We start from the raw sequence: 56848 nt of genomic DNA on the forward strand, positions 1-56848 counted from the left end.
CTGATTTTGCCTTCTATGCGTTTCGAACAGCAAGAATATAATGGAATTCGTGTGATTAATGACGCATATAATGCCAGTCCTGATTCCATGTTAGCTGCTTTAGATGCGGTTCCAGTCCCTCCTGAGGGAGGCAAAAGGGTATTTATCCTTGGCCATATGGCTGAATTGGGAAAATATTCTAATGAATGTCATGTTGCTGTAGCTAGAAAAGCGGTAACAAAAGCGCATGTGGTTGTTTTCATCGGAGAAAAATGGTTCCCTGTTAGAGATGCGGTGCGAGATGCCAATTGCCAGATAGAATTTTATGGTTCTGTCAATGAAATTATGCATGTTGTCAAATCGTTAGTGCGACAGGGGGATGTTGTTCTACTTAAAGGTTCTAGGAGCTTAGAATTAGAAACTTTATTGCCATGTTTTTCCTTTTCCTAAGATGAAGACGAGGGATTTTTGGAGTGTAAGAAAAGAAATCGTTAGCTTTTTGCAATCTCCTATTTAAGATAGAAACTCTTTATAAACGTCACCTTCATAAAAAAAGAGAGAACGGATGCTCTCCCTAATTAGTGTTTTGAAAGCTTTTTTTTTCAGCTTGTTTTTTAGTTTAGGACTAACAAAACCGCTGATTTTTTTGTTGAAAAAACAAGGATTCCAAGATCAGATTCGTAAAGACTACTGCGAAAAGTTAGAAATGCTACATAAAAACAAAGCACACATTCCCACTGCAGGGGGAGTGATCTTTGTTTTTGCAGCCATTTTTTCTATTTTTTTATTTTTACCTAAAAATCTTTGGTCTACGTGGTTTTTAGTAGGAATGGCGTTATGCTGGGGGGGGCTAGGATGGCGTGATGACCAGATCAAGAACAAGCGTAAGGTAGGGCATGGATTGTCTGCTAAGCAGAAATTTTTCATACAAAACTGTTTAGCTGTCGGAGCTGTCCTTTCTATTATGCTGGCTTATAAAGAAAGCTTTCTATGCATGCATCTTCCTTTTATGGGAATAGTGTCCTTGCCTCCGTGTTGGTTGAGCTATCTAGTGAATTTTGTTATTGCTGTACTAGCTATTGTAGGAACCAGCAATTCTGTGAATCTTACAGATGGATTGGATGGACTTGCTGCGGGATCCATGGTAATTGCTTGCTTTGGGATGCTTGTCGTTGCGTTCGCTAATGGGGCTCCCTGGGCTTTAATTTCTGGTGTGCTTTTAGCGACTTTAGCTGGAAGCTGTTTAGGATTTCTTCGCTATAATAAGTCTCCTGCTCGCCTATTTATGGGGGATACAGGATCCCTGTTTTTAGGAGGGATGCTCGGTATTTGTGCTGTATTGTTGCGAGCAGAGTTTTTTCTACTATTCATGGGAGGAATCTTTGTTCTAGAATCTTTGTCTGTTATTGTGCAGGTAGGAAGTTGTAAATTAAGAAAGAAGCGGGTTTTCCTTTGCTCTCCCTTGCATCACCATTATGAGTACAAAGGGTCTCCAGAAAATGTTGTGGTGCGTAACTTTTGGCTGGTTGAGTTTCTTTGTGTTGTAATTGGGATTATTGCGGTGTTCTGGAATTAGAGGAGAATCGTATGGAAGCTGAGCGTGTTGTTGTTATTGGTCTAGGACGCTCGGGGAAGTCTGTGGCACGTTTTTTAGCCCAAAAGGGCGTGCGGGTATTGGGTGTGGATAGTTCCCCTCAGGCATTATGCGCTTGTCCGTATATTCATGAATCATACTTAGAGAGCGACGAGTTCCCTTCACAGGTAGATTATGTTGTGCGCTCTCCAGGAGTTCCTCTGGAGCATCCTTGGGTGGTAGCTGCAAAGGCTGCTCAAATTCCAGTTGTGACGGATATTCAACTAGCATTTCAAACGAAGAAATTTTTAGAAAACAAGTCTTTTGGGATCACAGGGACTGTAGGAAAGACAACGACCGTATTATTTTTAGAATATTTGCTAAGAAAAGCAGGAATTCAGTCTTTTGCTATGGGGAATGTGGGGATCCCTATTTTAGAAGGTATGCAAAATCCTGGGGTGCGGATTATTGAAATCAGTTCTTTCCAGCTTGCCGATCAAAGAGATGTCTATCCTGTTTTATCTGGAGGGATGATTCTAAACATCTCGGATAATCATTTAGATTATCACGGAAGCTTTTCAGAGTATTGTAAAGCCAAGCAGAATCTTGCTTTATGTATGCAGAATCCTGAAAATCTTTGGGTTGGGGATCAGCGTTTTGGCAAGCGAGTTTATTGGGAAGAAGTACAAAAGTCTATGGATTTACTAGATAAAGAAAGTGCATTAAAACCATTGTACTTGCATGATAAATACAACTATTGTTGCGCATATCTGCTTGCTCAAGCAGAATTCCCGATAGCGAAATCCCTTTTTATAGAGGCTGTAGCCACTTTTAAAAAACCTCCTCATAGGATGGAGTATTTAGGAGAAAGGGGGGGAGTGCATTATATCAATGACAGTAAGGCAACCACAGTGAGCGCTACGGAAAAGGCTCTTTTGAGCATAGGTAGTCGGGCGATTGTGATTCTTGGTGGTAGAAATAAAGGATACACATTTTCAGCTTTGTTGCCAGCATTGCGTAGAGCTGCGAAGAGAGTCATTGCTATGGGAGAGAGCGCTCCGGAGATTGCTCGGGATTTGGAGGGATTCCCTGTGACGGTAGTGAGAGATCTACAGGAAGCCTTGCTATGTGCAGAAGAACAAGCGGTTCCTGGAGATATTGTGGTATTATCTCCGGCTTGTGCTAGCTTTGATCAATTTCGTAGTTATGAAGAGCGGGGAGCAATATTTAAGCAGTTGGTTGGGATGGAAGAGGTTCTTTTATGAATCGTAGAAACACGATGATTATAGCAGCCGCTGTGAATGCGGTGCTCTTGGCTGTATTGTTTATAACAGCGCGACATTCGGAGCCTGAGATAGAGTATTCTCCGAAAATAGCCCCGATTAAAATTTTAGAGCCGGTCCCTATTGTTGAGAAGGCTTCTGAAAAGCCAGAGAAAAAGCCAGAAGTAATTGCTAAGCCAGCTCAAATTATTAGAAATCCTGTTGTTTCTAAACCTGTTGTTTCTAAAGCGGAACTTGCTGCGCAATTTGCAGATAAAAATATAACTTCAGGAAAAGAGCCCCCAGCTTCTTCTCAGGAGCCTTCTCTTGCGCCAGAGGTTGTTGAAGCTTCGGCTCCGGAGATTCCCGTTGTCCCTGCTCAGAGCGTAGACAAAGTTGCGGAGAAAGAAACGTTTTCTACAGTCGTTGTTAAGAAAGGAGATTTTTTAGAGCGAATTGCTAGAGCGAATCACACGACAGTTTCTGCATTAATGCAACTCAATGATTTGTCTTCGACACAATTGCAAATAGGACAAGTTTTGCGTGTTCCTAAAACACAAAAACCAGAAAAAGACCTTCAAGTGAAAACTCCTAATCCAGATGATTTCTATGTTGTTAAAGAGGGGGATAGTCCTTGGGCAATTGCTTTGAGTAATGGGATTCGACTAGATGAGTTGCTAAAATTGAATGGATTAGACGAGCAAAAAGCTCGAAAACTACGTCCTGGAGATAGATTGCGTATTCGATAAATCTCTGACGATTATTATGAAATGGTTCCTGATTTCCTGTTTGTTGGGAATTTTTTCTCTTGGGCTGATTATGGTATTCGATACCTCATCAGCGGAGGTGTTGGATCGAGCTTTGGCGTGCAGCACGCACAAAGCTTTGATCCGGCAGATCACCTATCTAGGGTTAGGTTTTGCCATTGCTTCGTTTGTTTATGCCCTAGGGTGGAAAGATTTTCTTAAGATGAGCCCAACGCTTCTCATTATTGCGGGCGTAGCTTTGGTTTTGGTTCTTATTCCTGGAGTGGGAGTCTGTAGGAATGGAGCAAGACGTTGGTTGGGAGTGGGTCAACTCACATTACAGCCTTCAGAGTTCGTGAAATATTTAATCCCTTGTGTTGCTATTGAATGTCTGACCACAAAAGCCTCTATCCGAAATAGTTTTAAGCATTTTGTGGCTTTCGTTGCTGTGCTATTTATTCCTATTTGTTTGATCGCTATTGAGCCTGATAATGGATCTGCTGCAGTGATTGCTTTTTCTTTAATCCCCGTGTTTATTGTCACTGCAGTAAGATTGCGTTATTGGCTTATTCCGTTGCTGTGTATTCTCTGTGTCGGAGGAGTGTTTGCTTATCGGCTTCCTTATGTACGCAATCGTTTACAGGTCTATTTACATCCAGAATTAGATATTAAAGGGAAAGGACATCAACCATATCAAGCAAAGATCGCAGCAGGATCTGGAAGACTTTTTGGTAAGGGGCCAGGGAAAGGATTGCAGAAGCTAACCTATCTTCCTGAGGCGCAGAATGATTATATTGCCGCTATTTATGCAGAAGAGTTTGGCTTTGTTGGAATGCTCCTATTGATTCTTCTATACATGGGATTTATTTATAGCGGGTATGTCATTGCCATGAAAGCTTCTCTTTTATCTGGAGCAACGCTCGCTATTTCCATCACAGTGATTATTGGAATGCAAGCTTTTATCAATTTAGGAGTGGTTTCTGGGTTGCTGCCTAGTAAGGGGGTAAATCTTCCTTTTTTTAGTCAGGGAGGATCTTCTCTCATTGCGAATATGTGTGGCGTTGGATTGCTATTAAGGATATGTGATGAAGAAAATCAACAAGGTTGTATTGGCAGTTGGGGGAACGGGAGGGCACATCATCCCAGCGTTATCAGCCAGAGAGACTTTTATTAAGGAAAAGATTGAGGTATTACTTTTAGGGAATGGGTTGACTTCTTTTTTACAGAAGAAGTCAGATGTATTGTACTGTGATATTCCTGCTGGGTCACCATTTTCTTTTCGTATCAACAAAATGGTGTCAGGGGCTAAACGGCTGTATCAAGGCTATAGCGCAGCGCTTCAACAGATCTCTGCTTTTGCTCCAGATGTTGTTATAGGATTTGGGAGTTATCATTCTTTACCAGCCTTGCTTGCTTCTATGCGAAATAGAATCCCTCTTTTTCTGCATGAACAAAATATTGTCCCAGGGAAAGTCAATAAATTGTTTTCTCATTTTGCTAAAGGAGTGGGGGTGTCTTTTGCTGCTGCTAGCGAGCATTTTCGTTGTCGCGCGGAAGAGGTCTTTCTTCCTATTAGGGAGCCTTCTGAACCGATCGCTTTCCCTGGAGCATCCCCTGTAATTTGTGTTGTGGGAGGGTCTCAGGGTGCAAAAATTTTAAACGACGTTGTTCCTAGAGCTTTGGCTGATATTCGAGAAAATTATTCGGATGCCTACGTTTATCACATCGTAGGGCCTAAAGGAGATCAGCAGGCTGTTTCCCGTGTTTATCAGGATGCTGGAATTAATCATACAGTAACTTCTTTTGCTCACAATATGCTCGGAGTATTGCAAGCAAGCGATTTGGTGATTGGACGCTCGGGGGCGACGATTATTAATGAGTTGCTTTGGGTTCAGGTACCAGCAATACTTATTCCTTACCCAGGAGCCTACGGACATCAAGAAGCAAATGCAAAATTTTTTACGCAAACCGTAGGGGGAGGGAGTATGATTTTACAAAAGCATTTAACGGAAGAAAGTTTACGCAAGCAGGTTTTGCTTGCTTTAGATTCAGCAACTAGTGAAAATAGGCGCAAAGCCCTGCTAGCCGCTCAAAAGAAAAAATCCTTCAAATCATTATATCAGTTTATCTGCGAATCTCTATAGGCTCACGATGAAAAGCTTGTTTTACCACTTCATTGGCATTGGTGGGATTGGAATGAGTGCTTTGGCACACATCCTTCTTGACCGAGGGTATCGTGTGTCAGGGAGCGATCTCTTAGAAGGAGAAATAGTACAGACTTTAAAAAACAAGGGAGCGAAATTTTTTCTAGGGCACAGAGAAGAACATATTCCAGAGGGAGCGGTAGTTGTATACGGCTCGGGAATTTCTCAGGAAAATCCAGAATTTTTATCTGCTAAAAATCGAGGACATCGGCTCATCCATAGAGCCGAGTTATTGGCAGAGCTTGCTAAAGACCAGATTTCTATCTTCGTGACAGGGAGCCATGGCAAGACAACAGTCTCTTCTTTAATCACTGCGATTTTACAAAAATTGGGAACAACACCTTCCTTTGCGATAGGCGGGTTAAATGGAGACGGAATAAATGGAGGCTCAGGATTCGAGTACTTCGTTGCAGAGGCTGATGAGAGCGATGGGTCTATTCAGCATTATTTACCAGAATTTTCTGTTATTACGAACATTGATGATGAGCATCTATCGAATTTTGGTGGAGACCGAGGGGCCCTGCTTGCTTCTTTGCAAGACTTTGCTTTTAGAACGCGGCGGAGCTGTTGGTACAACGGCGATTGCTCTCTGTTGCGCTCTTCCTTGAAGGGAAATACATTTGGATTTTCTTCCTCCTGCGATTTGCATATTCTATCTTATCGCCAGGAGGAATGGAGAGTATTCTTTACAGCGCAGTATCAAGGGATTCTCTATGAGGATGTAGAAGTTCAGTTAGCCGGTGAGCATAACGTGATGAATGCTGCTGCCGCTATGGGCATTGCTCTCTCTTTAGGAATAGATGAACTCACGATTAGGGATGCTTTGCGGGAATTTTCAGGGGTCCAACGAAGATTGCAAAGAAAAAATGTGTCGGAGACGTTTCTTTTCTTAGAAGATTATGCACATCATCCATCGGAGATTTCCTGCACACTGCAAGCTGTTCGTGCTGCTGTTGGACAAAGACGCGTTTTAGCCATTTGTCAGCCTCACCGGTTTTCTCGATTAAAAGAGTGTTGGGAGCGTTTTCCCTCTGCATTCAAATATGCTGATGAGGTGTTCTTAACAGAAGTATACGGAGCGGGGGAGAGAGAGGAAGAGGTTCCTTATCAGGAGCTTGCGCAGTCGATTAGTCGGGAGTCTTTAGTAAAGTGTACGTATGTTCCTTTCCAGGAATTGAAAAGGTTTTTAGAGCAGCGTATTCGTGTACATGATGTGTGTGTCTCTTTAGGCGCTGGTAATATTGTGACTTTAGGAGAGAGTTTACAAGATTTTGAGCCGAAGAAGCTGTCTTTAGGAATCCTCTGTGGGGGACGATCTTGTGAGCACGATATTTCTATTTTATCTGCAAAGAATATAGCGCGCCATCTTTCTTCGACTTTTTATGAGGTACAGGGATTCATAATTACCCGCGAAGGGTTATGGAAAAAGGTTTCCTTGCTAGAAGGGACTGAGGATTCCGAGAAGTCTATTTTCGATCCCGAGATAGCGATGCAGCTAGAGAGACTAGATGTAATAGTTCCTATATTACACGGTCCTTATGGAGAAGATGGAGCTATACAGGGATTTTTGGAGACGATTGGGAAGCCGTATACGGGACCTTCCGTTGTTTTTGCTGCGATAGGAATGAATAAGGTGCTTACTAAACGTTTTATGAGTGATCTAGGGATTCCTGTTGTTCCTTACTTACCTCTGACATTGACGGGCTGGAAGCAAGATCCAGAGAAGTGTTTAGCCCAGATCATGAAGGCTTTTTCATTCCCGATGTTCGTAAAAGCTGCCCACTTAGGGTCCAGTATCGGGGTTTTTGAAGTGCATGATGCTCAGGAGTTGCGAGAAGCGATTCACGAAGCTTTTGTTCTGGATAACGATGTTTTTATAGAAGAGAGTCGCTTAGGTTGTAAGGAGATAGAAGTTTCTTTCTTGGGGGATGGTGCAGGAGTCTTTTTTGTAGCAGGAATGCATGAACGACGTGGAAGCGGAGGATTTATTGATTATTGCGAGAAATATGGGCTAAGCGGAAAGCCTAGTGCGCAGATTGTATTTGATGTAGATCTTTCTCAAGAGATGCAAGAACAGCTACTCGGAGCAGCAGAAAAAATTTATCGTTTATTACAAGGGAAGGGATCTTGTCGTATTGATTTTTTGGTGGATGATGAAGGGAGTTTTTGGCTTTCGGAAATTAATCCTATTCCTGGAACGACAGAGTCAAGTCCTTTTCTTACAGCATTTGTTCGCAAGGGGTGGAGTTGTGAACAAATTATTCATCAACTGGTGATAGATGGATTACAACGTTTTGATCACCGCCAACGCTTGATATCGCCATCTTTTGTAGATCAAGCGTTCGTTGTGCGGTAGCGCTCAAAATGGAGGAATTCCTTTTGAAGCCGTCAAGCTAATCGTGATGATGAGAGCAAGTACAGCCGTGGCATACGCCAGCTAGAGTGCGGACAATAACAGAGGGTTCTTCTTCAACGCTGTTTTCAACAAATGGAGAGTCTTCCTCAAAATCTTCAGTAGAGGATGCTGTTGCATAGTCTAGAGACAGAGCTTCTTGATCTACAAGATTACCATTCTCTGGTTGAGCAAGCTCAACAAGGATTTTTTTCTGAAGTCTGGCGCCCACGCGTTTCAGAATGGTTCTTAATGCTTGTATAGTTTGTCCCTTTCTTCCGATAACTTTCCCCATGTCTTCAGAGGCCGTATGGATTTCCAGCTTAAGGGTTGCACTGGCTTTATCCTCGGATGATCGAATCTCTACGGAACTGGGATTGGCAACTAAATTTTTGACGATGTACGCTGCAAAATCTTCCATAAAATCCAATGTAAGTTGAGAAATAAATATCTTGATAAGAGGCTCTTTCCCAAGATTATGCGAAGAATATATGAAATTCTAAAAAAGCGTCAATATTTTCGCTTACAGGCCGTTATGGGCTAGTTTATGGTAATAATTTTTGAAGCAAGAAAGAGCTTTTTTTTTACTTGCGTTTCAATAAAAGGTAGTCTTTGCAACGTAGATCATAAACCGAGGTTTCTTCTGGAGAAAAGGCTCCTTGGGCGAGCCCTCGTTGGTAATGTTGAATCCCGGACAAAAAAGAGTCTTTCCGAAACCGCAATAATCCTCCGGAAGCGAGACGAACTACAAACTCTCCTGGATAGTTATCTATTTGAGATAGGTCGATGATGCTTGGGGGATCTATCTGTAGATTGTCTATTAAGATTTTTATGATATCAAGCATGTGTCTGGGAAGCTGTGGTTGGGTAAGGGCTGCCTCAGGGACAAAGACTTCAGGAAGTTTGAATGAGTGAAAAAAGGGGAGCGACGGGAACACCTTCCCTTCTAATCCTATGAGTGTATGGGTTTTGTTCCCTAGAAAAGCTAAGGGGGGGGATACGGAATAGGCAATTGCAAGTCCTTTGTGATCAGGAACTTTTTCAATGGAAAGGAAGGAAAAAATGCCGAGGGAGTTCAAAAAGTGTTCTGCCGATTTAGTAGAAAACGTTTGTAGGTAAGCAGGTTTATCCGCAGAAAGTTGCAATAGCTCTGAAAAAAAAGGTTCTGGAAGATGAGGAGGTTCTATACAGGTAAGGAATAAAGTTTTGATAGGAGTTAAGGTTTGTTTGAAAGCCCAAAAATTAGGGAAGGTAATCCATAAGCTAATAGGCAAAAAAATTAGAACACTGACAAAGATGCACACAAAAGAATAGGAAAGAGAATACCTAGGCCCTTTAGCCGAAAGACAACGCCATATACGTGCTAAAAAAGAGAATCTACGGGAGGGCAAAATAACCTCGGAAACACCTCTAGGAGAATCTAAAAAGAATTTCTTTTTTAGAGAGAAAAAAAGTCAGAAACCCTTATTTGAAAATAAAAGGTAGTTACTCCTTCCGTCAAGAATTTCATTGCGAGATTAAAAATAAGTTAGAGGGCCAACTATGGAATGGATAGCAAGAGAATACAAAAATATTTTCATAGTTTCTTTAAAAGGGGACTTAGATGCTGTGACAGTTCCTTCTTTAGAAGATTTTTTAACAAAAACTGTTGAGAAAGGACGTGTAAATATACTTCTAAATATGGAAAAAGTTTTTTATATGAGTAGCGCGGGGTTGCGCTTACTTCTTTCATTAGCAAAATTAACAAAAAATCGTAACGGCAAGCTTTGTATCTGTTGTCTTAGAGATGAAGTTGCTGATATCATCCGAGTCGCAGGATTGGATAAAGTCATTACCATCCGTAAAGCAGAACAAGAATCTTTTAGCGATTTTTAAACTATGCCTTTACCAGCTTCTTCGGGATCTACCACAGGATTCGCGGTATGTTTGGATCCTCAAAAAACTTTTTCAAAAATGTTCAAGCGGACAGTGATTCTGTTGGCAGGCCCTACGGGATCAGGGAAAACAGCGGTTTCTTTGAAATTAGCTCCACTTATTGATGGAGAGATTATTTCCGTAGATTCTATGCAGGTGTATCAGGGAATGGATATTGGAACTGCAAAAGTTTCTTTGGCTACCCGTCAAGCAATTCCTCATCATTTGATCGATATTTGTCATGTTCAGGATCCTTTCAACGCTGTGGATTTCTATTACCATGCAATACAAGCCTGCCAAGATATTTTATCGCGTAATAAAGTCCCCATTCTTGTCGGAGGGACAGGATTTTATTTCCACACTTTTCTAGCCGGACCTCCGCAGGGACCTTCTCCTGATTTTGCATTGCGAGAGCAACTGACGCGAGAGGAGCAAGAGCGGGGTGTCGGTGCTCTTTATCAAGAATTAGAAGGGTTGGATCCAACTTATGCAGCAACCATCACCAAGCACGATAAGAATAAAATTATTCGTGCTTTGGAGATTATTCGAAAGACTGGGAACAAAGTTTCGAGTTATTCGTGGGAGTCTACTGTCAATGAATCGAAAGAGTACCATTGTCGAGGCTGGCTGCTGTCTCCGGATCCGGAATTATTGCGGAATAATATTTTAGAACGCTGCGATCAGATGCTAGAGGATGGACTTTTGTCTGAGGTGCGTTCTCTGCTGGCTTCGGGGATCAAAGAAAATACATCGGCATCACGAGCCATCGGATATAGGGAATGGATCGAATTTTTGGAACTAGGAAGTCCCAAAGAGATATTCGAAGAGACAAAACAGAAATTTATTACTAACACCTGGCGTTATACGAAAAAACAACGCACGTGGTTTAAACGCTATCCGTTATTTAGAGAGCTGAGCTCTAAGGGGAAAACTCTCGATGATCTTGCAAGAAAAATTGCTCAGGACTATTTCTCTTGTGGCTAGACTACGGAAGCAATCGGGCGATAAAAAGTGTCTCGTTCTACTGGGGTGAATCCCGCGCGGATAAGCATCGAGCGGATTTCTTGCTCAGAACTACGCACCTCCCATCCCGTGCATTTGTGCACACTTTCATCGAGAATAGTGCCCCCAAAATCATCGGCTCCATAGAACAGGCCTTGCAATCCCTCTTCTTTCCCTTCGCCGAACCACGATGCTGCAATGTGGTCAAAATTATCTAAAAAAATTCTTGCAATCGCAAGAATACGGTAATAAAGGTCTGGAGATGCTTGCTGAGGGACGCGTCGGCCTAAAGCTGTGTTGTTCGGCTTATAGCTCCAGGGGATGAAGCTAAAAAATCCTGGATTTTCATCTTGAGCATCACGAAGAGCCTGTAGGTGCAAAAGAATATCTTCTGCGTTCTCTAAATGTCCAAACATCATAGTTGCTGTCGAACGAAATCCCAGACGGTGTGCCAGTTTATGGAATTCTATCCAGCCGTTAGGCTGCATTTTCTTTGGGGATATCAATGAGCGAATTCTCTCGGATAAGATTTCTGCTCCTCCTCCTGGAATGGTGCGCTGCCCGGCATCCCAGAGCCGCATGAGAGCGGTTTCTGTTGAAATTCCAGAGACTTGAGCTGCATGGGAGATTTCTACTGCAGAAAAAAAATGAGGATGTAGAGAAGGGAACTCTTGTCTAGTAATTGAAACTAAAGTTTCTAAATAATCTATACCGATTTTGGGATGCACGCCACCTTGCAGTAATACTGTTTTAATCCCCATTTGAACATAGCGCTGCATTCGTTCGCGAAACGCATCAAACGAAAGAAGATATGCATCAGGAGATTTCGGTTTTCTGTAAAAGGCGCAAAAAGAACAATCTATTTTACAAATATTGGTGTAATTAGGATTGGCATCTAAGACATAGGTAATAGTATTTTGAGGGTGACGGTTTTTACGTAACGCATCTGCACGGATTCGGAGCTCTTCTAAGGGGGAAAAGCAAAACAGACGAAGACCTTCTTGGAACGAAATTCTTTCTGGAGACTCCATAAAACCGTTGACGATAATGCATTGCCAGAGCAAACTTTGACTACCTATTGTTTTTTTTGTCAAGACTCACACTAACCAACAGTTATCATATGGATATTCCAGAACAGGGATCAAATACGCCAGAAGTAGAGCAAACAGTTTGCTGCAATCAGGAGACAGTAGAAGCGGATTGTGTTAAAGAAGAGTTGCCTGCCTCAGAGTCGTTGGCAGAAGTTGTGAATGTTCCATCGTGTGAGTCAATGGACTCTTTTGAGCAGATGGTTGCAGAAAGAGGCTCTGTTGAAGAAAAGATTGTGTTTGCTTTGGAGCAGATGGAATCTTTATTGAAGAATGCTGATCAGAGCAGTGATCTGAAATTATTCTGGAGTGTAAGAAAATTTTGTCTGCCATTGTTCCAGCAAATGGGAGATCCCGTTCAGCGAGCAAGCCTTTGGGGACGCTATACCGAATTGACAAGGGAGGGGCGCCATCTGAAGATCTTACAAGATGAAGAGGGAGCGTTCTTGGTCGGACAAATTGAGTTAGCTATCTCTTGTTTAGAATCAGATGTTAACGATTTCTTTGTAAAAACAGAAAAAGAGGAAATCTCTAAAGAGGATCGAGCTGCGCTAGAGATCCAAAGTTTAGCTGCTCATAAGGATTTTTATTTATCGACGCATGCAGATCTGCGGTGGCTGAGTAGTTTCTCTTCTAAAATTATCAATTTGAGAAAAGAGCTCATGAATATGAGTATGCGTATGCGACTCAAGAGCCAGTTTTTCCAGAAATTATCGGTTTTAGGGAACAAAGTCTTCCCTCGCAGAAAAGAGTTGACGGAGCAAGTCAGTGAGCTTTTTGCTCAAGATGTGGATGCTTTTGTTGAAAAATATTTTGCAAAAGCTTCTCGGGAATCTCTTAAAAAAACAGTCTTTTTCTTGAGAAAAGAAATCAAGAGACTGCAGCAGGCTGCAAAGTATCTTGCGATCTCTTCTTCAGTCTTTTCTTCAACACGATTACGGCTAAGTCAGTGTTGGGATCAACTGAAGGGCTTAGAAAAAGAAATTCGACAAGAGCAGAGTCGTTTAGCGGCTGCCTCTGCTGAAAATGTGAAAAAAGTTCAGGAGCGGCTAGATCAGGTAGAGGCTCTTTTGCAGGAGAATGCGGAGATCCAAAAGATTCGTAAGGAAATAGAGGAAATTTCTAAACAGATCCGAGGACTCTCTTTAGTTCATGACGACGTTGTTTTAGTGAAGGGCCGTATTCAAACTTTGTTGGGACAGATTCGAGAAAGGGAAGCCGTAGCCGAGAAAGAGAAGAAAGAACTGCAAGCAAAAGCCGAGCAGGCTAGGGCAGAAGCTATTCAGGCCTTGGAAGACGAAGTGCAAAGTTTCTGTGAGTCGTGTAAAGAGGGAGAGCTTCTAGAAGGGAGCAAAGAGCGTTGTCAGGAGTTGAAAGAGGCGGTGAAGAAGATGGCTCACCTTCCTTATTCAAAGAAAGTGGCTCTAGATAATCAAATTAATGCTGCGCAAAGAAGCATTCTTCAGCGGATGGAAGAGCAAATGTTAGCCTGCCCAGATGCTAAAGAAAAAGTTTTAAATATGCGGCAGGTTCTGGAACAGCGGATGCTGCGACGGAAAGAGCTTAAAGCTAAACTGGAGTGTGATAAGAAGTTATTGGGAGGCTCTGGTCTCGACTTCGACCGCGCTCTACAGTACAGTGCTATGGTAGAGGAAGATCGGAGAGCGCTTGAAGAACTAGATGCCGCGATTATCGAGCTGAAAAAGCAAATTCAGCAGTTCGTTTAAAAGCGAGTGTAGTTGATTAGGAAAATAGTCAAAAGGTGTAAAGCCTTTTGACTATTTTTTTTTGAAGCGTTTTAAAGAGTAGAAAACTTAGGACTAGAAAACATCTAGGTATACGGCGTATCCTAAAGGGGCTCGATTTGTTCTTACAAAGAGCAAACGAAAAATAGTTGCGAGAAGCTAAGCCTTGAACGAAGAACTCTGTCTCATAAGGATGAAATGGGAATCCAAAATGAATTCCTATGAGGATATTAGTTAGTACGTGTTGATTGTCTTTTTAAGAGGGCTCTTTTCAAGGTAGGTAATCTCGCTAAAAGAAAGAGATGATTTTTGATAAAGAATGTCCACGAGAGCTTGGGCTAAAGGGGATTTTTCTCTCTAGAAAAAAAGCTCGACCTTATCTTGGATAATCGGGTATTCTCAGGCCAGTTTTATGGATTCGTATTATTTAAATTTATTGAAGGTAATTGTTGGAGCTATTGATAACAAAAAAGGCCGTAACCCCGTTGTTTTAGATGTTCAGGGGATTTCCCAGCTAACAGATTATTTTATTTTTGCTGAAGGAAATGTTGGGGTTCACGTTAAGGCTATAGCTGATACAATTATAGAGGAGTTAAAAAAACTAAAAGTCTATCCATTAAATGTGGAAGGACTTAGTCATAGTGATTGGGTTGTTATTGATTACGGATTTATAGTCGTCCATTTATTTGTTTCTTCGGTGCGAGAGCAGTATTGCTTAGAAGAATTATGGAAAGATGGCGCAATCATTACATCTGATTGTCTAGCTTCTTAAAGGAGAAAGTATGAACAAAAAACGTGTAGTCGTTACGGGAATGGGGATAGTCTCCTGCCTAGGGAATGAAGTAGAAGCTTTCTATGATAGCCTATTGGCTGGGATTAGCGGAGTGCGAACGATCACATCTTTCCCCTGCGACGATTACGCTACGCGTTTTGCTGGCTGGATAGAAGAATTTAACCCAGAACCTTATTTAGATAAAAAACAGGCGAGACGAGTTGATCCTTTTATTACATATGCAGTTGTAGCTGCAAAGAAAGCGATAGCTATGTCCCGGTGGGACCAAGAGTCTCTCCCTGCAGATCCGCATCGTTGTGGGGTGATTATTGGTTCTGGGATGGGGGGGCTGCGCACTCTTGATGAAGGGATCGAAAAACTTTCGGCGGGGAATCGGAAATTATCTCCGTTTTTTATTCCTTATATCATTACGAATATGGCTCCTGCTCTGATCGCTATGGATTATGGTTTGATGGGGCCAAACTATTCTATTTCAACAGCTTGCGCAACAGCTAATTACTGTATTGATGCAGCTTACCAGCACCTCGTTGAAGGACGTGCGGATGTGATCGTTTGTGGAGGGACGGAAGCTGCCATTAATCGTGTTGGCTTGGCTGGATTTATTGCGAATCGTGCATTATCAGAAAGAAATGATGCTCCTGAACAAGCATCCCGTCCTTGGGACCGAGATCGAGATGGTTTTGTCTTGGGAGAGGGAGCTGGTATTTTGGTTTTGGAGACCCTGGACAATGCTCTGAAGAGAGGGGCTCCTATTTTTGCCGAAGTGCTTGGGACCTACACGACTTGCGATGCTTTTCATATTACCGCTCCCAGGGATGATGGAGAAGGAATCACAGCGTGCGTGCTAGGAGCTTTGAACAAGGCTGGGATTCCTAAAGAGCGAGTAAATTATATTAATGCACACGGGACCTCCACTCCGTTGGGGGATCTGTCAGAGGTATTGGCTTTGAAAAAGGCCTTTGGAAGCCATATCAAAAACTTGCGAATGAATTCGACTAAGTCTTTGATAGGGCATTGCTTGGGAGCTGCTGGAGGAGTGGAAGCTGTTGCGACTATTCAAGCCATCCAGACTGGGAAGTTACACCCAACAATCAATATAGAAAATCCGATAGCAGAAATAGAAGATTTTGATGTGGTTGCAAACACAGCCCAAGATTGGGATGTGGATGTGGCGATGTCCAATTCTTTTGGTTTCGGCGGACACAATTCAACGATATTATTTTCGAGGTATGAACCTTCACTATGATGAAAACTAAGCACGAATATTCTTTTGGCGTTATTCCTATCAGATTTTTTGGTACTCCGGATAAAAGTACTTTAAAGGCTTGTTTTATCTGCCATACAGATGGAAAACATTGGGGTTTCCCTAAAGGGCATGCTGAGGAAAAAGAAGGCCCTCAGGAAGCTGCAGAACGAGAACTTGTTGAAGAGACTGGTCTAGGAATTGTTAGTTTTTTCCCAAAAATATTTGTGGAAAATTATTCCTTTAACGACAAAGAAGAAGTCTTTGTGCGTAAAGAAGTAACGTACTTTATTGCAGAAGTCAAGGGAGAGGTGCATGCGGATCCGAATGAAATTTGTGATGTGCAGTGGCTGAGCTTGCAAGAAGGTTTGCGTCTTTTAAATTTCCCAGAAATTCGTAATATTGTTACGGAAGCGGATAAATTTGTGCAGAGCTATTTATTTGCTTCGTAAAGTTCCCTAGGATGAAAAAACTTGGTTGGGAAGGCTGTTGTGGGATTTCTCACAACAGCCTTTTCCTTTTTTACATGAACAGATTGCAATAATCTTCATGAGCTAGCCGAATCACTTTTTGGGCCTCTTTTTTCCCATATAGGCCTACGATCTCAATTTTAGCCGGTTTGGCTTGAATTAAGCTCTCTGGAGTGGCTTTATAAGTTAAAAAATAGTGTTGAATCATGTCTAAAACAGTGCCAGGACAGTCGGAGATGTCTTCTAAAGCGCCATAGACTAGATCATCCTCTAGAACAGCAATGATTTTATCGTCAGCCTCTCCGGAATCTAAAATACGAATGCCTCCAATAGGGCGCGCTTGCAAAAGGATATTTCCGTGGGTGATGTTCTTTTCTGTTAACACGCAAACATCAAGAGGGTCTCCATCGCCTTTGATGTTTTCTCGATTACTTTGTTGGCCACTATAAGCTCCAGAAAGCTCTCCACAATAGGTTTTAGGAAGAAGGCCATATAAGCAAGGACAAAAGTTAGAAAATTTCTGCGGACGGTCGACTTTGAGTAAACCGCTCTCCTTGTCTAGTTCAAATTTAACTGAGTCCTGAGGAGTGATTTCTATATAACAACAAAGAGACTCGTAATCATCGCGCGTCAGTACGGGCCCATGCCAAGGATGGACTATGGATACAGGTGTTTTAGACATGAGATAACCCTCTATTAAAGTGTTTTGGTAGTAATTATCCTGTGCTAACAGCTTATTCGTCCAATAGTTTTAGCATCCAGATTGTAGAACAAAGTTTTATTTTGAATGGGAGGCCCTTTCTTTTTGCTTTTATTTTTGTCATCATGAAGAATATTGAAAAGTTCCTTTCAACAACCCTTTCAGAAGGGTTTTTTTTGTAAAACAAGAGCTTCTGTACTGCAGAATGCTATAAGCTGGACATAGAATATGAAATACTCTTTGCTAATCGAAGACCTTCATATTGAAGGATATGAACAGGTTTTGAAAATTAGCTGTGATGCTGTGCAGCTGGTTGCTGTGATCGCTATTCACCAGACAAAAGTAGGGCCTGCTTTAGGGGGAATTCGAGCTTGCGCTTATTCTAATTTCGATGATGGGTTACAAGATGCTTTGCGTTTGTCAAAAGCAATGACATACAAAGCCCTTTTGAGCAACACAGGAACTGGCGGAGGGAAAAGCGTTATTCTTCTACCACAAGGACTTTCTAGTCCTACAGAAGGTATGTTACGGGCATTTGGTCAGGCTGTGGATTCTTTGCAAGGGATGTATATCGCCGCTGAAGATGTGGGAGTCTCGGTTCAGGATGTCTCGATCATTCATGAGGAAACTCCTTATGTTTGTGGTCTAGAATCGATAAGCGGAGATCCTTCTATCTATACAGCACACGGCGTATTTTTATGTATCCAAGAGACTGTAGATTACCTTTGGAAAGAGAGCCTGAGAGGAAAGCGGATCGCTGTGCAGGGGCTGGGAGCTGTTGGACGCAAGCTGGTTCATGAATTGTTTTTTGCAGGAGCGAATGTAATTGTTTATGACACCAGGAAAGATCTCCTTGACGAAATCGTCACTTTGTATGGGGCGCAAGTAGATGAAGATATTCTGTCCTCAGATTGCGACATTTTGTGTCCATGCGCTTTAGGAGGAGTTATTCATACTGGCAACGTCCCGCAGCTTCGGTGTCGAGCTATTGTTGGAGCCGCCAATAACCAGTTAGAAAATGCTTCTATAGGGCAGGAATTAGCGTCTCGAGGCATCCTGTATGCACCGGACTATCTGGTGAATGCTGGAGGTTTATTGAATGTTGCTAGTTCGGTTGGACAAAAATATGCGCCTAAAGAAGTGTTGGGGAAAGTAGAAAACCTTCCAAAAACCCTCAGAAGATTGTACGACCAAAGTGCCCAAGAGAATCTTGATACAGTGACACTTGCTAACGCTATAGTTGAAGAGCGTTTAGCTGCGTATTCTTAGGCAAGAAAGGAGGCTCTTCAAGAACGTCTGAGTTTGAAGCAGGCAGGAGACGAAGTCTGTAGAGGGTTTCCAAGATGGTGCTGTGCATCCGTTCGTTGGCAGAAGCAAGAATTAAAGGATGTTTTTCCAAATACAAATTGGGATTAGAAAAGGTAAGAGGAGTTCCGGAGATATCGGTAACGAGGCCTCCGGCTTCTTCTATAAGAAACACCCCAGGAGCATGGTCTCTATAATGGGCTCTTGGGGGGGAATAGGGAATACGAATAAAAAAGTCTACCGTATTATCTGCAACCCAGGCGTATTTGCATTGGCTGTCCGCACGAATCGGCTGAGGATTCCAGGGGAGATGTTTGCTTAGGATATGAGTAGTTAAATGCTGGTGGTTCCTAGCTGAAAGAGAAGCTTCACAGAATTTACAGGCAGGACGGAAGTCTTCATGGAGAGAGAAAGGAAAAGAATGAGAGGGATTACAGATCATGAGCCCTTCACCTTTCGCTGCTGAATAAATTTTAAAAGATCCACCTTTTGATGTAGGACAGGCAATGACAGAAAGAACAGGAGTGTGTTCATAAAACAAAGAAAGAGCAACAGCAAAACAACGTTGTTTGATGAATCCTGTGGTGCCATCGATAGGATCTGTTAACCAAAATAGGGATGAGCGGGAGTTGTCTGGAGAGAGCGCGTGATAAAGATCTTGGGAAGAAACTTTCGGATCCAGCTGTTTGGCAAAGTGTATAATTTGAGGAATTTTGTCGTGATCTGTAGCTGGATTGAGAGTTTCTTCCCCGACCAAAGGGATATGCGGAAATAAAGAGGTGAGTTTCTGATAAAAATAATATTGGATTGCGTAGTCAGCGGGAGTAACGTATGTCTGATCAGGCTTTTTCCAGGAAGGAATGAATTTATGCGCTTTTCGATAACGCATAAGTGATAGCATAGCCTGCATGACAACGGTTTCTGCAGCTTTTTGACAGTCGATGAGAAGGGGGAACATAAGCTTTTCCGCTGTTTGAAAGAGACAACGATCACTCTTTATGGAAAGGGATTGTTGCTTTATCGAGGGGGACATCCTAACCAGAGAGAAGGTTTCTTATCAAGAGCGGAGCTGTTAAAGGATTGCATAAATAACTTGTATTTTTGTAAAGATTATTAACGAAAAATACGATTTTTCGATATTTTTTTGATAATAAATGAAAAGAATAGTTCTTTTCAGAATGAAAACCTGTTAATTTGGATAGGGAAATATTGCACTCCTTTGTGCATAAATAATTTTAATATAACCAAGAGGAAGTATGAGGATAGGGTTTTGGCGCAGGCTGTATGAGGTGATTTATTCTTTTCTCGTCGGATGTGCTTTAAAACTTCGCTATCGTGTATCGGTTGACGGATTAGAGGCAATCAGTCCGAATCCTCAGAAAGGAGCTTTGTTTCTTTCCAACCATGTAGCGGAAATAGACCCTGTCATTTTAGAGCACGTATTTTGGTTGAAGTTTCACGTGCGGCCTATGGCAGTAGATTATTTATTTAATAATCCAGTGGTTAAATGGTTTCTTGATTCTGTAAGAGCCATCCCTGTGCCTTCTGTTGTCCCGGGAAGGGATGATAAGCGTTTGCTTGAAAGGATGGAGCGTTTTTATGAATGCGCAACCCAAGCACTAGATAACAAGGAAAGTCTGCTTCTTTATCCATCAGGAAGATTATCCAGAAATGGTAAGGAAGAGATTGTGAATCAACATTCTGCTTATGCTATTTTGCATAGAGCCAAGGAATGTGATGTATTCTTAATTAAGATTACAGGGCTTTGGGGGAGTTCTTTCTCGCGGTATAAAACAGGAAACACGCCAAAGTTAGGCAAAGTGTTCAAACAGGCTGCAAAGGCGTTGTTGTGTCGTGGGATTTTTTTCATGCCTAAACGTGAGGTGCGAGTTTCGGTTCGCGCCGCGGATTACTCGGTATTGAAGCAGTTTCAGACAAAACAGGAATTGAATACGTTCCTCTCGGATTGGTTTAATCAAGAGGGTGGGGAGACTCCTTTAGAGGTCCCCTACGCATAGGTAAAAGATGCGAGATAATAGGAATACAGCTAAACGTAAACGAGGGAAATTACGATCAGAAAAAACGGTTTTGCGTAGCTTTTTGAAGCTTTGTGCGGAGATGACTACTGCAACTGTTTTCTGGGACGAACAACTAGGTAAGCTCTCCTATAATCAGGTGTATAAGGCTGTTTGTGCCTTAGCCACACGTTTAACTAAATATCCCGATAAGCATATCGGAATTATGATGCCTGCATCAGCGGGGGCTTACATTGCCTACTTTGCTACGTTACTCTCTGGGAAGATCCCCGTGATGATTAACTGGAGCCAGGGGATGCGGGAAGTAACAGCTTGTGCGAACCTAGTTGGAGTAACACATGTGATTACTGCCAAGCCTCTGCTCCAAAAATTGGCGCAGACTCATGGAGAGAACGCAGAGTATCCGTTCTCGTTAATTTTTCTAGATGAAGTTCGTAAGGAATTAACTTTTCTAGATAAATGTCGAGTGGGACTCTGTATGTCCATGCCGTTTGAATGGATGATGCGGTGGTTCGGTGTGTTTGATAAAACCCCTGAAGATGTTGCGGTGATTCTTTTCACATCAGGGACAGAGAAACTTCCTAAAGGAGTGCCTCTTACTAACGCTTCATTACTTGCTAATCAAAAAGCCTGTTTCGATTTCTTCTCTCCCAAAGAAGACGATGTCATGATGTCGTTCCTTCCACCATTCCATGCTTATGGGTTTAATTCTTGCACTCTGTTCCCGCTTCTTTCTGGAGTGCCTGTTGTTTTTGCTTACAACCCCTTGTATGCAAAAAAAATAGTGGAGATGGTTGACGAGGCTAAAGTTACCTTGCTAGGAAGCACGCCGGTCTTTTTTAGCTACATTCTGGCTGCAGCTAAAAAAAGTGAAACATCGTTGCCTTCTTTGCGATTCGTTGTCATTGGGGGAGATGTTTTCAAACATTCTTTATATCAAGAAGCGCTAAAAACATTCCCACATGTACAGTTGCGTCAGGGATATGGAACCACAGAATGTTCTCCGGTCATTACCATTAATACGGTAAATAGCCCGAAACATGAATCTTGTGTAGGTATTCCGGTTAGAGGAATGGAAGTGTTAATTGTTTCTGAAGAGACAAAAGTCCCAGTCTCTACGGGTGTTACGGGACTTGTGCTTACTCGAGGTACTTCGTTATTCAAGGGATATCTTGGAGAAGATTTTGGGCATGGATTTATAGAGTTGGCAGGAGAAACTTGGTATGTAACCGGGGACTTAGGGTATGTAGATCGCCACGGGGAGTTATTCTTGAAAGGACGGTTGAGTCGTTTCGTGAAGATCGGTGCAGAAATGATTAGTCTCGAAGCAATGGAAAGTATCTTGATAGAAGGCTGTGGACAAAACGAAGCGGAGCATCCCTTAGTTGTATGTGGCCTTCCAGGAGAAAAGGAACGGTTATGTCTGTTTACTACATTCCCCACCTCGATTCAGGAAGTAAATGATATTCTGAAAAACTCAAAAACAAGTAATTTGCTAAAAATTTCTTATCACCATCAAGTAAGCGCCATCCCTATGTTGGGGACAGGGAAGCCGGATTATTGCTCGTTAAACGCTTTAGCAAAACGGTTATTTAGCGAATAGGGATTGCTCTTTAAATAATTATAGCTGTGAGGAATATTCGTTTTGAAAGAGTCTTTCCCTATTGATTTTATTACCAACGACTTCCTTGGCTTTTCTCGTTTAGAGAGCTTGTCAGAGGCTATTGAAGACCGCTATCATAGCTATTGCAGGAGGGAGCCTAGCGCGCGTCTGGGATATGGTGGGTCGCGCGCTATTTTAGGCCCCTCTACATTGTTGCAAGAGCTAGAGCAAGGGATCGCTCACTTTCATGGTGTTCCTGAGGCCCTTGTTTTACCCAGTGGTTTTGTTGCAAATACCGCGGTTTGCGCTCATCTGGCTTCGGCCGCGGATTATGTTTTGTGGGATGAACAGGTTCATATTTCAGTTTCCTATAATGTCTCCCTGTTTCTGCCAAATAAACACCAGAGTTTCCGTCATAATGATCTGAATCATCTGGAATCTTTACTCGCATCTTGTCAGAGGCAGGGGTTCAAGAAAGTATTCATTCTTGCCAGTTCCGTCTATTCCTTTAAGGGATCGTTTGCTCCTTTAGAGCAAATGATCTTTTTGTCACAAAAGTATCATGCTCAGTTAATCATCGATGAAGCGCACGCTGTTGGACTATTTGGAGAATCCGGTAAGGGATTATGTTCCTTGGTAGGATATGAGAATGTTTATGCTGTTCTTGTTACCTTTGGTAAAGCTTTGGGGGTCGTTGGAGCAGCTCTTCTATCTTCCTGCGATAAGAAACGGGATTTTATGAAAGAACCTATGGTGAGTCTTTCTACAGGGCTGCCTCCTCATACATTAGTTTCTATACAAGTTGCTTATGAGTTTCTCTCGACAGAAGGAGAGACTGCACGAGTTCAATTACAACGGATTCGAGAGTATTTTGCTCAAAAGGTTCCTTCGGCTGCGCCAGGATTTGTGCAACCTCTTTCTCTCCCAGGAGTTTCTTCTCAGGACCTGTATCAGCGGTTAACTGCGTCTGGGGTACGAGTGGGGAGGTCAAAAGAGCTTTTACGAGCTAATTTACATGCTTTTAATACCGAAGAGGAAGTGGACTTTTTAGTTTCTTTGCTTTTAGGAATGGCTGATCAGAAGAATGTGCTAACCGGATCTATATCTACGATGCAGCGCACTTTAGAAGATAACTTTGCAGCCGCAAATGCATCCTGAAGCTGTTTATTGGCTGTAAGAATGTGGCGTGTTTTGATTAAAAATTGATAATGAAACAGGTCTTTGACTTTAAAATGGCCACAAGGAGATACGTCCATAAGAGCTGCTTGGGGGTCCAGATTTTGCTTGATTAGTGCATGCACCCGTTGAGCCTCGTTTAAAGTATATGCAGCGCATTTCCCGAGAAAAATACAACGGATTAATCTGGTAAAAGGTGGGTAATTACACGCCTTTCTTCCTAAAATTTCTTCCTTGTAAAAAGAAGGAAAATCTTGAGCTAAAGCGTGTGCTATCGTGGAATTTTGAGGAAGAAATGTTTGAATCAAAACTTCTCCAGGGAGATAGCTACGCCCAGAGCGTCCCGTTACTTGTGTAATGAGTTGAAAGACTTGTTCTGCTGCACGAAAATCAGGGATGTATAAGCCAGAGTCCCCGCTTAACACAACGGAAAGGGTGACTGCAGGGAAATGCATTCCTTTCGCAATCATTTGTGTTCCGATAAGAATATCTGCCTTCCCTGTCGCGAATTGTTTGATTAAAGAATCGTGACTTCCTCGAAAGCGAGTGGTGTCAGAGTCGAGGCGTATAGTGCGGGCTGTTGGGAAAAATTCTTGAAGAAGAGCTTCTATTTTTTCTGTTCCAGCGCCTCGATATTGTAGAGTCATAGTTCCGTGGCATTGAGGACATGTGGTAATAGGCTTAGATAGTCTGGTGTTGCAAAGATGACATAGGAGAATTTGCTCGTTTTTATGAAAGGTGAGGATCATATCGCAATGAGGGCACTTCAAGGTGTATTTGCAGGAAGAGCAGGATACGTTGGTATGAAAGCCTCGGCGATTAAAGAAAATAATCGTTTGTTCTCCTACTGCTAAACGTTGCTCAATGCTCCGAATGACCGTTGGGGAGAAAAGAAGTTTTTTTCGTGTTTTTTCTCTCTCCTTATTCATATCGATAAGAGAAACTTTGGTGGGAACGGATGTGGAAGCGCGTTTAGAAAGAACGGAAAGGGTATATTTTTTAGCTAGTGCATTGGTATAACTTTCTAAACTCGGAGTGGCGCTGCCAAGAATGACTGTGGCATTTGTGAATTTCCCTCGCATGACGGCGACATCTCGTGCTTGATAAAAAGGGGGTAAGTCACTCTGTTTATAGGCTCCGTCATGCTCCTCATCAACAATGATCAACCCGAGATTCTGCATAGGACAAAAAATAGCAGAACGCGGGCCTATGATGATATTAATTAATCCTCGAGAGGCCTTATGCCAGGTTTGAGTGCGCTCGCTATTGCTTAACTTGTAATGTAGCACCCCCACTTCGGAACCGAAGTGCATTTTAAAAAAGGAAAGAGTTTGAATCGTTAAAGTAACCTCGGGAACAAGAAGAATGACGCTTTTCCCTAAAGCCCTAGCTTTACGAATGGCTTGCAGATAGACTTCAGTTTTTCCACTCCCAGTCACTCCGAATAATAGGCACGTTTGAAACTGCGAGGTAACCAGTGATTGGGAGATTGTGTCAACCGCTGCTTGTTGCTCTGGAGTCAGCGTTGGCGATTCTGGAAGAAAGTAGTGCAGTTGTTCATCTTGAATTTCCAAACTAGCAGAGTCCACAATGCGGATGAAACCTTGTTTGACTAACGCTTCTAAAGTCTTGTTAGAGGAAGAGGTTTTCTTTATCAGTTCGGGAGGGGTGAGTGGACCTGTTGTTTTGAGTAATTTACGAAGTACGGCAACTTGGAGAGGATCTTTTAGAGATTTTACAATTTCTTGAGTGCGCTCAGCATTTTGCCCTAAGAACACGTTGTTTTGATGTTTGGTCGAGAGCGTCTGTGCATATACTGTAGGGAGGAATAGAGATAGAGTACTTCCTAAAGGACAAAAGTAGTATTGACTGATCCAGAAAACTAAATCAATGAGATCCTTAGAAAGGATGATTCCTTCATAACTGATGTCTATAATGGGTTGAATGACATCCACAAAATCTGAGGAGTCTTTGATTTTGAGAACAACAGCAAATTTGTACTTGTCCTGGGGAAGCTTTCTTTGCAGAGGAACCTTAACAACAGATCCCACAGCTACTCGGTTTTCCAATTCAGCAGGAATGCCATAGTCTAGGATTTTATTGATATTCGCGCTGACTAAGACTTCTGCATAGAAGCGGAAAGATTGGTTAGTAGAGTCCATAAATCTCTTTTTAATTCTGAATCGTTTTCGTACTGGTAAGAGGAATAAATGGGTATGCAGGTTATTTTATCTTGCAAAATAGGATCGTGGTATTTGAGTTGTGCGTGTTTATACCCGATTCTGGGTAAGGGAGCCAAACAAAAAGGATGGGAGAATTGGCTAAAATCAGACAAAGTTGTCTGATGAAAAAGAACAAGACGGGAAGGGAAAAGTTTTTGAGAGAGAATTTTAGCCAATCGATTAAAAAAAAGAATGTCATGTTCTTGAGTTTCATGGACAAAGATCCCGCAAGAGGCTCGTGCGGGTCGCTGCACATACTGTTTCAAGGCAGGATAATTCTCTTTTAGAAGCTCTTCATGAGAAAGTCCGGGATAAATAGGAACACAGGCCCATGTGTGACTAGTTTCTTTAGGCTGTTGAGAGACCGGCGGGATAACCAGAGTGGTAGAGGGTTTCTTTGGTTCTTGGGGAGGAGAAGAGGGGGGTACAGTAGAGTGATCAGGGGGAAGTTCGGCAGGTGGAGCTAAGTTGTCCTTCAAGTTAAGCGGTTCTTCTGGAAAATATAGTGGCACCAGTGTAGACGTGGCTGGGTAGGCCTTTTCCGTATAGCGATGAAAAATTTCTTGAAAAACAGCAAGTGCGTGCATGGCGTGTCGACTAAGTGCCCAGGTGGCAAGTGGGCTTTTGTTCCAGAGAGATAAGGGTATCAGCCCGGATGAATTCATTGCAATCTACGCATCACTATTGTCATATTAAAGGCTAAGAAAGCAATTCCTTACACGTAAACAAAGAGAAAACATTATGAGAAACTGGTTATTGGGGAGTCTGCTTATTTTCTGTATGTCTGCAACAGCTCCTTGTTTTGCAGCCAAGCGGCGTGCCGCAGGTTCGGAGAAAATAGGCAAGATTGCAGAGTCTGGCATTCATTGGATGTCTTATCAAGAGGCTCTCAATAAGGCTAAGAAAGAAGACAAATTTGTAGCATTATTTTTTACAGGCTCCGATTGGTGTATCTGGTGCATGAGGATGCAAGAGCAAATTTTAACAACCGCGGCTTTTGTTGATTTTGCGAAGCAACATCTTTGTATGGTGGAGGTGGATTTCCCTCACAACGGGCAGCAAAGCCCAGAGCAGAAAGAGCAGAATCGTCAGTTAAAAAACCAGTATCAAGTAGAGGGATTCCCTACTCTTGTCTTGCTAGATGCTCAAGGTAGAGAAGTAGCAAGACTAGGCTTTGAGCATGGAGGCGGCGAAGCTTATGTTCACCGATTAAAGAAAGTATTGCGTCTCTCTTAAATCTCTCTAAAAAAGAGTCTTTTTTTTACAAAAATAAAGGAAGAGAAAACGGAAAAGTTTTCTCTTCCCAATTCAGAGGAAGAAAGCTTCTTATCCTCTCTTCAAAAATTCTCAGGTTTGATGTAGCATGGGTCTACTTAGGACCTTTAGGGTTGTCATAAGAAGAAAAACATTGCTACCATTTTTTTAGCCAAAGGACGGTTGATGTCTGCAGAAGTTGAGTATTTGCGACACGAAGATTATTTGTTCAGAACCAACAAGTTAGAAGAAATCAGAAATTTAGGAATAAATCCTTACCCTTATCAATACACAAACTGTGTTGGGGTGCAGGAAATTCGTGATCGGGTTGCAGATACTGCATTAGGCGATAGCGAAGCAGCTTTTCGAAAAGAGACTCCTAAGGTGCGATTCGCAGGAAGACTCGTTCTTTTTCGTTCTATGGGGAAAAACGCTTTCGGGCAAATTCTCGATAATAACGCTAAAATTCAAGTTATGTTTAATCGAGAATTTTCTCAGGTAGAGGGATTATCCTCGGAAGCAGAGATCTCTCCGCTGAAATTCATTGAGAAGAAGCTGGACTTAGGGGATATTTTAGGCATAGAAGGTTATCTCTTTTTTACGCATTCGGGAGAGCTAACCGTTCTTGTCGAAACTGTGACGTTACTGTGTAAATCCTTAATTTCTCTCCCTGATAAACATGCAGGATTGGCGGATAAGGAAATCCGTTATCGTAAACGTTGGGCTGATCTCATTTCATCAGAGGAAGTTCGCACCACATTTTTAGCAAGAAGTCGGATTCTTAAGTTGATTCGTGAATATATGGATCAGCAGGGCTTTTTAGAAGTGGAAACTCCTATTCTTCAAACAATCTACGGAGGGGCGGAAGCAACGCCTTTTGTTACCACATTAAAAGCCTTACATGCAGAAATGTTTCTAAGAATCTCTCTAGAAATTGCATTAAAAAAAATCCTTGTGGGCGGGGTGCCGCGTATTTATGAAATTGGCAAGGTATTTCGTAATGAGGGTATCGATAGAACGCACAATCCTGAGTTCACCATGATCGAGGCTTATGCCGCGTATTGGGATTATAATGAAGTGATGAACTATGTGGAAAACCTTGTTGAGTATATTGTGCGAGCTTTAAACAATGGGGATACTAAAGTATCGTACTCCCATTTGAAATCTGGCCCTCAAATTGTGGATTTCAAAGCTCCTTGGATCCGTATGACTATGAAAGAAAGTATTTCGGTATACGGAGGCGTTGATGTCGATCTGTATTCAGATCAGGAATTGCGAAATATTCTGAAAAAGGAAACATCTCTTCCAGAAAAAACCTACATTTCTGCTACCAGAGGAGAAATGATAGCTTTATTGTTTGATGAGCTTGTTTGTGACAAGCTTATTGCGCCGCATCACATCACGGACCACCCATTAGAAACCACGCCTCTTTGCAAGACACTGCGTTCCGGAGATGAAACTCTAGTGGAAAGATTTGAGAGCTTCTGTTTAGGGAAGGAACTCTGCAATGCGTATTCAGAGCTTAATGATCCTTTGCAACAACGAAAATTGTTAGAAGAGCAAATGCAGAAAAAAGCTTTGAATCCTGATAGTGAGTACCATCCTATAGATGAAGAATTTTTGGAAGCTCTCTGTCAAGGAATGCCGCCAGCAGGAGGATTCGGAATAGGAATAGATCGGTTAGTTATGATGCTAACAGATGCTGCATCTATTCGAGATGTTCTATATTTCCCTGTTATGCGGCGTATAGAAACCAAACAAGACTAAATTTTCTTTACCCTTATCCCGGTTTTGCCATCTTCAAGGGCGAAACCGCGGGATAAGATCTCGTCTCGAATCCTGTCTGCTTCTTGCCAATTTTTAATTTTTCTAGCAGCTTCTCTTTTTTCTACAAGAAGTAGTACATCTTCAGGAATATCCTGTTGGGAAAAAGGCAAAACTCCTAGCACTTGGTCTATTCGTCTCAATAAGGAAAGAATATATTGCGCATCTTGTTTAGAAAATATGCAAGGAGCCGTTGCCTCTTGCGCAGCTTGGCGGTCAATCATTCCATTGATTTTTCGAACAAAATCGAATAAGGCTGCTAGAGCAGAGGAAATATTTAAGTCGTTCGTAATAGAAGAAACAAAAATTTCTAAAAATTCTTGGCAGGAGGCTCCTACTTCCGGATGAATGCTGTCCTCTAGATAAGAAGGATCCTCTAGTCTACTAATGAAATCCCTCAGGCGCTTAAGAGCTTGGCGGGAGGCTTGTAATCCTTCTTGAGTGAAATTTAGCTGGGTTCTGTAGTGTCCTTGCAGCAAGAGATAACGCACTTCTGCCCCTGAAAATCCTTGGTGCAGCAGATCTCTCAACGTGAAAAAATTTCCTAAGCTTTTAGACATTTTTTTTCCATCAACGAGAAGATGGTGGGAGTGCAGCCAATAACGAACGAAAGGTTTATGTGATAATGATTCGGATTGCGCAATCTCATTCTCATGATGAGGGAAGATATTGTCTATGCCTCCAGCATGAATATCCAAGGACTGACCAAGAAGAGACATAGACATGATGGAGCACTCTAAATGCCAGCCGGGGCGCCCTTTTCCAAAAGGGCTGTCCCAGAAAATTTCTCCGTCCCTAGCAGGATCGTAAGCTTTCCATAAAACGAAATCACATAAGTTATCCTTATCATATTCATCTGTATCTACGCGAGAAGTCTGCCGCAATTCTTCCAAGTTCAGGTGCGATAGAGCTCCGTAATTCGGAAACTGGCTAATGGAAAAATAAACAGACCGGTCCTGCCCCACATAAGCAACTCCTTGATCGATAAGCTGTTGAATAGCTTCGATCATTTGGGAGATGTAATGGGTAGCATGGGGACAGGCATCCGCTTTTAAAATATGCAAGGTTTCTAAATCAGCAAAAAATGCATCAATATAGGGTTGGCAATATTGTTCAAGGGAACAGCCTTTCTTACGAGCTCCAGCTAAAGTCTTGTCATCCACATCTGTAATGTTCATTACGTGATAGACAGAGTACCCTAGAAAAAGAAGGACTCTTTTTAGCAAATCTTCAAAAACATAGGTGCGAAAATTTCCTATATGAGCGTAATCATAAACAGTGGGACCGCACGTATAAAGTTTGACGGGATCATTAATGGGCAGAAAACGTTCTTTTTCTCGCGACAGGGTGTTGTACAGAAATAAGTCTATGGCATGATTCATGTAAAAAAGCCTTGTTTTTGGTGCTGCTAGAGCCAATCCTCCCCTCATGATAAGCAACCCTTTCTGCTTAGTCTATAGAATTTTTCCTTATGCTTGGATTCTGGATCTCGATGTAGGAAATAGTAAATATTCCGAAACGAGGGGAAGGAAGAGCGCTATTTTCAAGAGTAGAATCTTTGTTTGCTTTTAATAAAAAAAAGAATATACACGAAAAGTGTTCGAAAACCCTCTTCAAGGGGCGTTTTTTGGGGTGTCGTTACGTTTAACGGACAAGCAAGGAGTAGGATTCATGTTTTCTTTACGGATTGCTAGGAGTTGCTCTTTCAAACAGAAAAAGCTTTTGGGTACCTTGGTTTTCTTTGGATTAGCTTCATCTAGTGTGTGCGCTACTCCTTCAGACGTGCGTAATGAGATTTCTTGGTATGTTGATTATCAAGAGGCCAAAAACAAGAGCGAAGAGAAAGATCTCCCAATGTTATTGTTTTTCTCAGGTTCTGACTGGAACGGCTGCTGCATGAAGATTCGTGATGAAGTGCTGAGTTCTTCAGATTTTGTATCAGCAGTTGTCGATAAATTTATTTGTGTGGCGGTAGATTTTCCTCGCCATGCAGAATTTCGAGACCCTCTAATAAATGAACAAAATGAGGATTTAAAGGATAAACTACACATCAATGTTTTTCCTAGTTTGGTGCTTTTGTCCCCCGAAGAACGAGAAATTTATAAGATTGAGAGTTTTGGAAACGAAAATGGGGCGAATTTAGGGGAGAGTCTCTGTAGAGTTATTGCTAATGATCGGGAGTTAGAACAAGTATTTCCGCTTATTTCCTCGTTGCCAGTAGGAGAACTACGTAAGTATTATCAGCTTGCAGAGGAGCTTTCTAGGAAAGATTTCATGGCGGCAGCGCTTGATCAAGGGCTGTTGTGCGATGATAGCTTTTTCTTATCCGAAAAATTTCGACAACTAGTCGAAGCGGGTAGAATGGATTCTGACGAGTGTCGTGCCGTAAAAAATCGCCTGTTAGAATTGGATCCAGAGAATGAACATCTTACACACTTTACGGTTGCTTTGATTGAGTTTCAAGAGTTGGCCAAGCGTTCTCAGGGTGCAACACAGATAAGCGTTGCAGAGGTAATAGAGCCTTTAGCTGGATATTTAACGCAATTCGGGGAGCAGGATAAAGAGAATCAGTGGAGACTGGAAATGATTATTTCCCAGTATTACCTTGATGCAGGGCTCCCTAATAGCGCTCTGGAGCATGCTGAGATTGCTTTCGAATCGGCTCCACAAGATGTGCAATCGACTATATCTCGCTCGTTAGATCATATGCGACATCAGTCTTAACAAAAGCCTGGGACAAAATTCTCTGCATTCCATGCCTCCATAGCGTGGAATGTTTTTTTTAGTCAGAAAACTATTTAGAAGCAGAAATCAGAGACAAAGTCTCTGGAATATGTCTAAGGAGCTCTTCAGATAATTTCAAAAAATTGGGCTGCGTGTTTCCTTTTGGAGAAACAACCACTTGACATCCGGGTAGATCTGCACGAACATGCCTAAAAGCCTCCCGTACAACCCTCTTAAAACGATTGCGCTGATAAGCTTTCCCAAATTTTTTAGACACAGTAATGCCCAACTTACGAATGCCTGGATGGCGAGAAGGAATTATTCGTAAAGTCGCCTGGCCAGTCCGACAACAATGCCCAGAACGCTGTACATAAATGAACTGCTTGCGTTTTAACAACCGGGCATTTTTGGGGAAAGTTAACCGATGCACAATAAAAATTTTAGAGGTCGATTAAAGAGTGGCGGCCATGACGGCGACGACGGTTCAAAAGATTTCTTCCGCTTTTTGTAGCCATGCGGGCTCTGAATCCCACGGAGTTTCTTCGTTTTCTTTTACTAGGTTGATAGGTGCGTTTCACAATATTCTCCTAATACTCTCGAAGTCTGTAGGGTGTCGTCCCTAAAAAGACCAGGGGTAAGTTTAAAGGATCTCGCCTAAAAAGATCAATACAGGAGGCTGATTTTTATGATTTTCTGTGTAAAAAGGGGGACGGGTAGAAGTTCAAAGTAGAGCAAGTCTCTTATTGTCAAAAAGTGTGGAAAAGGGTAAATTCTGTTCCTCTAGATGTTAATCCTCCTTTATCCGGGAAGGCTCTCATTTGCAGTTCTGTGTACTAAAAGGGGCTAGCGCCTCTTTAGAAATGCTTAGAGAGCAGAGATCATTGTAGAATTTTATAGCTTTGTTTGTGCTACGAATTCTACAGGTTTTTCTGCCCGCTAGGGGGCTATTTTGTTAGAGACTCTCATTTGAGAGAATGAGGGTGTAGTGAGAATCAGTCTCTTTATTTTTTTTTAAGAGCGCCAGGTAAGGCTTGTTATGAGAGTTAGTTCATCCATTAAAGCAGACCCTTCAAAAGGTGATAAGCTTGTTCGTCGCAAAGGACGTCTTTATGTAATCAATAAGAAAGATCCTAACCGTAAGCAACGACAAGCAGGTCCTGCTCGTAAGAAGTAACATATAGATTTAGGTGAGAACGCATGGCGAAGAAGTCAGCAGTAGCTAGGGAAGTTAAACGTCGAAAATTGGTAGAAGCTAATTTTCAGAAAAGAGCAGAGCTTCGAAAACTTGCGAAAAGTTTATCTGTTAGCGAGGAAGAAAGAGAAAAGGCTCGTGTAGCTCTGAATAAGATGAAAAGGGATACATCCCCTTCTCGTTTACACAACAGATGCCTGTTGACAGGGCGTCCTCGTGGATACCTTAGAAAGTTTGCTATTTCAAGAATTTGTTTCAGACAAATGGCCTCTATGGGAGATATTCCTGGCGTTGTCAAGGCGAGTTGGTAAGGTGTACTTAAAGCCCCTTTAAGGGGCTTTTTTTATTCGTCTTTTACCATCTCTAAGAGTTCTGGGATATCTTTTACTTTTCCCCAGTCCGCCATTCCTTTTTTCCATACCCAAAGTTCTTTAGGGTCGATTCCTTTTTCCGGCGAGTTCTTGCATTCCTCCAAAAAAGCTGCTAGCTGTACTATCGAAAGCGGGCCTACGTTTGTGCGATCTTTGCTTAAATAAAACCATTTCTCCGTATCGATCGCAGCTTGATTGATTGTATCTGGAATCGAAATAATCTCTGAGTCTTCTAAAGTGTTTTGTAGAAAAAAGTCTTCAGAATCCTCCCGTTCCGTTGAGTCGTCATCTTGTGTAAAAGAAAGAGGGGGGAGAATAAGCAGGAAGATAACTGCGAAGATGCCGAAAAACATCCCAGCAAGAAACCACCCTATGGGATTACGGTTTTTCTTGGTCGCTAGATAAGCGGTAAGCATTCCCAGACAAATATAGAGTAAGAAAAAGGTAAAAGGGAATGCGCTGGAATTCATGAGAAGACTGCCTAACTCAATTTGTTGTAAACAATCGTATTATTTCCTAGAGCAGCTTTTCTCGCTAAAAAAAAGATTGCTGGGCCATTTTTTAAGAACGAATGTCTAATTTTGTTTTGGCTTAGGGCGTAGCACAACAAGAAATATTCCTGCTACTAGATGAAAGAAAAAACAGAGGAAAAACCAGCGAATAGTTCCTCGGTTTTTTATTCTAGCTAATAAATATCCTAGGCAGCCTGGAACTAATCCCCACTCGGGCTCTTCGAAACGTACACAAAAGCCAAACCAGAGTATCATTAATAAGCAGATAAAGCAGCTCAGTAAATCTATACGATATTGTGTATGCTTTAGATGGGCATTCATGAAACAGCTATTTATTATTTCCTATTATTTCCACCAGAAATAATAAATGTTCCCTGTATTTTATACTTTATTAAAAAGTTCCTTGTTTAAGTAGAAGAGCAATGTTCAGAATGCATTTGTTCTTTTGATCTTATTATTGACTTAGATTAAAGTAACTTTTACCCTTGCATTCAGAAAAAATTTTTTGATGAAAAAAGCTTTTGAAAGTGTTGCTGTTAAAAATTTTTTGGCTTAGAAATAGAGCTGAATAGAAGAGCAATGATCACGAGAATGAGGCAACAGAAAGTATGGATAAGCAAAAATTGAAACTAGATGCGAAAGAGATCGAGTTCCCAGAAACAGTTTTTAGCCGCGATATAGAGACTCGTGTGATTCAGGTGATCATTCTTCATTGTTTGGCAAAAATCGACGGGGTTTCTTTGCTAGGAGGGAATCTGATAGACACTCTCTTTGGCCGAGATATTGAACGAATGAAGGGGATCTATGTCGAGCAGGATAGTAAGCATTCCTTAGTCAAAGTTCGAGTTGAAGTGAATGTCGATTATGGAGTTTCTATTCCTGAAAAAACTGAAGAAATCCAAGGATGCATCGTATCTGAAATTTCGGAATACACAGGGTTGCACGTTGCTGCTGTTCATGTTGTAGTCAAGGGATTGACACATCCCAAAGCAAAAGATGAGGAAGTCCCCGCGATCGAAGTAGTTGCAGAACCTTGTTTAGAAGAGCTTCCCGCCGCAGAAGAATATTTAGAGGAAGTTTCTTTAATCAAAACAGAAGAATAAAAAGGCTCACACAGAGTCTTTTTGTTCTTGGCCTTCTTTTCGAATGTGTTGAATATCTTTTTTGGTTAACCCAGGAACTGTTTTCAGTTCTTCTTCCGATGCCGCCAATATGCGTTTCCAGCTTTTGAATTTTTGAAGTAGTCGTTGCGTTTTGATGGCGCCTATTCCCGGGATTTTTTTCGTTGTTAGAGTCTCTTTAGCGTGCTTTTTACGATAGTGGTGAATGGCAAAACGATGCGCCTCGTCTCGTAATAACTGAAAGAATTGAAGAATTTCAGAAGTAGGGGGGAGCAAGATTCCTTGAGGGAAAGATTTGCAAAAAAGCTTCTCCTGGCGCAAGCTTTTACTGTGGTTCCCAGCTTCCTTAGCGATAGTAATTATAGTAATGCCCGTTAAATTGAGTTTCTCTAAAACGTCCTGAGCTCGTTTAAACTGATGGCGTCCACCATCAATCACAATAAGATCAGGAAGCTCCGTAGTAAGTGAGCGAAAACGCCGCGTAAGCACTTCTTCAAGCGCTGCTAGATCATCTCCTTGAGAAGATATGGAAAAGGTGCGGTACTGCCGGGGAGCAAAGCCCCCTTTTTCAAATACTACATATACGCCTACATTGTGTTTCCCTTGTAGGTGCGCATTATCATAGCACTCAATGCGATGGGGGTATTGGCTTAATTGAAAAAATCGTTGAATCTCCTCGTAGGGAGCAGTAACCAAGTTTAAAGGTTTAGCTTGCTCAGCAGCATTTTTATGGGCAAGGGCAAGGAGTTCTTTTCCGTATTCTGTTTTGGGGCAGTATATTTTGGGTGGTGTGGCGGCATTAAGTAGGTAAGGGAGCTCGGGGCTATCTAAGGGGATGGGAAGGAAGATTTGTTTAGGGATTCGAGGGTTTTCAGCATAATATTGTAAGATAAAGGAGGAAAATAAAGCGGAGTCTTCTTGAGCATTTTCTGGGAAGATAAAATGTCGAGCTCCGAGGAGTTTTCCAGAATACACTGATAACACGGAAACAATCGCAAGAGGCCCTTTTCTATAAAGTCCGAGTATATCAATATTATAGGCTTGAAATTTTTCCACGTGCTGTTTTGCCATGGTCTGGCGGATTAGTGTGAGTGTGCGGTACAGGGCTGCAGCGTGCTCGAATTTCTGCTCTTGAGAAGCTTTTTTAATGGCTTTTTCTAGGTTTGTTAATGTAGCAGTCACGTCACCTTTAAGAAAAAGCAGGGCTTTTTCCAAAGTCTCCTGATATTCCGTTTTGGAGCATAAGTTCACGCAAGGAGCCAAGCATCTCTTCATTTCATAAAGAATGCAGGGGCGTTGGCGCGTTGCGAATTCTTTATCGGAGCAGGTCCTCAGAGGGAACCACTGGCTAATTACTTCAAGCAAGGCATAGCAAGCTTCTGCACTAACATATGGGCCAAATAATAATTGTTTTTTTTTGCCAGGGGAGAGAGCTCGTGTGCGTATGGCTTCAATTTTTGGCCAAGGATGTTGAAGGGATACAGATAGACAGAAAAAAGTTTTGTCGTCTTTAAGAAGAACGTTATACCGAGGTTGATACTTTTTGATTAGATTATTTTCTAAAAGAATGGCTTCCGTTTCATTGGATACAACAATGGTCTCTATATCGGTTGTTTTTTTCATCAAAAAGGGAACACGCTCGCGAGAATCACTCTTCTTTTGAAGATATGAAGCAAGACGATTCCGTAAATTTTTCGCTTTGCCGACATAAAGAACAACTCCTTGGGAGTCTTTCATGAGATAGACTCCGGGAGAGGAGGAAACATTCTTTAGAGAAAAATCTTCTATACGCACGTAAATCGTAAAGTAGAATTAAAACATGATTAGCTGTTGAGCCTTTTCTGGCTCCGGGCGCAGATCTGGTCCTTCGAATTGATATAAAATCTGTTGAGCTCTTGATACAACGGAAAGAGGGAATCCCGCAAGCTTGGCAACATGAATTCCGAAACTTTTTTTCGAGTGGCCTTTTGCGATTTCATACATAAAAATGGGTTGACCACCATTTTCTTTGACAACAGCATGAAAATTTTCCACATGCTGACAATGCATCTCTAGTTCTGTAAGCTCTTTGTAGTGCGTAGCAAACAGAGTTTTTGCTTTTTTCCCTTCTGTAAACAGAAGAAATTCTACAACGGCCTGGGCTATGGCCAGCCCATCATAGGTGCTTGTCCCTCGACCAATTTCATCTAGGATAACTAATGATCGGTCTGTTGCGTTATGTAAGATATTGGCTGTTTCTGCCATTTCTACCATAAAGGTAGACATCCCTTTAGAAAGATTGTCTCCTGCCCCAATGCGTGTAAAAATTTTATCAATGATCCCAATATGAGCTGAGCGAGCTGGAATGAAAGATCCCATTTGCGCCATGATGACCAGTAATGCAATTTGGCGAATGTAGGTAGATTTCCCGGCCATATTGGGTCCTGTAAGGAGAATCATGCGAGTTTGAGCGCTATGCATTACGGTATCATTGGGAATAAAAGTTCCTCGATCCAGTAAAGTTAAGGCAACAGGGTGCATGCCTTTGGTAATGGATAGAGCATCGCTATGATCAACTAGAGGACGGCGATAATCATATTCTGCGGCTAGTTCTGCCAAAGATGCCACATAGTCCAAATCTGCGATTGCGGTAGAAAGCTTCAGAATCAGATCTCTCTGTTGCAAGATATAAAAACACAACTCCTTGAAAAGTTGAGTTTCTAAAGTTTGGAGCTTGTCTTCGACACTAAAAACTTCATCTTGGAATTGTTGAAGCTCTTGGGTGGTGAAACGCTCTGCATGTAGGCGAGACTGTCTGCGAATAAACTCTTTAGGAAGTTGGGGAGCAAGATTGCTAGCAACCTCAATGTAGTACCCTAGCGCTTGGGCATAACAGACTTTGAGCTTTTTAATATCTGTCTCTTGGCGAATGCGGTCTTGGTATTCAAGAATCCAAGATTTAGAGTTTTCTTTGAGATTCCTTAGTCGTAAAAGATCTTGATGGTGGTGATCAACAAAAATATTCCCATCGGAAACTTTTAAAGGAAGCTCTTCAAATAACTCGGTTGATAAAGTTTCTATTAGAGACTTTAAGGGCTGAGCAATTAGAAACTTATTTGAGAGAAATTCTGGGAGGGAGCAGTTTTGCAGATCATTAGCAATATGTGAGCAGGCAAGCAGAGAATCCCGAAGCATCCCAATATCCTTGGGGCTGGCTAAAGTTGTCGAGATCTTAGTAGCCAGACGCTCTAGGTCTCTTACACAAGATAAATGGCGTTTTACCTGTTTTCTAAGAGCTTCTTGCTGCAGGAAAAATTCTACACAATCCTGTCGGAGAGTAATTTCTTTTAGATCATAGAAGGGATTGATGAGGGTATTCCTTAACAGTCTGCCTCCCATTGGAGTGGAAGTCCGTTCCATGACTTGAAGCAAAGATCCTTTACCGTGTCCGCCATGAATAGCGGACAGTAACTCTAAATTGGTTTGAGATGCCTTGTCGATGAGCAAGTGCTTATGTTGCCCATAAATTTTGGGAATGGAAAGATGGGAGATCGGGAGAAGGAGTTTATCTTGAATATAGGAAAGAAGAGCACCAGCAGCATTAATAGCAGGAACTAATCCTTGCAGCCCAAATCCATCTAAAGAAGAAACTTGAAAGCAAGAATATAATTTTTTTGTTGCAGATTGATATTCAAAAGCCCAAGAAGCATATTCCGATAACGTGATGCGCAAGTGCTGTTGAAGCTGTTTTATAACAGCTTCATTTTTTTGATAAAATTTTGCATGGCTTAATAATTCAGAAGGAGCAAGGCGGCAGATCGCTTCAATAAGGTCTTTTGTGTTATCGTATTCTGCAACGAGGAAAGCCCCTGTTGACAGGTCTAAACAGGAAAGTCCGTATAAAGAGCCCACCTGATTGATGGCAACAATGTAGTTATTCGCTTTTTCTGGGAGCAAAGAAGATGATAACAGGGCTCCAGGAGTAATTAAACGGCTAATCGTTCGAGGTACGAGACCTTTGCCTCCTTCGACGTGGTCAGCTTGTTCTGCGATGGCCACCTTAAATCCTCTGCTCACCAAACGATCCACATAACCATCTAGATTAGCTGCTGGGATGCCGCTCATGGGAACGTTTTGTCGTTGGGTCAAAGTAATATCTAGATTTTGAGCTAAGACTAGGGCGTCATCAAAGAAAGCTTCGTAAAACTCTCCAAGGCGAAATAACAACAGACAATCACCAGCTTGCTCTTTGCACTGCTGCCATTGCTGCATCATTGGGGTTAGTTTTTGTGTCATAGCTTTATCTAGTATCGCGTGATCAAAAAAATTTTTTATTTTTTGGCAATAGGACAGGCTCTTGTTAGCCAGGGAACCTTCGACACGCAGAGTGTACAACGGTGCTGAATTTTTGGGGAATACAAGACTTCCGAGCGTAAAGTTCTTAAGCAAAAACACAATTGTCATAATGAAAAATAGTCTCGCATTTCCAAGAAAATCGCGGTGCGGTACCATGCATCTCGCTTATGGCTAGGGGAAGGCAGCGCATGTAACCATGCGTTTAGGCCTCTTATATTCTTGATAGAGATCATAAGAGAGAGGAGTAAATAAGGGAGGGGAGCTAGGCTAGTATGTATTACACAGAAGAGAGCTTAGAGACTCTAAAGCACAGTATCGATATTGTTAGCGTTCTTAGTGAATACGTGCATCTGAAGCGTAGTGGGGCGGATTATAAGGCATGCTGCCCTTTTCATGATGAGAAAACTCCATCGTTTATTGTGTACCCAACTAGAGGACATTACCATTGCTATGGATGTGGGGCACATGGTGATGCGATCAACTTTCTTATGAAGCAACAGGGGTATTCATTTTCGGAAGCTGTACTTTTTCTAGCTAAAAAGTTTCATGTTGACCTTGTTGTTAAAACAAAAATTCAAGAGCCCTCTAGCAAAGATTCGAAAGAATGTCTGCGTCGCATTAACAAGGAGGCTGAACGTTTTTTCCAATATTGTTTATTGCATTTGCCGGAAGGAGAAGAAGCATTAGCTTATTTATATAAGCGAGGGTTTTCTCCAGATACTGTAGACCGTTTTCAGATAGGGTACGCTCCTGAGCAAAAATTGTTTGTCCGAGCAATGGAAGAGAGGGGGATCTCTGTAAAACAGTTGGAGTGGGCAGGATATCTATCTAAAGATTGGTTTTTATTTGCTCAAAGAATCATGTTCCCTATTCAAGATTCCTTGGGTTATACAATCGGTTTTTCTTCTAGAAGATTTAAAGAAGGGGGACGAGGTGGAAAATATATTAATTCTCCAGAGACTATTTTATTTAAAAAATCTCGAGTATTGTATGGGTTGCAATTTTCGCGTAAACGCATAGCTAAAGAACGCAGGGTGATTTTAGTTGAAGGCCAGGCCGATTGTTTGCAAATGATCGATTTTGGTTTTAATTGTACTTTAGCTGCTCAAGGGACTTCTTTTACAGAGACCCATGTGAAAGAGCTTGTAAAATTGGGGGTCTCTAAAGCGTATTTGCTATTTGATGGGGATGCTGCTGGGGAGAAGGCTTCGTTGCGAGTTGGAGATCTTTGCCAGACAGCAGGGATTACCGCGATAGTTTGTCGGCTCCCTTCTGGGCAGGATCCAGATTCTTTTTTAATGCAGAAGGGGCCAGAAGAGCTACGGGAGTTATTAGATAGAGGAGAGGATTATCTTTCGTTTCTTGTCTGGCATAAGATTCGTTCTTATGAGCAGTTCACTCCTAGGGAAAAGGCTCGAGTAGTAGAAGAGGTAATTCAACAGGTTCGGCATTGGGGAAGCCCTATTACCATTCATGAATACCTTAAACAATTAGCTTCTTTGGTTAAAGTGCCAGAACCTGCAGTTTTTAGTTATCTTTCCTCTATTACGTCTGCTGAAGAGAAAGGAAAAAAGGCTGTAGCGAAAAAGGAGCCTTCTGATCATGGGTCTTCTTCAGAAACCCCTCCAGAAAAGAAAGTTTCAAAAAAAATTTCTCCAGGAATGATTCTAGAAGCAGACGTAATCCGGTGTTTGTTATTTGCTAAACCCGAAGAGGAGTTTGTGCCAGCAACTGTGAAGCACTATCTTTCTCCTGAACAGTTTCATTGTGCAGAATATCGATCTATCTTTGTCATGGCTATGAATCACTACAATGAAAGACAGGCATTGCCTTCTATGGATGATATGATGGCTTTGGCTTGGGGGACTGAAGCGATGTCGCTTCTTGTGGACAGACGTATGAATACGGAACTTATGCGGGATATTGTTGTACAATCGATTCAAAAATTATTAGACAAGCATTGGCGAGATAAAAAACGAAAATTATGCCAGCAGACAGGGAAAGGATTGGATTCTTTGCAAGAATATGTTCGCCTTACTGAGGAGAGGGTTACAGTCTCTCTGGTTTTTGATAAAGAATCCTTTAATCTTTAAGATTAAACGTTGATTATTAGTTTGTTTTATTATAAAATTTTGAAGCTTTAATTCTCTTTTTGTTGGTTTTTATGAGAAGTCTTCACTTTTTATTAACCGCATTTACATTTTCTTTGTTTTGTGGGGCGGCTTTAACCGCTTCGTCTCCTAAGGCCTTGAGTTTTGTTGCTTCGGAAGCCGCGGGGACAGCCCTTGCGCGCCCTTCTTCTGTCTCTTCGCTACTAGATTCTGCTCATGAAGTGATTAAGAGTGCTGGATTGGGATTCGGTTCCACTTGCATTCTAAACGAATTACAAAGTTTACAGAGTCAGGAATTGGAGGGATTGCTCGCTTCTCAGGAAAGAATTTAGTTTTCCACTTCTTATTTAAGCAGCTATTTTTGTCGCATTGTGATAGCCTTGATCGAAAAAATTTTTTGTTTGAGTAGAAGAGGAGTTTTCTTATGCGATTCTTGTTGGCCTTATTCTCGCTGATTCTGGTTCTTCCTGCAACTGAGGCTTTCTCACAAGAGGACAAACCGCATCAACAAGAAGCAGAGGAGGACTTGTGTGGGCAGAGAAAGGATACTTGTGTATTTTATAGCTACGAGAAAGCTCTACAACATGCAAGAGAGTGCGACAAACTCACTTTGGTTGTGTTGTTAGATCGTTCCGAAGGGTGTTCTTTTGAGCCTCTTTTTGAAGTAGCCACTTCTATGGAGGATTCTTTATTAGCAGCATTTGCTGATTTTGTAGTTCTTGCTAAATCGGGAGCAGTTCCGCTTATTTATCCTCCGGTTCAAGATCCTATGATTGGGGAGATTGATGCTTTTCTAGCCGCTTTCCCTGGTCAAGAATTCCCAGAGCAGCCCGCGATAATCACAATTGCTGTTGGAGACTCTTCTGTGGAGGTCATGGACGTTACCTTAATTCCCCAGACGATAGAATAAAAGGTCTAAAAAGCCCTCTTTTTATAAAAGGAGGGCTTTTTCTTTGCGGAATATTTCTCTCTTGCTTAGAGAACATCCCAAGCATAAAAACCAAAACATTTTTGAGCGTCTACTAGCAACGCTATGCGTTGATTCCGAATATTTTCATTGTCATCCGCAACACGTACAGAGTCTAAAAAGGCTTCGGTGCTTTGAGACAAATCTTTTAGATGATACAGGTACTCTCTGGAGCTAATTGGAAGAGAGGCTGTTTCTTTTGTAAAATTCTCCAAAGCTTGTTTGAAAGAAACATCTTCTAAAGTTTGTAGAGAGAATACGGATTCTGTAATAGAGAACGACAAAGAGGCTAGAATTTTTTTCAGCCGATTGTGTGTGGCTGCAATGGTTTCTAGAGTTTGCGTGTTCTTAAGTTCCTGGATCGCCAGAGCGCTTTGGATAATGATTAAAGGATTTTTCGGGCTTTGTTCAGTAAGGACTAAAGCAATAATGTCTTTGGCAAATCCTAGAGAGGATAAAATAGTTTTTAATCGTCCCCAAACAAAAGAACAGAGTTTGTGCAGGACTTCATCAGGCGACCACTCCACATTGGGAAGATTACAAGGGAAATGTCGAATAAGGCGAGAAAATAGCTCAACTATGTCTACAGAACTCTGTGTTGTGTGGAGCAGGGTGAGAATCTCTAGCGATTGCCTGCGCAAAGCATAAGGATCTCGGGAAGATGTGGGGCACAGTCCAAGAATAAAACAGGAGAGTAGATTGTCTGCTCGGTCAAGAATACTTAACAAAGCTCCTGTTGTTGAGATGTTGGAACCTAGGGTAATGTGCTGCAGATGTTCCCCGATAGCTATTGCTGCGGCTTTAGGTAGAGCTGCATTTTGCAGGTAGTATTTCCCCATAACTCCTTGTAATTCGGGAAACTCATTGACCACGGAAGATACGAGATCTGCTTTGCAATAGTGTATGGCAATGTCGATATCTTCTTTTGCACATAAAGGGAGAAGCGGGAAGGCTTCTTCTAAATGCTTTTTCAAGCGAGCTGTTTTCTCTGCTAAACTCCCCAAGGCATCAAAATACGTGACGGACTCTAGTTTCTTTACAAAAGAGTCCAGAGGAGTTTGGAGATCAAGCTTAAATAGGAAATTTCCATCCGTTAGACGTGGCGCCAAGGCCTTTTCATTCCCCTCAATCATGATATCGGTCGGAGAGTTATCACAAACAATTAAAAATCGATTGGTTATTTGGCCTTCTAAGTTTTGAATAGGGAAATAACGTTGGTGCTGAATCATTTCCGCTATTAACAGTTCTTTAGGAAGAGAACAGAAATCTGGATCAAATTGGGCGCAGATCACAAAAGGATGCTCTGTTAGAAAGACGTTTTCTTCTATGAGATGCTCTGGAGCTATGGCTTCGGTTTGATTTCCTGTGAAATTTTGCAGCCCCTGCTCAATAATAGATCGACGTTCTTTGTGAGAAACGATCACGCAGGCCTCTCGCAATGTATCGATGTAGGCTTTGCTAGATGAGATGGTTAACTGACGGTTATCTAGCTGTCGGTGTCCCCAAGAAAGGTTACCGGATGCAACGAATCCTAGAGAAAAAGGAAGAATTTGATCTCCATATAAAGCAACTAACCAACGAATGGGTCGAGCATATTCGACGCCTCCGTTATCCCAAGTCATTTTTTTGGGGAACTGGATCGCCTGAATCAATAAAGGAAGTTCGTGCGCAAGAATAGAAGCGGTTTCTTTACGCTCTTCGGGTATGACAAGAAATAGGTAATCGATCCCTTTAATGGAACGGACGCGGCAGACGGTAGAAGATTGATCTAGAGCACTTCGATGAGAAATGGATAATCCGTGAGAGGCAAAGAACTGTTCTCCTTGAGAAGACAGGGATCCGTTCTCTTCAAATAATAGGGAGAGGGGAGGCCCTTTTTTCTCTGTTTCCGGACGAATGGTTACATGGCTCAGGCCTTGTATACGTAAAGCTAATCGTCGAGGAGTTCCCAGTACTTCCAAGTGCTCATAGGAGATGTTATGTTCCGCGAGAAGTTTTTTGGCTAAAGATTCAAGTTGTTGAATTCCAATGGGAACAAAGGATGCAGGGAGTTCTTCACTTCCAATTTCCAGCAAAAAGTCTTCATTTTGGCTGACATGAGGAATCGGTCTAGGTGTTGCCTTCGGAGAGGAAGGAAGCGTTTTAAGAAGAGGGAATCCGAGAGATTCTCTCCACATTACGTATTTATCTGCAACAGCGCGTGCTAATTGGCGAATCTTAGCAATGTAGCGCGTGCGCTCGGTAACAGAAATCACTCCTCTAGAGTCAAGCATATTAAATGCATGGGAGGCTTTAATGACAAAATCATAAGCAGGGAGAGGGAGGCCTTGATCTAATGTAGCCAAAGCTTCGGCAGCGAAGTCTTCAAAATGTTTTAACCACATGGAGGTGTTGGCGGTCTCAAAATTATATTGACTCCAGACTTGTTCTGCATGGCGAGTAATATCCCCATAGGTTAAGGAATCATTCCACATCACGTCATAGACAGAATTTTTTTTCTGCAGATACATAGCGATCCGCTCAACACCGTAAGTAATTTCTCCGCTAATCGCATCTAGCGGTTTACTTCCTACAGCTTGGAAATAGGTGAGTTGGGTAATTTCCATGCCATTTAACCATACCTCCCATCCCAGCCCCCAGGCTCCAATCGTAGGATTTTCCCAGTCGTCGTGGACGAAACGAATGTCGTGGTCAACTAAATGTAAGCCAATGACTTTGAGAGACTCTAGATAAAGAGAGAGAAAATTTTCGGGGACAGGTTTAAGGATGACCTGCAATTGGTGGTATTTTTGTAGGCGATTAGGATGTTGTCCATAACGGCCGTCCTGCGGACGTCGAGACGGTTCAACATAAGCTGTTTTAAAAGGTTCCGGGCCTAGGGCGTGAAGAAAGGTAGCAGGGTTGAATGTCCCCGCCCCAACTTCCAAATCATATCCTTGATGAATGATGCATCCTTGTTCGCTCCAAAAACGTAGAATGGCCGCTATCATGGCTTGAAGAGTTAAAGGTTGTGAGGACATAAAAAACTCCTAGATATCTGAGAAAAGGAATCGCTATGCGTATGTGGATACGGCAGAAACGGGGCCGACTCTTTTGAAGAATCTCCGGATTCCTAGAGGAACATACTAGTGGAAGCTCTATTAATTGAACAAGGCGAGAAATATCCTAGTGATAGGAGAAAAGAACGGCGTTAGGCATAGTGTTATCGACAGGTTTTTTTTTAATTTCATAAGAATCGGTTTATTCTTGATCCTCGACCAGAAAAACTAGCGATAAATTCTAGAAATGCTAAGAATGAGAGAACTAAGAAAGAGTGCTTTTTTGAGAGAAGTTTTCCCTTTTTACAGAAGAGACACGACAAATGAGGCTGATTGGTGGTGCTCGAGGGAACAGACTTTTTCAAAAAAAAGATGTCTGGCGTGAAGCGCGCAGCGTGGTAGCGCTAAGCTTAGGGAATTCAAGGAATTCTTGAGGAACAGATGAGAGTGAGCTTACCAAACTGCCTGACAGTTTTTCGTCTATTCATCACACCGATTTTTATGATTCTTTATTTGAAAGGGAGATGGTTTGGTCTATCCGCAACAGTTTTGCCTTACGTTTTACTCTTTTTGCTCGTTATGGCTGAAATTACGGATGCTGTGGATGGATATATTGCGAGGAAATTTTCCCAGGTGACGGACCTAGGGAAGCTTCTAGATCCTATGGCAGATAGTGTGTATCGTATTTCGCTCTATCTGACGTTCACACAACCTCCTGTAAATCTTCCTCTCATACTTGTTTTTATTTTTTTAGCTAGAGATTCAGTGACAAGTACTTTGCGTATGTTGTGTGCGAGTCGAGGACAAGTGTTAGCTGCCAGAACAAGTGGAAAGTTAAAAGCTATTCTTCAGGCTATCAGTTTCTTTTTCATTATTTTTGCCATGTTTTTCTGTGCTAAAGGGATTATCTCTACGGATGATTTAGAGTTTTTTGCCACGATTGTCGTTTCTTTGGTCGCGTTTTACTCTGTGTGCTCTGGAGTAGAATATATTTGGGTAAATAAAAATCATTTATTACAGAAAAATGACTCGCTAGATAGCGAGTCATAGGCAAGGTTACTGTTTGTAAATTTCTACGTATTTATTGGCAGCGGTCTCTAAATCAGAGGAAAACTCTAAGCATGCGCGGACGATGCATTCCCACTTGTCTCGCTTGTTGCGGTAGGTGTCAACAGCCTCCGAAAGCATGTTGCGGAATTCGTGGAAATCATGAGGGTTATAGAAAGAAAAACCATTGACTCCATGAGTCACTGTGTCTGCTAATCCTCCTGTTGCTCTTACTAATGGCACTGTTCCATAGCGCATACCAATCATTTGAGTAAGTCCGCAAGGTTCAAACATAGAGGGAATGCAGATCATGTCTGCTGCAGCGAAAATTTGCCGCGCTAGTGCATCACTATAGGTTAAAAGAATGCGCACATTTGGGGAGGTTGCTAAAGATTCTTGTAGATTAGAGAATTCTTCCTGCAGTCGCTCTCCATAACACGTTCCTATGATGATCACAGTATAAGCATTTTCCATGGCGTGAAGGATCGCCTGCTTCATGAACTCCGGGCCCTTTTGCTCCGCGATTCTAGAAATGATGCATAAACAAGGAGATTTTTCTAAAGAAAGCCCTAAGGTTTCATAAAGAGCTTTTTTGTTTTCTGCTTTTGCTTCAAAGAAGGCAGGAGGGTTTTCAAAAAGTTCTTTGCTATAGTTTTTCGCTAAATTCGGATCGGTTTCTGGCCCCCAGATCGCAGGGTCTATTCCATTTAAGATTCCTCGAAGATGGTGTTGTCTAGCAGTAACGGCATCGTGGATCTCATAGTCTGAGTAATCTTGAAGGATTTCTTTAGCATATGTGGGAGAGACAGTGGTCACAAAGTCCGAACAATACAAAGCTCCTTTTAATAAGACACAGGTTTGTGGATCTCGAAATAGTTGGTAGTGGCTCAGATAAAATTCATTTAGAGACGAAGCCTCTAATATTTCTCGTGTTGTATACCCTCGGTAACCAAAGTTGTGTAAGGTAAGAACGATTTTTTGTAGCTGAGGGCAGGGTTGTTGTTTGAGTAATCCGGCGACTAATCCAACATGCCAATCATGCAAGTGAACAATGTCAGCACCTTCTTTTTGAATGTAAGCTGCAGCAGCGGCAGAAAAAGCACAAAAACGAAACGCATCATCATTTGTATAGATTGTTTTGGCTTCTTCAAATAATTCCGGCTGCGAGTCCAATTTGAGTAGAGTTATCTTAATCCCTTCATGAAAATAAGAGAAGGCAGTGGCTTCCTGTTCTCCAGCAAAAAAATAGGAAATTTTTTGAACGGAGCAAAGATCCTGTTCCTGGAGCGAAGTAAATAGTTGGGGGTATAAAGGGATAACTACTTCCGTGGTATGATTAGCTGCTAAAGCTTTTGCTAGTCCGTATAGTGCGTCTCCCAGGCCTCCGGCTTTGATGACCGGAGCAAATTCGATGGCTGTGTGAATAATCTTCATTAGCAGGTTTTTGTTTTTGTTAATTAAATTAACCTTTTGATTATTTTTTTTATAAAAAATAATCAAGGGGTTTTTTGTTGGAGTTAGTTGTTGGGTTGGAAAAGTTTTTTGGTTCCTTTTAGAAGGCCGTAGACTGCACACGTTTTCACATAAACGTAAAAAACTTTGGTTTTTGAGAATTTTTTCTACCGATAAAAAGGTTTCATAGTATACACTCGAACTCTTCTGTTGGGGTGTGGCCAAGCGGTAAGGCAGCGGTTTTTGGTACCGCGCATCGGAGGTTCGAATCCTTCCACCCCAGAAATGTCTTTTGCTCCCCCCTATGTCTGATTTAATATAGCTCTCTTCTCGAAAGGAGATTCTTGTTAGGACTATCCGAGGGAACAGAAGGCTTGATAATAATCAGAGGCTGCAAGTACCATGGTAGGCGCTTGCTCGGAGAGAAATTCTTCGTACGTGCCGTTTTAAGGCCGGCTGGTATAGCGCGTAGGACCGTTTATCCGGTTGAGGGAAAAAAAGCCCCAAAGGCCTTATCAAAGGCCTTTTAGCTCAAGGTAATGGAGAATAGCAATTTATGGAACTCGTAGTTCAACGTCGTGAGACTGATAAGAAGTCTGTTATTAAAAAAATCCGTCAGCAGGGTGGAATTCCAGCTGTTCTTTATTCCGGTGGAAAAAGCTTAGCCAATATTGTTGTTGATGCGCATGTTTTCAATAAGTTTCTTTCAACTTTAGAGAGTGGAGCTTTGGCGTCTACAGTCTTTACTCTTTCTTACGAAGGACGAGAAATCAAGGCTTTAGTTAAAGACATTCAGTATCATGTAACGACTTACGATGTGATACATCTTGATTTTGAAGAATTAGTAGAAGATCGCGAAGTTCGTTTGAATATTCCTATTCGCTGCATCAATACAGTGGACTGTGTTGGGGTGAAATTAGGGGGATCTTTGAGACAGGTGATTCGTTGCGTGCGCGTTGCTTGTAAGCCTAAGGATATTGTTCCATTTTTAGAATTGGATGTGCAATCTTTAGGACTTTCTCAGACATTAAAACTGTCGGATATTTGCATCCCAGAGGGGATTAGACCGGTTAAATCTCTCAAAGAAGTTGTAGTAACAGTAGCTCGACGATAAGATCTATTATTATGGTGAAGCTGGTTGTTGGCATAGGAAATCCTGGAAGACAGTATGTCTGGACAAGACACAATATAGGATTTCTTCTGTTGGACTTTCTGGCTTCTCGCTTTTCTTGCGAGTTTCGCGAAACTCCGCGTCTTTTTGCTTCGTTTGTGAAGGTGGATACAGCAAACGGAGCAGTTATTCTTATCAAACCCACAACTTATGTGAATCTTACAGGTAAAGCTGTTCTCGCTGCTAAAAAGTTTTTCTCTATTTCTGTAGAAGATATCCTCGTTGTTGCAGACGATATAAATAGGGAGTTCGGCTCTATACGCTTTCGACAGGATTGTGGTTCTGGAGGGCATAATGGAGTTAAGCATACCACGCAGTCTTTGCAAACTAATCATTACTGGCAATTACGGCTTGGGGTAGGAAGACCTAGTCCTCAGGCAGAAGGAGTTGCTGATTACGTGCTGTCTAATTTTTCTTGTAATGAAAAAGAGCAATTAAATGATTTTTTAGAAAAAGGCGTAGAAGAAATCTTGCCTTGGATAGGTTTTTAATTCAAAAAAGATTTGCTATTCGCTTTTTGAAAAAAAGTTCCTGAAAAATAATCAGTTTCGATAACATGGAGGCGCTTCTTATAGGGTAGCTATCCATAGTTATTGGAAGAAGCTAGGTCAAAGCTTAGGAGTTTTTAATGAAAAAAAAAACAGGCCAACTTTATGAGGGAGCCTATGTTTTTAGCGTGACGTTGAGTGAAGACGCTAGACGTAAGGCTTTAGAAAAAGTTACCTCTGGAATTACCAACTATGGTGGCGAAGTTCTGAAAATTCACGATCAGGGGCGCAAAAAATTAGCTTACACAATTCGTGGAGCTAGAGAGGGTTATTACTATTTCATTTACTTCACAGTAGCCCCAGAAGCCATTGCCGAATTGTGGAGAGAGTATCATTTAAACGAAGATCTTCTTCGATTTATGACTCTTAAAGCAACCGCTGTTAAAGAAGTTTTAGAATTTGCTACATTGCCAGAATAACAGTTAAGGAGAACGTATGAATAGACCTGTTCATAATGAACACAGAAGGAAGCGTTTCGCCAAGAAATGTCCTTTTGTTTCCGCGGGTTGGAAGACCATCGATTACAAGGACGTCGTCACTCTAAAAAGGTTTATTACGGAAAGAGGAAAAATCCTACCAAGAAGGATTACTGGGGTTTCTTCTCGCTTCCAAGCGCTACTTGCTCAGGCCGTTAAGAGAGCTCGACATGTTGGGCTTTTGCCTTTCGTAGGAGAAGATTAAACTTAAAGGAAGAATAACGGATGAAACCACAATTACTTTTGTTAGAGGATGTCGATGGCTTGGGACGTTCCGGCGATCTTGTTTCTGCCAAACCTGGATACGTTAGGAATTACCTGCTTCCTAAAAAGAAAGCTGTAGTTGCTAGCGCGGGAACTCTCCGTTTGCAGGCTAAGTTGCAGGAACAACGTTTGTTGCAGGCTGCAGCCGATAAGGAAGAGTCTCTTCGTTTGGCAGAGATGCTAAGAAGCCTTGTTTTAGATTTTCAGGTTCGTGTAGATTCTGAGAACAATATGTACGGTTCAGTGACCGTGAATGATATCATTGGTGCTGCTGAGCAAAAAGGTGTTGTTCTTACACGTAAAAATTTCCCTCGTGCCCACAGTGGCGTTAAAACTTTAGGGAAACATGTAGTCGGCCTGAAATTAAAGGAAGGCGTGACTGCAGATCTTCATATTGAAGTTCGTGCCGATCACGAAATCGTTGAACAAAAAGAACACCAAATTACAGAAGAACAAGAAGGCTAGTCTTTTTGTTTATTGGGGGAAGAAATTCTTTCTTCCCCATCGCTTTTTTTTATTTTAGTTATGCATTTTTTTTCTCCCGCCAAGCTTAATATCTTTTTGCAGTTGCTTGGCAAACGAGATGATGGTTTTCATGAGATAGTCACTCGCTATCAAGCCGTAGCCTTTGGGGATCAACTCTCTCTATCGGTAAGCTCTTGTGATTCTCTGCATGTTGTCAATATTCCTCAGCTTGAAACTCCTAATAATTCTGTTTGGAAAAGCACGGAGCTTTTCCGTCAATACACAGGGATTACCGATCCTGTAACTTGGCGTATAGTCAAGCATATTCCCGTTGGATCGGGGCTTGCAGGAGGAAGTAGTAATGCTGCAACGGCATTATTTGCTTTGAATAAGCTGTTTCAAACGGGTTTATCCGAAGAAGAGATGCGCTCTTTAGCGAAATATGTAGGTATGGATACGCCTTTTTTCTTTTCTTCAGGATCTGCGCTAGGATTTGGGCGGGGCGAGGAGATTGTGTCTTTGGAAGACAATGTTCTAGATAAATATGTTTTATATTTATCTGAAGCAGGAATGTTAACCAGCAGGGCTTTTGCGGCTGTAAAACCTACGGATTATTCTCTTAGCAGGAATATAAATTATGATCGAAATGACTTAGAGAACCCCGTTTTCCGTTTGCGTTTGGACTTGAAAGCCAAAAAACGCTGGCTGGAAGATCTTTGGGAAGGAATTCCCGCTTACGTGGGGCTCACTGGATCTGGAGCAGCTCTATTTGTTCGTTACGCAGAAGCCTTGGAAAAGGATTCTGCTTATGCCGCTAGAATACAAAAAATTATTGCTCTGAGCGGAGGAGTATCCACCACTCCTATACGAAGAAACGCCCCAGATTGGTATACGGTCTACTCTAAAAACGTGGTTGCTGCTACAGCGGATATTTTGTAGGGAGCTTCTGCTGCTTTAGAAATATTAAATTGTTTATCGGATTCAGAACATTTAGAAGCAGAAAGAATGCTTGATGAGGCGGTAACGACCCGATTCATGATAGATGCGAGCTCTTCATTGTCGTTCTCTAAAGACAGCATAATTGTGTGTTGCATACTCCAGCTCCTTATAAATCCTACGCTGTTACATCCCTAGTACAAAAATGCTTGATTTTTTTCGATAGAAAAAAACCGCAAGATTTTTCACAGAAGCGGCTTAAAAAAGACTCTCTTTCATCAGCGAAATAAACAAAACGTAAATGAGGGCACGTCTCTAAGCAACCAAAAGATGCTTAAGGATACAATAGAAGGGATCCACGCTGACAAAAATAAGCGAATCAACGAAATGTCTGAGTGTGGGAAAGTGGGCCGCAGAATAAGGTATCCCACGATGTTGGGCATATTCGATACCAGAGTCAGTCCTCCTGCAGACATACTTCCAACCAGAACCAGGTAGAGATAGCAATCATTAGCCATTGGGAGATTGTGTACGATATGATTGACTAAGGCGTTGTCTAAGAAGATAGAAAACATATAAGAGGTCATCATGTAGGCAAAATCTGACATCCCGTGCATCAAATCGAGCATCCACCATTCTTGAAGCTCTCCAAAAATCACCACCCCGACATAAAATAACCCTACAAAACAGACTTTAGCAATTTTGATGGGGTGTTGGTAAAAAATAGTGAATCGTTGAAATCCTAAGTAGAAAACAAGCAAAAATCCTAAGAATAAAGGGATTGCTCGGCTTAGGATGACACAGCCAACGAGAATAACGTGAATGAAAATGATCCAAAAGGGAACACGCTCACTCATCATGGCGGTGTTTGGGATGGTTTTGGGAAATTTTTTAAATTCTTTGCGGAAGAATAAAAAAAAGATCGTCGTAGAGACAAAAATAGCTAAGATCACTTTCCAACAGAAATGGCTCACAATAAAGCGATTCGTCCATTTAATTTCTGGAAGAATGGTGAGTAGGGCACGAGAAGAAAACGAAGTGGTTAAGCCGCTAATAGAAATATTGGAAAAAAGCAGTCCCATAGTTGCATAGCAAAATCTGGGTGATGGGGAGAATTTATAAAAGTGTTTGGATAGGAGTGTCGCGGCAATAATCATGGCACCAGATTCTTTAAGGAAGAAAGCCGACAGGGGTGCCGTAATCATAATAGTCCACCACCAACAAATCGGAGATTGTTTCCCGATTTTAGCGATTACAGAAAAGACTTTCTGGGAGAAATATTCAATAGGGCGTGATTCAAGAAGAATCAACATGACGCTGATAAAAAGGGAAAACACATAATTACGACTATCAAAATAGGCCATAGTTATGCGATAGCCCTCTACGTACAAAAAGAGAAAAAATAAAGGAATGGCCCAAAGGACAAACACTAACTCGACGCGACTTACAATACGAAGAAGCTCACTTAACCATAGATATTGACGCCAGCGTTCTGGGAATATCATTTTTTTATGCTGACATTCCTCATATAACCGTGTTAACCATGGAGTAAGAAAGGTATGGATCACAGCAGAAAAAAATAAAAAGGCGGATCCAATGCGTAATCCAGAGGAGTAGTAGGGCAAAATCATAGGGCTCTCAAGATAGAAGAGGTCTTTTTGTCTCGCCAGAAAGAGGGGTATTGCTAAACAATTCCTAGCTCCCTATCACTATTTCGGATGTATATAAAGAAGCAAGAGGTTTTTCTCGGGTGCAGAGGAACTGTACCCGAGAAAAGTGTTTCACTGGAAGGACTCTTATTTGTCTTGTCGCGAGTCGGCACCATAAATAAGAAGCTGGATTTCTTCTCCAAACTGCTGACTCAAAAATTCTTCACAATACCTTTTGAAATAAGAGTAATCCATAGAGCGCGCTGCAGCAATTTTTTGATCAGGACGAGAAAAATCCTGTTTTTCTGTTTCAAAAGCTATCGAGAATAACTTTCTCGCCATTGCTGAAGGGGTTGCGCTTGGAAGTAAAATAGATTGAATATACGTCTCTCGAAGCTGCTCGAATTTTTCCTCAGATAATCCTGCAGACTCTAGATCGCTAGCAATCTTTTGTATGAAAAGTTGCGTTCTGTGCACAAGCTCTTCAGGAGAATACGTGTTCGAGCGAATATAAAAAAGACCGCAAGGATTTTCTGCAAATTCGAGGTATTTGGCTCCTACCATGTATCCCAATTGTTGTTGAGTGCGTAGCTGCTCAAAATATACACTGTGGATCCAAGATAACAGCATGCTGGTAGCCACAGTATCTTTGCATTGATCAGGACGTTCATTTTGTTCGAGCAAGAGCATGCCATTCCCGGAAAGAGGATACTGGAAGGATAAGGATGTAGAGGGAAGGGGTTTTCTCTGCGGATAATAGTGTGGAGGATCGTAGGGAACAGAAGCCTCTGCAAAATGAGTAAGAGAGGTTTGTAGTTTGGATAAATCTTCTGAAGAAAGAGTTCCTAGCGTTAACGCTTCTACAGCTACTTCTGTAAGTAGTTGGTGGGCAAAATTCGAAAATTCTTCGTAAGAGATATCGGTCAACGCATCTCGTTTTTCTTCTAAAGAAAAACAGTTTTTAAGAAGTTGCGAAGAAAGTTTATTCAGGCCAGCTCGTATAGGACAGGAAACAATGCCTTTTTGGTACTGCTCCAAGAGCTGGTCCTTATAGTATAGAAACAGACTTTCATCGAAATTAAGATCCCTTAAAGAAGATAATAGAGCATCTATCAAAACGGGGGAAGTCTCTGTATAGCCGAATAGAGAAAGATCTACCCCTGTAGCTCCTGGGGTCACGGAAAAAGTCATTCCAGCTCTTAGGGCTTCGTCATAATGTTTGATCAGGGTTTCATTAGCTAGAAGGCTGTATAAATCGCGCAAGACCACAGAATGCACGTTTGCTCGTTGAATTTGAGGAGAGCGGATACGTAACTCCGTGGCGATTTTAGGAATTGTGTAAAAGGAATCCTCACATGTGTACAAAGTAACAGCATTCTGCTGATACGAGAGTGTCGGAGAAAAGGCAAACCCTTCGAACTCTTTCTTTTGGGATAGTAACTGGACTTCTTTAGGAATAAATTTATTGGGCTGCGGAAAGGCAAAGTCTAAAGAAGAAGGATCAGATATTAAAGTGACATCCAAAGGCTTTTCATAAAAAGTCGTATCGAAAATAGGATCATAGAACTCATCTGCATCTTCCCATGAGCTGGGGAGGGTTGCAGATAAGATATAACGAGCTTGTTTTGGATCTGCTAAAAATGTAGCAAAAGCTTGCTCATCCTGATGTGAGTATTCGGAATAAACGATAGAACGATAGGGATACGTTTCTAAAGGTTCTGAAGCAAAATGGGGTATCATTTGCGTCAGAGTTAAGAACAGTTCTGTTTGTGTACTATAGGTGTATTCCAAAGAATGGATTTTTTGTAGCTCTGGTAAGGTATAAGAAGGGAGTTGTTTTTGACGAACATAGTCAAGAAAGGCGAAAGTGAGCTGAAGGACCCTTTGATATTCACGCTCTCCTTTAGTTGTGAGTTGGTATTGGATTTCAAAATCTTGTGTATTATGAGAAGTGTGATAAAGGTCTGCTTCCGCTTGGGTAATCAGCTGTTCTTTTTTAAGTAAAGCGATAAGACTATTCTCTTTTTCGCTAGATAAAATGGAAATGAGTGCCTGTGCCCACCCTTGCAGAGATTCCGGGGCATCGTAAAAATGCCAGTAAACAGCGAGTTGAGGGGAAGGTTCCACCGCCTTATTAATAAATAGTTTGTTAAGAGAAGAGGAGTCCTGCGTATAGGGAAAAGGTTTTTGTGGAGTATATTGTGGGGATTTAGGAATTTGAGAGAATCGGTCTGCGATATAAGGAACAGCAGTATCCAAGGGAGCTGTGGTGTATACAATTGCTGCCATATTTTCTGGCGAGTAATGAGTAGCAAACCATGTTCGCATGTCCTGCGAGGTTACGGAACTTAAGGTAGAAAGATTCCCACAGCCGAAACGTTTCAAGGGATGTCCTTGAGGTGCTATAAGTTGCTGAATGCGATGCATGCGACGAGAATCTTTCGTCGGGTGCATTGCAAACTCTTGCTCGACAGCATGTACTTCTTTGTTTAAATCCTCTTGGCGGAAGCAAGGTTGGATAAAGAGGTGAACAAATTGATCCAGAGCCTCGTCTAAGTCGTGATTATTGACAGAGAATAAAAAGCAGGTTTTATCTGGGTAAGTAAAGGCATTGTAAATCCCTCCATGAGTGCTTAGAAATGCAGGGAACCCGGAAACCTGGGGATATTTTTCATTACCAAGAAACACGCAATGTTCTGTGAAATGAGCTAATCCAGGAAATTCCGCAGGATCCGCGTTATTTCCTGTTTTGACCACTAAAGCTGCCCCGGATTCAGAGGCGTTAGGGGAGGAAATAATCATGAGGGGAAGCCCGTTAGGGCAGATAATCTTAGCTATCTTCTGATCTGCTAATGCTGGGGTTAAAATAGTTAACGGATTTTTATCGGGAATAGTTTGAAAAGATTTTGAGCAAGAAGTGAGAAAAGAAGAAAAACAGAGGAACAACAGGGGGAGAGAACGCTTCATATTTTGTGATTATAGGTAGCAGCTTCGATAGTAAGGGGGTGGGTGTTTTCTAATTATGTGAAAACCACTGAGATAGGGCTTTTATCAAAAGGATTTTGGTTCGTCAAGTTAGAATTTCTTTGTAGAGATCGGTAACTGTAGAAAAGACTCGAGAGGCTCTTAAAGCTCTCTGGGAGTGTTTGTCGCAAAGTTCGATTTCTTCGGATGAGCAGAGATCATCAAGAACAATCTCTTCTCCAAAGTTGAAAGCTACAGGAGCAAAGGCGATGATACGGTGCTCTCCAATCGTTTCCTCAATAGTAGGGGGAGGAGGAAGAATATCATATGTCTTCATAGCAAAAGGGAAAAAATGGGTAAGCTTTCCGGAGCTTTTGGCAAGAAGACGAAACATTTCTATACTATCAGGATGAAATTCTGCAGGATAGAGCTCTCCGCGAGAGTTTTTACGATCTCTTCCTCCAGCAGGCGCGACATAAATAAACTTGCCTCCTTCACTGAGCAACATTTTTAATGTTCTCATGCTCTTTTGGTTGTGATTTAATTTCTCTTCTTTAAGTTCTGGAGGGTGGTTAATGTGTCTTTTGGAATAGATACATAAAAGATCGCACCCCATGCTAAAAGGTCTTGCTAAGGGGTCTGAGGTTACGCGATCTCCTGCAACGAAGATCATGTTTTCCATCAGCTGGGGATGTGAAGCTCCGAGCAAGCAGAACATCAACTGAGGATCGGACTCTGTTTGGTGATTGGCTAAAAGAACTACATTATGTCCAGCATGAATGTAGTTTTGAATCTGGTCTAATTGGTGAGGGTTTAGGACCTGAGATTTTTGATCGTCGATGAGTACGGAAAAAAAATCGATCCCGAATTGATAAAGATCAACAGGGCTGCGAATTTTTTTGTGGTAAGGGGGGAAAATGATGGGATTCTTAAGGTCATCAATGATGACCTTAAGCCATTGGGAGCAAAGAGAT

The 56848-nt window shown here is 41.8% G+C and carries 52 protein-coding genes and 1 tRNA gene (2 of these 53 running past the window's edge); 34 read left to right on the forward strand and 19 right to left on the reverse strand.

Annotated features, from left to right (window positions below; translation table 11 throughout):
- From B6E89_RS04170 to B6E89_RS04200, 7 genes are all read left to right on the forward strand, one after another.
- Positions 1–429, forward strand: partial view of a UDP-N-acetylmuramoyl-tripeptide--D-alanyl-D-alanine ligase gene (locus B6E89_RS04170; protein WP_080132718.1) — the 3' portion only. It extends 924 nt beyond the left edge of the window; 429 of the gene's 1353 nt are visible here — the last part of the coding sequence; its start codon lies beyond the left edge, outside the window; the stop codon is at positions 427–429.
- Positions 430–544: 115 nt separating this feature from the next.
- A complete protein-coding gene (mraY, locus tag B6E89_RS04175) occupies positions 545–1555 on the forward strand; it encodes a phospho-N-acetylmuramoyl-pentapeptide-transferase (RefSeq protein ID WP_080133194.1) in 1011 nt (336 codons plus the stop codon).
- Between the two features lie 11 nt (positions 1556–1566).
- The gene (murD, locus tag B6E89_RS04180; protein ID WP_080133195.1) at positions 1567–2817 is read left to right on the forward strand and encodes a UDP-N-acetylmuramoyl-L-alanine--D-glutamate ligase; all 1251 of its coding nucleotides are present in this window, start codon (positions 1567–1569) and stop codon (positions 2815–2817) included.
- The gene (locus B6E89_RS04185; RefSeq protein WP_080124545.1) at positions 2814–3563 is read left to right on the forward strand and encodes a LysM peptidoglycan-binding domain-containing protein; all 750 of its coding nucleotides are present in this window, start codon (positions 2814–2816) and stop codon (positions 3561–3563) included. Before murD ends, B6E89_RS04185 begins: the two co-directional genes overlap by 4 nt.
- 16 nt (positions 3564–3579) lie before the next feature.
- Positions 3580–4734 carry a putative lipid II flippase FtsW gene (gene ftsW / locus B6E89_RS04190; protein WP_080121711.1) on the forward strand — a complete coding sequence of 385 codons (1155 nt, stop codon included), beginning with the start codon at positions 3580–3582 and terminating at the stop codon, positions 4732–4734.
- Complete coding sequence (gene murG / locus B6E89_RS04195; protein ID WP_080121712.1) at positions 4646–5704, forward strand: undecaprenyldiphospho-muramoylpentapeptide beta-N-acetylglucosaminyltransferase; 1059 nt, start codon at positions 4646–4648, stop codon at positions 5702–5704. Before ftsW ends, murG begins: the two co-directional genes overlap by 89 nt.
- Positions 5705–5711: 7 nt before the next feature.
- On the forward strand, positions 5712–8120 hold the full coding sequence (locus tag B6E89_RS04200; RefSeq protein WP_080133196.1) for a bifunctional UDP-N-acetylmuramate--L-alanine ligase/D-alanine--D-alanine ligase: 2409 nt from the start codon (positions 5712–5714) through the stop codon (positions 8118–8120).
- A gap of 37 nt (positions 8121–8157) precedes the next feature.
- Here the strand turns inward: B6E89_RS04200 and B6E89_RS04205 are convergent, their stop codons facing one another.
- On the reverse strand, positions 8158–8577 hold the full coding sequence (locus tag B6E89_RS04205) for a KH domain-containing protein (protein WP_080133269.1): 420 nt from the start codon (positions 8575–8577) through the stop codon (positions 8158–8160).
- Between the two features lie 163 nt (positions 8578–8740).
- The gene (locus B6E89_RS04210; RefSeq protein WP_080128583.1) at positions 8741–9547 is read right to left on the reverse strand and encodes a hypothetical protein; all 807 of its coding nucleotides are present in this window, start codon (positions 9545–9547) and stop codon (positions 8741–8743) included.
- 151 nt (positions 9548–9698) lie between these two features.
- Here B6E89_RS04210 and B6E89_RS04215 point away from each other — a divergent pair, with 151 nt between their 5' ends.
- Together B6E89_RS04215 and miaA are read left to right on the forward strand one after the other, a co-directional pair.
- Positions 9699–10031 (forward strand): anti-sigma factor antagonist, encoded by a 333-nt coding sequence (locus B6E89_RS04215; protein WP_010232755.1) that lies wholly within the window; start codon positions 9699–9701, stop codon positions 10029–10031.
- A gap of 3 nt (positions 10032–10034) precedes the next feature.
- Positions 10035–11054: a tRNA (adenosine(37)-N6)-dimethylallyltransferase MiaA gene (gene miaA / locus B6E89_RS04220; RefSeq protein ID WP_080133197.1), complete on the forward strand. Its 1020-nt coding sequence runs from the start codon at positions 10035–10037 to the stop codon at positions 11052–11054.
- On the opposite strand, the gene mqnC is transcribed toward miaA, so the two are convergent.
- A complete protein-coding gene (gene mqnC, locus B6E89_RS04225) occupies positions 11051–12103 on the reverse strand; it encodes a cyclic dehypoxanthinyl futalosine synthase (RefSeq protein WP_080126171.1) in 1053 nt (350 codons plus the stop codon). The two genes, miaA and mqnC, sit on opposite strands and share 4 nt — an antisense overlap.
- A gap of 89 nt (positions 12104–12192) precedes the next feature.
- Between mqnC and B6E89_RS04230 the strand changes: the two genes are divergently transcribed.
- The 4 genes from B6E89_RS04230 to B6E89_RS04245 all read left to right on the forward strand — a co-directional run bounded on the left by B6E89_RS04230 (position 12193) and on the right by B6E89_RS04245 (position 16393).
- Positions 12193–13887, forward strand: a complete 1695-nt coding sequence (locus tag B6E89_RS04230) for a coiled-coil domain-containing protein (protein ID WP_080133198.1) — start codon at positions 12193–12195, stop codon at positions 13885–13887.
- 430 nt (positions 13888–14317) lie between these two features.
- Positions 14318–14677 carry a ribosome silencing factor gene (rsfS, locus tag B6E89_RS04235; RefSeq protein ID WP_035407643.1) on the forward strand — a complete coding sequence of 120 codons (360 nt, stop codon included), beginning with the start codon at positions 14318–14320 and terminating at the stop codon, positions 14675–14677.
- Between the two features lie 10 nt (positions 14678–14687).
- A complete protein-coding gene (fabF, locus tag B6E89_RS04240; RefSeq protein ID WP_080125789.1) occupies positions 14688–15944 on the forward strand; it encodes a beta-ketoacyl-ACP synthase II in 1257 nt (418 codons plus the stop codon).
- A complete protein-coding gene (locus B6E89_RS04245; RefSeq protein WP_035407648.1) occupies positions 15941–16393 on the forward strand; it encodes a bis(5'-nucleosyl)-tetraphosphatase in 453 nt (150 codons plus the stop codon). The genes fabF and B6E89_RS04245 overlap by 4 nt, the downstream gene beginning before the upstream one ends.
- A 70-nt stretch (positions 16394–16463) precedes the next feature.
- On the opposite strand, the gene B6E89_RS04250 is transcribed toward B6E89_RS04245, so the two are convergent.
- Positions 16464–17093: an inorganic pyrophosphatase gene (locus B6E89_RS04250; protein ID WP_080129186.1), complete on the reverse strand. Its 630-nt coding sequence runs from the start codon at positions 17091–17093 to the stop codon at positions 16464–16466.
- A 246-nt stretch (positions 17094–17339) separates the two neighbouring features.
- On the opposite strand from B6E89_RS04250, the gene B6E89_RS04255 reads away from it, so the two are divergent.
- Complete coding sequence (locus tag B6E89_RS04255; protein ID WP_080133199.1) at positions 17340–18380, forward strand: Glu/Leu/Phe/Val dehydrogenase family protein; 1041 nt, start codon at positions 17340–17342, stop codon at positions 18378–18380.
- Here the strand turns inward: B6E89_RS04255 and B6E89_RS04260 are convergent.
- Positions 18346–19374, reverse strand: coding sequence for an inositol monophosphatase family protein (locus B6E89_RS04260; protein WP_080126970.1), 1029 nt, complete (start codon positions 19372–19374; stop codon positions 18346–18348). The two genes, B6E89_RS04255 and B6E89_RS04260, sit on opposite strands and share 35 nt — an antisense overlap.
- Positions 19375–19672: 298 nt before the next feature.
- On the opposite strand from B6E89_RS04260, the gene B6E89_RS04265 reads away from it, so the two are divergent.
- Genes B6E89_RS04265 through B6E89_RS04275 form a run of 3 tightly spaced genes read left to right on the forward strand, consistent with a single transcriptional unit; the run spans position 19673 to position 23213 of the window.
- Positions 19673–20434: a lysophospholipid acyltransferase family protein gene (locus tag B6E89_RS04265; protein ID WP_035407657.1), complete on the forward strand. Its 762-nt coding sequence runs from the start codon at positions 19673–19675 to the stop codon at positions 20432–20434.
- A 7-nt stretch (positions 20435–20441) separates the two neighbouring features.
- Positions 20442–22055 (forward strand): AMP-binding protein, encoded by a 1614-nt coding sequence (locus B6E89_RS04270; RefSeq protein WP_035407660.1) that lies wholly within the window; start codon positions 20442–20444, stop codon positions 22053–22055.
- Between the two features lie 42 nt (positions 22056–22097).
- Positions 22098–23213: an aminotransferase class I/II-fold pyridoxal phosphate-dependent enzyme gene (locus tag B6E89_RS04275; RefSeq protein WP_080133200.1), complete on the forward strand. Its 1116-nt coding sequence runs from the start codon at positions 22098–22100 to the stop codon at positions 23211–23213.
- On the opposite strand, the gene priA is transcribed toward B6E89_RS04275, so the two are convergent.
- The gene (gene priA, locus B6E89_RS04280) at positions 23132–25393 is read right to left on the reverse strand and encodes a primosomal protein N' (protein WP_035407666.1); all 2262 of its coding nucleotides are present in this window, start codon (positions 25391–25393) and stop codon (positions 23132–23134) included. The genes B6E89_RS04275 and priA overlap by 82 nt on opposite strands.
- Positions 25348–26040: a hypothetical protein gene (locus tag B6E89_RS04285; RefSeq protein ID WP_080133201.1), complete on the reverse strand. Its 693-nt coding sequence runs from the start codon at positions 26038–26040 to the stop codon at positions 25348–25350. Before B6E89_RS04285 ends, priA begins: the two co-directional genes overlap by 46 nt.
- Before the next feature lie 154 nt (positions 26041–26194).
- On the opposite strand from B6E89_RS04285, the gene dsbH reads away from it, so the two are divergent.
- Positions 26195–26689 carry a disulfide reductase DsbH gene (gene dsbH, locus B6E89_RS04290; protein WP_080123281.1) on the forward strand — a complete coding sequence of 165 codons (495 nt, stop codon included), beginning with the start codon at positions 26195–26197 and terminating at the stop codon, positions 26687–26689.
- Between the two features lie 204 nt (positions 26690–26893).
- Complete coding sequence (gene lysS / locus B6E89_RS04295) at positions 26894–28474, forward strand: lysine--tRNA ligase (RefSeq protein WP_080121725.1); 1581 nt, start codon at positions 26894–26896, stop codon at positions 28472–28474.
- Here lysS and cysS read toward each other — a convergent pair.
- Positions 28471–29913, reverse strand: coding sequence for a cysteine--tRNA ligase (gene cysS, locus B6E89_RS04300; protein WP_080133270.1), 1443 nt, complete (start codon positions 29911–29913; stop codon positions 28471–28473). The genes lysS and cysS overlap by 4 nt on opposite strands.
- A gap of 289 nt (positions 29914–30202) precedes the next feature.
- Here cysS and B6E89_RS04305 point away from each other — a divergent pair, with 289 nt between their 5' ends.
- Positions 30203–31255 (forward strand): thioredoxin family protein, encoded by a 1053-nt coding sequence (locus tag B6E89_RS04305; protein WP_035407920.1) that lies wholly within the window; start codon positions 30203–30205, stop codon positions 31253–31255.
- 70 nt (positions 31256–31325) lie between these two features.
- Here B6E89_RS04305 and rnpA read toward each other — a convergent pair whose 3' ends face one another.
- Together rnpA and rpmH are read right to left on the reverse strand one after the other, a co-directional pair.
- Entirely contained in the window at positions 31326–31685 is a 360-nt protein-coding gene (rnpA, locus tag B6E89_RS04310) for a ribonuclease P protein component (RefSeq protein ID WP_080132241.1), read from the reverse strand.
- 10 nt (positions 31686–31695) lie between these two features.
- On the reverse strand, positions 31696–31833 hold the full coding sequence (rpmH, locus tag B6E89_RS04315) for a 50S ribosomal protein L34 (protein WP_010725344.1): 138 nt from the start codon (positions 31831–31833) through the stop codon (positions 31696–31698).
- A gap of 458 nt (positions 31834–32291) precedes the next feature.
- Here rpmH and rpmJ point away from each other — a divergent pair, with 458 nt between their 5' ends.
- Both rpmJ and rpsN read left to right on the forward strand, forming a co-directional pair.
- Positions 32292–32429, forward strand: coding sequence for a 50S ribosomal protein L36 (rpmJ, locus tag B6E89_RS04320; RefSeq protein ID WP_009872166.1), 138 nt, complete (start codon positions 32292–32294; stop codon positions 32427–32429).
- Positions 32430–32452: 23 nt separating this feature from the next.
- Positions 32453–32758 (forward strand): 30S ribosomal protein S14, encoded by a 306-nt coding sequence (rpsN, locus tag B6E89_RS04325; protein ID WP_035407688.1) that lies wholly within the window; start codon positions 32453–32455, stop codon positions 32756–32758.
- A 32-nt stretch (positions 32759–32790) separates the two neighbouring features.
- Here rpsN and B6E89_RS04330 read toward each other — a convergent pair whose 3' ends face one another.
- Entirely contained in the window at positions 32791–33288 is a 498-nt protein-coding gene (locus tag B6E89_RS04330) for a DUF4339 domain-containing protein (protein ID WP_080133202.1), read from the reverse strand.
- A gap of 650 nt (positions 33289–33938) precedes the next feature.
- Here B6E89_RS04330 and B6E89_RS04340 point away from each other — a divergent pair.
- A complete protein-coding gene (locus tag B6E89_RS04340; protein ID WP_080133203.1) occupies positions 33939–34433 on the forward strand; it encodes an Asp23/Gls24 family envelope stress response protein in 495 nt (164 codons plus the stop codon).
- 6 nt (positions 34434–34439) lie between these two features.
- Here B6E89_RS04340 and uvrC read toward each other — a convergent pair whose 3' ends face one another.
- Positions 34440–36245 carry an excinuclease ABC subunit UvrC gene (gene uvrC, locus B6E89_RS04345; RefSeq protein ID WP_080133204.1) on the reverse strand — a complete coding sequence of 602 codons (1806 nt, stop codon included), beginning with the start codon at positions 36243–36245 and terminating at the stop codon, positions 34440–34442.
- Positions 36246–36263: 18 nt separating this feature from the next.
- Complete coding sequence (gene mutS, locus B6E89_RS04350; RefSeq protein ID WP_080133271.1) at positions 36264–38726, reverse strand: DNA mismatch repair protein MutS; 2463 nt, start codon at positions 38724–38726, stop codon at positions 36264–36266.
- Positions 38727–39058: 332 nt separating this feature from the next.
- On the opposite strand from mutS, the gene dnaG reads away from it, so the two are divergent.
- The 3 genes from dnaG (at position 39059) to B6E89_RS04365 (ending at position 41807) form a co-directional block, all read left to right on the forward strand.
- Positions 39059–40879, forward strand: coding sequence for a DNA primase (gene dnaG, locus B6E89_RS04355; RefSeq protein ID WP_080133205.1), 1821 nt, complete (start codon positions 39059–39061; stop codon positions 40877–40879).
- A gap of 62 nt (positions 40880–40941) precedes the next feature.
- Positions 40942–41229, forward strand: a complete 288-nt coding sequence (locus B6E89_RS04360) for a hypothetical protein (protein WP_087878009.1) — start codon at positions 40942–40944, stop codon at positions 41227–41229.
- A 92-nt stretch (positions 41230–41321) separates the two neighbouring features.
- On the forward strand, positions 41322–41807 hold the full coding sequence (locus B6E89_RS04365) for a hypothetical protein (protein WP_080133206.1): 486 nt from the start codon (positions 41322–41324) through the stop codon (positions 41805–41807).
- Between the two features lie 65 nt (positions 41808–41872).
- On the opposite strand, the gene B6E89_RS04370 is transcribed toward B6E89_RS04365, so the two are convergent.
- Entirely contained in the window at positions 41873–44884 is a 3012-nt protein-coding gene (locus B6E89_RS04370) for a glycine--tRNA ligase (protein ID WP_080133207.1), read from the reverse strand.
- A 459-nt stretch (positions 44885–45343) separates the two neighbouring features.
- Here B6E89_RS04370 and pgsA point away from each other — a divergent pair, with 459 nt between their 5' ends.
- Positions 45344–45952, forward strand: a complete 609-nt coding sequence (pgsA, locus tag B6E89_RS04375; RefSeq protein WP_080133208.1) for a CDP-diacylglycerol--glycerol-3-phosphate 3-phosphatidyltransferase — start codon at positions 45344–45346, stop codon at positions 45950–45952.
- 6 nt (positions 45953–45958) lie between these two features.
- Here the strand turns inward: pgsA and glgA are convergent, their stop codons facing one another.
- Complete coding sequence (gene glgA / locus B6E89_RS04380) at positions 45959–47383, reverse strand: glycogen synthase GlgA (protein WP_080133272.1); 1425 nt, start codon at positions 47381–47383, stop codon at positions 45959–45961.
- A 229-nt stretch (positions 47384–47612) separates the two neighbouring features.
- Here glgA and B6E89_RS04385 point away from each other — a divergent pair.
- From B6E89_RS04385 to ispE, 7 genes are all read left to right on the forward strand, one after another.
- Positions 47613–47684: transfer RNA gene (locus tag B6E89_RS04385), tRNA-Gln, on the forward strand.
- A 273-nt stretch (positions 47685–47957) separates the two neighbouring features.
- Positions 47958–48515, forward strand: a complete 558-nt coding sequence (locus B6E89_RS04395) for a 50S ribosomal protein L25/general stress protein Ctc (protein WP_035407723.1) — start codon at positions 47958–47960, stop codon at positions 48513–48515.
- Between the two features lie 11 nt (positions 48516–48526).
- Positions 48527–49063, forward strand: a complete 537-nt coding sequence (gene pth, locus B6E89_RS04400) for an aminoacyl-tRNA hydrolase (protein ID WP_080133209.1) — start codon at positions 48527–48529, stop codon at positions 49061–49063.
- 137 nt (positions 49064–49200) lie between these two features.
- Positions 49201–49539: a 30S ribosomal protein S6 gene (gene rpsF / locus B6E89_RS04405; protein ID WP_035407729.1), complete on the forward strand. Its 339-nt coding sequence runs from the start codon at positions 49201–49203 to the stop codon at positions 49537–49539.
- Positions 49540–49555: 16 nt separating this feature from the next.
- Positions 49556–49801 carry a 30S ribosomal protein S18 gene (gene rpsR, locus B6E89_RS04410; RefSeq protein ID WP_010229752.1) on the forward strand — a complete coding sequence of 82 codons (246 nt, stop codon included), beginning with the start codon at positions 49556–49558 and terminating at the stop codon, positions 49799–49801.
- A gap of 20 nt (positions 49802–49821) precedes the next feature.
- A complete protein-coding gene (gene rplI / locus B6E89_RS04415; RefSeq protein WP_035407733.1) occupies positions 49822–50325 on the forward strand; it encodes a 50S ribosomal protein L9 in 504 nt (167 codons plus the stop codon).
- 60 nt (positions 50326–50385) lie between these two features.
- Entirely contained in the window at positions 50386–51264 is an 879-nt protein-coding gene (gene ispE / locus B6E89_RS04420) for a 4-(cytidine 5'-diphospho)-2-C-methyl-D-erythritol kinase (RefSeq protein ID WP_080133273.1), read from the forward strand.
- Here ispE and rbp7 read toward each other — a convergent pair.
- The 4 genes from rbp7 to B6E89_RS04440 form a co-directional block, all read right to left on the reverse strand.
- Positions 51222–51419 (reverse strand): reticulate body protein Rbp-7, encoded by a 198-nt coding sequence (gene rbp7, locus B6E89_RS04425; protein ID WP_035407736.1) that lies wholly within the window; start codon positions 51417–51419, stop codon positions 51222–51224. The genes ispE and rbp7 overlap by 43 nt on opposite strands.
- 120 nt (positions 51420–51539) lie before the next feature.
- Positions 51540–52892 carry a putative Na+/H+ antiporter gene (locus B6E89_RS04430; RefSeq protein ID WP_080133210.1) on the reverse strand — a complete coding sequence of 451 codons (1353 nt, stop codon included), beginning with the start codon at positions 52890–52892 and terminating at the stop codon, positions 51540–51542.
- Positions 52893–53057: 165 nt separating this feature from the next.
- Positions 53058–55877 carry an insulinase family protein gene (locus tag B6E89_RS04435; protein ID WP_080133211.1) on the reverse strand — a complete coding sequence of 940 codons (2820 nt, stop codon included), beginning with the start codon at positions 55875–55877 and terminating at the stop codon, positions 53058–53060.
- 103 nt (positions 55878–55980) lie between these two features.
- Positions 55981–56848: the 3' portion of a 1-acyl-sn-glycerol-3-phosphate acyltransferase gene (locus tag B6E89_RS04440; RefSeq protein WP_080133212.1), read on the reverse strand. The gene runs 134 nt beyond the window's last position; only the last 868 of its 1002 coding nucleotides appear in the window; its start codon lies beyond the right edge, outside the window; its stop codon occupies positions 55981–55983.

Origin of the sequence: Chlamydia suis (assembly GCF_900169085.1) — a bacterium.
Lineage (GTDB): Bacteria > Chlamydiota > Chlamydiia > Chlamydiales > Chlamydiaceae > Chlamydia > Chlamydia suis.

What these genes read in the sequence shown, in the direction of transcription:
- rpmJ (WP_009872166.1), top strand. Translation starts at nt 32,292, where the DNA reads ATGAGAGTTAGTTCATCCATTAAAGCAGACCCTTCAAAAGGTGATAAG.
- dnaG (WP_080133205.1), top strand. Translation starts at nt 39,059, where the DNA reads ATGTATTACACAGAAGAGAGCTTAGAGACTCTAAAGCACAGTATCGAT.
- lysS (WP_080121725.1), top strand. Translation starts at nt 26,894, where the DNA reads ATGTCTGCAGAAGTTGAGTATTTGCGACACGAAGATTATTTGTTCAGA.
- pgsA (WP_080133208.1), top strand. Translation starts at nt 45,344, where the DNA reads ATGAGAGTGAGCTTACCAAACTGCCTGACAGTTTTTCGTCTATTCATC.
- priA (WP_035407666.1), bottom strand. Translation starts at nt 25,393, where the DNA reads ATGGACTCTACTAACCAATCTTTCCGCTTCTATGCAGAAGTCTTAGTC.
- B6E89_RS04245 (WP_035407648.1), top strand. Translation starts at nt 15,941, where the DNA reads ATGATGAAAACTAAGCACGAATATTCTTTTGGCGTTATTCCTATCAGA.
- B6E89_RS04305 (WP_035407920.1), top strand. Translation starts at nt 30,203, where the DNA reads ATGTTTTCTTTACGGATTGCTAGGAGTTGCTCTTTCAAACAGAAAAAG.
- B6E89_RS04205 (WP_080133269.1), bottom strand. Translation starts at nt 8,577, where the DNA reads ATGGAAGATTTTGCAGCGTACATCGTCAAAAATTTAGTTGCCAATCCC.
- B6E89_RS04285 (WP_080133201.1), bottom strand. Translation starts at nt 26,040, where the DNA reads ATGCACGCACTTGCTGTTTTTCAAGAAATTTTTCATCGCTATACGGAA.
- B6E89_RS04250 (WP_080129186.1), bottom strand. Translation starts at nt 17,093, where the DNA reads ATGTCTAAAACACCTGTATCCATAGTCCATCCTTGGCATGGGCCCGTA.
- murG (WP_080121712.1), top strand. Translation starts at nt 4,646, where the DNA reads ATGAAGAAAATCAACAAGGTTGTATTGGCAGTTGGGGGAACGGGAGGG.
- murD (WP_080133195.1), top strand. Translation starts at nt 1,567, where the DNA reads ATGGAAGCTGAGCGTGTTGTTGTTATTGGTCTAGGACGCTCGGGGAAG.
- ispE (WP_080133273.1), top strand. Translation starts at nt 50,386, where the DNA reads ATGCATTTTTTTTCTCCCGCCAAGCTTAATATCTTTTTGCAGTTGCTT.
- B6E89_RS04340 (WP_080133203.1), top strand. Translation starts at nt 33,939, where the DNA reads ATGGATAAGCAAAAATTGAAACTAGATGCGAAAGAGATCGAGTTCCCA.
- B6E89_RS04260 (WP_080126970.1), bottom strand. Translation starts at nt 19,374, where the DNA reads ATGTTCCCCCTTCTCATCGACTGTCAAAAAGCTGCAGAAACCGTTGTC.
- rpsF (WP_035407729.1), top strand. Translation starts at nt 49,201, where the DNA reads ATGAAAAAAAAAACAGGCCAACTTTATGAGGGAGCCTATGTTTTTAGC.
- mutS (WP_080133271.1), bottom strand. Translation starts at nt 38,726, where the DNA reads ATGACACAAAAACTAACCCCAATGATGCAGCAATGGCAGCAGTGCAAA.
- rpsR (WP_010229752.1), top strand. Translation starts at nt 49,556, where the DNA reads ATGAATAGACCTGTTCATAATGAACACAGAAGGAAGCGTTTCGCCAAG.
- fabF (WP_080125789.1), top strand. Translation starts at nt 14,688, where the DNA reads ATGAACAAAAAACGTGTAGTCGTTACGGGAATGGGGATAGTCTCCTGC.
- B6E89_RS04430 (WP_080133210.1), bottom strand. Translation starts at nt 52,892, where the DNA reads ATGATTTTGCCCTACTACTCCTCTGGATTACGCATTGGATCCGCCTTT.
- B6E89_RS04395 (WP_035407723.1), top strand. Translation starts at nt 47,958, where the DNA reads ATGGAACTCGTAGTTCAACGTCGTGAGACTGATAAGAAGTCTGTTATT.
- glgA (WP_080133272.1), bottom strand. Translation starts at nt 47,383, where the DNA reads ATGAAGATTATTCACACAGCCATCGAATTTGCTCCGGTCATCAAAGCC.
- mraY (WP_080133194.1), top strand. Translation starts at nt 545, where the DNA reads ATGCTCTCCCTAATTAGTGTTTTGAAAGCTTTTTTTTTCAGCTTGTTT.
- B6E89_RS04330 (WP_080133202.1), bottom strand. Translation starts at nt 33,288, where the DNA reads ATGAATTCCAGCGCATTCCCTTTTACCTTTTTCTTACTCTATATTTGT.
- B6E89_RS04265 (WP_035407657.1), top strand. Translation starts at nt 19,673, where the DNA reads ATGAGGATAGGGTTTTGGCGCAGGCTGTATGAGGTGATTTATTCTTTT.
- B6E89_RS04370 (WP_080133207.1), bottom strand. Translation starts at nt 44,884, where the DNA reads ATGTCCTCACAACCTTTAACTCTTCAAGCCATGATAGCGGCCATTCTA.
- miaA (WP_080133197.1), top strand. Translation starts at nt 10,035, where the DNA reads ATGCCTTTACCAGCTTCTTCGGGATCTACCACAGGATTCGCGGTATGT.
- B6E89_RS04435 (WP_080133211.1), bottom strand. Translation starts at nt 55,877, where the DNA reads ATGAAGCGTTCTCTCCCCCTGTTGTTCCTCTGTTTTTCTTCTTTTCTC.
- mqnC (WP_080126171.1), bottom strand. Translation starts at nt 12,103, where the DNA reads ATGGAGTCTCCAGAAAGAATTTCGTTCCAAGAAGGTCTTCGTCTGTTT.
- B6E89_RS04270 (WP_035407660.1), top strand. Translation starts at nt 20,442, where the DNA reads ATGCGAGATAATAGGAATACAGCTAAACGTAAACGAGGGAAATTACGA.
- B6E89_RS04215 (WP_010232755.1), top strand. Translation starts at nt 9,699, where the DNA reads ATGGAATGGATAGCAAGAGAATACAAAAATATTTTCATAGTTTCTTTA.
- B6E89_RS04365 (WP_080133206.1), top strand. Translation starts at nt 41,322, where the DNA reads ATGCGATTCTTGTTGGCCTTATTCTCGCTGATTCTGGTTCTTCCTGCA.
- rpsN (WP_035407688.1), top strand. Translation starts at nt 32,453, where the DNA reads ATGGCGAAGAAGTCAGCAGTAGCTAGGGAAGTTAAACGTCGAAAATTG.
- B6E89_RS04185 (WP_080124545.1), top strand. Translation starts at nt 2,814, where the DNA reads ATGAATCGTAGAAACACGATGATTATAGCAGCCGCTGTGAATGCGGTG.
- rbp7 (WP_035407736.1), bottom strand. Translation starts at nt 51,419, where the DNA reads ATGCAACACACAATTATGCTGTCTTTAGAGAACGACAATGAAGAGCTC.
- B6E89_RS04230 (WP_080133198.1), top strand. Translation starts at nt 12,193, where the DNA reads ATGGATATTCCAGAACAGGGATCAAATACGCCAGAAGTAGAGCAAACA.
- B6E89_RS04200 (WP_080133196.1), top strand. Translation starts at nt 5,712, where the DNA reads ATGAAAAGCTTGTTTTACCACTTCATTGGCATTGGTGGGATTGGAATG.
- cysS (WP_080133270.1), bottom strand. Translation starts at nt 29,913, where the DNA reads ATGAATCATGCCATAGACTTATTTCTGTACAACACCCTGTCGCGAGAA.
- B6E89_RS04255 (WP_080133199.1), top strand. Translation starts at nt 17,340, where the DNA reads ATGAAATACTCTTTGCTAATCGAAGACCTTCATATTGAAGGATATGAA.
- ftsW (WP_080121711.1), top strand. Translation starts at nt 3,580, where the DNA reads ATGAAATGGTTCCTGATTTCCTGTTTGTTGGGAATTTTTTCTCTTGGG.
- rsfS (WP_035407643.1), top strand. Translation starts at nt 14,318, where the DNA reads ATGGATTCGTATTATTTAAATTTATTGAAGGTAATTGTTGGAGCTATT.
- rplI (WP_035407733.1), top strand. Translation starts at nt 49,822, where the DNA reads ATGAAACCACAATTACTTTTGTTAGAGGATGTCGATGGCTTGGGACGT.
- pth (WP_080133209.1), top strand. Translation starts at nt 48,527, where the DNA reads ATGGTGAAGCTGGTTGTTGGCATAGGAAATCCTGGAAGACAGTATGTC.
- dsbH (WP_080123281.1), top strand. Translation starts at nt 26,195, where the DNA reads ATGAGAAACTGGTTATTGGGGAGTCTGCTTATTTTCTGTATGTCTGCA.